Raw genomic sequence first — 55,693 nt, forward strand, 5'->3', positions numbered from 1 at the left:
ATGCGGCGATGACAGCCGAACCGGTCGCATCACGCGCTCTCTACGTCCATGGCCGCAGGGGGAACGCCTGGCTGGATGACGGGGCGATCGTTCTTCAACACGACGGACTGCGGCGGCGTATACCACTGGCGGCCGTCGCCGAGGTCCGGAACGGAGGCCGCAGAAAGCCTCCCTGGATATCGCCCTGCGCACGGACGAAAGCGCCGGGACCGGAGCTGGGGCCGGGGCCGGGCGGGGCTCATCCCGCCGCCGCGCGGCCCCGGCCCACCGCGGTCACCGAACACATCATCACGGTCGAAGACGTCTGCTTCGCCGTGCCGCCCATCACGAGGACCCGATACCAGATGACTACCGACCTCAGTAAACGTCCCCGCACCAAGGATTTCCCCCTGCTGGCCGGGATCAGCTGCCCCAGGGCGCTGCGCGCCGTCCCCGCCGACCGGGTGCCACAACTGGCCGCGCAGATAAGAGACTTCCTGGTGGAGAGGTGTGTGCCTCGGGCGGTCATCTGGGCCCGAACCTGGGGACGGTAGAACTCACCCTCGCCCTGCACCGGTTGTTCGACTCGCCGCGCGACAGGGCGGCAGCGTTGTCGTGGGCGGTGAGCGGCACGGTGCAGGTCTCCCCGGCCACCGTCACGGTCACGTGGACGGCGTGACATGTGACGACAGAACCTAGGGTGGTGAACGGACGCCGAGCATCACCGGCCCGGCCGAACGAGGAGAACCCGCTTGTGAGCGAGAACCCCGCCCGTCACCTGTCCGAGGCCGACGCCATCGCGGCGCACCCCATCCTGGACAACGTCGGAGACCTCGCACGGCTGCTCTCCCAGCTCCCGCCGGACATGGCCCTGACGCTCGATCAGCATGTGCGCGCGGACCCCGCCGAGCCCGCCGAGATGTACACCGTCACGCCGCGTCTGGTCGGCATGGTCAACGACGAGACCGCGCGGACGGTGCCGGGACTCCAACTCGGCACGGTCTACGTGCCTGCCGAAGGAGACGAGAACGCCCAGGCCGCCGCAGCCGTCCGCCGCGATCTCCTCCCGGAGAACCTCCTGGCCCGCGCCGGAGCCCGAATCCTCGATGGCCGGGATCTCCAAGCAGGCCTCAAGGACCTCACCGGTCTGCTGCAGGAGGTCGGGCTCCTTCTCGGGGAAGGCGCGAAATGGCTGTCCAGGGACGACCCGGCCATGACATCGCTCCAGGTGGAGGCCGACCGTATCCACCACGCAGCCGCCCGCATCACCCAGCTTGCCGACACGGTGGAGTCGCCTGACTGGTAGATCGCCTGTACCTGCGGCACTCCACCTTGTCGGCGGTCCCAGCGGCTGCGGGAGAGCAGGTACCGCAGCCCGTCCGGGGTGGCGCGGCCGGCCCACTCGGCGAGCTGGGCGAACGCGACCACTTGCAGCGGGGTCGGGTCGGCCGGCGGCTCGGGCACGGCCATGGTCACGAACGCGGTGAACATCGCTTCGGACACCGGGGCGACCATGGTGCGTCTCCAGAAGCCGATCAGCGCGTCGCGGGCGGCACCACCGTCCTGCACATCGGCCAGCAACTGCAACCTGGTGGCCCGGTCGGCCGGCCCGGCCTCCTCCACCGCGCGCAGCGAGGACCGTCGCCATGCCAGGTCCGCGAGCCGCACGAGCGTCACATCGCGCCCGGCGGCAGCTTCGAGTTCTCGCACAACGGCGGTCAGCCGATCCAGGCGCTGCGATTCCGGAGCACCAACGAGTCCATGAAGGCCGCCGCCCATGTGCAGGGCGTGGGCTGGAAGGGCACCGACCAGTTGTCGTACGACCAGTGGATCGGAAGCATCGGCGAGAACCGCTGGATGGAAGCGTTCTGGATAGCCATCTGACCCAGAGCCACGCTGGGTGCTCCCGAGCTGTTCGGCTGGGGGACCCACGCGTTGTTCGGCATGTAAACAGCCGTCCGGTGGGTCAAGCCGATCTCACGGGCCGACATCCGGGAGCGTCCGGTCGGGATTCCCGTATGTCCCGGGCCGGACCGTAGGGGCCGGTGCTCGCGGTGCGGTCTGTCGGCGCCGACGGGACGGTGTGGTCATGACGAGTCCCCTGTTGGTGGTCTACCCACCGGACAAGCGTGGGTGGAGGCGGCTGCGCGGAACGGGCAGATCCTCCTGGGAGGATGGTCACCCTTCCGTCGGCACCGGCCCGCCTCCCCGCCGACCGGGCCGCTGTGGCGCCCCGGGCAGGGCGGGGGCCCGTGCCGAACGGGGTTGTGCCGAGGCCGGAGGCGGCCGGGGGCGCGCTATCGGTCGGCGTGCGACGCCTGGTTGCGTGAGGTGCGGAGCCGACCGGGCCCGTGATGCTGGCGGGCCCGGCCGATCTCTCGGGGCGGGTGGGTTCAGTGGCCGCACCGACGCGGCATCGACGATCTCGGGCGTCCAGTCAGCTCACCTCTGGCACCGAGCTCGTTCAGGACCGTCCGGTGCCGCCTGCGTCACAGGCCGCCCCGGTCCACACGGTGAACCGACGGTGCGCGGTGGCAGGCCAGACGCCGAACGACTCCGGCAACACCGCCAAGCGCACCCGCTCGTCAGCACGTGCACGACAGCCGTGCACGCCGCCGTCTCGTCCGCCGGGACAGCACCCCACCCTGCGGGCGGGACGTCGGCCTCGGCACCAGCGGAGCCGCCACTTCCCACAGTTCGTCCGGAGCCGGTCGACGCGACAGATCAACCCCCACATTGCGGCAGCGTGCCGCACCCACCCCGAAGTGCCGCGTGAGAAATCCTCCTAGATGAAGTTCTTGTTGATCAGGAGGTCCAGGATGTCGGTGCGGTAGTTGGGGAAGTCCATCGGCACTATGCCGAAGCGGGCTCGCTGATTCCTTCTGGGGTCCAGATACGCGTAGACGCTCGGAAGGATCTTCTCGGCACCGATGGCGGGATTGGGGATGGGGCCCTTGGCTGTACTGGTGAAGTTGATGAACATCTTGGACGTGCTGTGGTCATAGAAGGCTTTGTCGAAATGCGCGACGATCGCCCTCCTCTTCGCATCGTCCGAAACGTTGTACTGGTCCTGGATGTCGCAGTGGCCGCTCCATCTGAGGGTCGACCAGTCGTGGGTGAAGTCGGTGAGGAGCACGACCTTTCCGCGGGCTTGTCCCAGGGTGGGCCACGACGGGTTGGTCCAGAAGAGCGAGCGGAAGCCCATGGACGGGTCGTCCAGGTGCCAGTTGAAGCGGCGCTTGAATTCCTCCGCGTTGAGTTTGTTGCCGCCGCTGTGCTCGTTCTTGATCCGCATGACGATTACTTCGCCCGGGTTGCCGCGGAGGAACGTTCTACAGTCGCTGAGAACGTCTTGGTAGCGCTTGTACATGTAGACAGGGCCGTGGTAAAGGCCCATCTCGTTCGCAGTTCCCGCCAGGCCGTTCAGACGGATGTCGAGGAATCGGATACCGTTGCCGAGCTGCGTCGGCAGGTTCCAGTCCTGGCATTTGGGGACGGCGCCCCCGGTGATGGAACACGTGTTGTGGGTGCCGGGGATCGTCAGGCTGGTGATGGGCAGGCTGCTGGAGAGAGAACTCATCCAGGAGCGGTAGGCCCAGCTCGCGGCAGTGGCCGCACTTGGCATGCCGAGCACCGCGGCGGTGGCCAGGCCACCGGCACCGGCTCCCCACTTCAGAACGTCACGACGGGTAGGGGACATCTGCACACTCCGGTTCGACAAGGGGAATTACCGCATTTACTGGGGCGTGCTTTCGTCCGCCCCGCCCGCGCGGGGGCTTCGAGCTGCTCCGCGAAACGGGTTTCTGCTCCACTCTGAAATTGCTCGGTGGCCGTCTCCGAACGGATAGGGAGGCTGTATGCCCGGGGTGAGTACCTGCTTGTACCTGCGCCGGACCGGCGTCCGGGCAACCCGCAGCGCGACACCGCGAACCCGCCCCCGCCGGATCCCGTCGGGGCGGGGGCCACTGGCGGGGGCCCCCGGACGCGGAACGGACCCGCCTGGGTCGAGGCAGGAACGCGTGCTCCGACTTGGCGGTGCCCGGCTGTGCGCGCTACCGCCCCCCCTGCCCCGCGGATACGGAGCTTGCCTGCGGAAGAGGTGATTCAGCCATCTGGCCACATCAGCAGGACCGTTCACCCGACGACGCTTCCAGCGAGAGAGAGGGACCACCGGCCCCGGAGGTTGCCTCACCCCGCCATCCGGCTCACCTGCCTCACCCACCTCATCTGCCTCACCTGTTCAAGGGGACCGGCGGAACCTGCGGCAGACACACCACGTCGGCCCCACTACGCGGGGACGCTCCTCGCTCCTCGCTGTGCTCGACCGCCCGGCCCAGAGCGTCGTCGTCGTCCGGGGCCCGCCCCGCCCTTGCCTCCTGGGCTGTTCGACGGCCAAGAGGCACCGCGAGGGCCGTATGGGTCAGGTCTTGCTGCACCGGCCGTCAGGTATGGAGGAATCGGCGGATCGCGACCGCTGACTCCTTCGGCCTCCGTAGATGAGGCCAGTGGTCGGCGTTCAGTTCGACCAGGGTGGTGCCGGGGCGTCGGGATGCCATCTCGCGGGCCTGCGTGGTGGGCAGCACGGTGCTGGCCGTGCCGTGCAGGAGCAGCGCGGGGCAGTGTGAGCCCAGCCATTGGTGCCAGTGGTCGCCGAGCAGACGGGTGTCGGAGTCGATCATGTCCGTGGGGTGGGAGCCGAGCCGCCACCCGTCGTGGTGCGGTCGCAGTCCGTTTTCCAGCAGGGGTGTCAGGGAGCCGCAGGCGGCCAGGAGTTCCTCGCGTGTGGGGGCGGAGTACGGAATGCCGAGCAGGACGGACAGCGGGACGGGGTTCACGATGGGCAGGTACGCGGGCCCGTCGATGTTGATCAGTGCGCTCACCGCGTCGGGGCGGGCCGCGGCCAGGTAGTAGGCGTTGACGGCACCGAGGGAGTGCCCGAGGACGGGCAGGGGCTGATGGCCCAGGCCCAGGTGGGTGAGCAGGAGGTTCAGATCGTCGAGGTATCCGGTCCGGTCGTACCGCTTCGCCCGGTCGGAGTCCCCGTGCCCTCGCTGGTCCGGTGCGACCACCCGCCACCCGTCGGGGCTCAGGTCGCGGGCGAGGTCCGCGAAGTCGGCTCCTTCGCCGAGGTGCCCGTGCAGCGCGAGCAGGGGCCGTCCCTCCGCCGGCCCGAAGTCGAGACAGGAGAGACGCCGCCCGTCGGGAGTGGTGAGGTGCTCGCGTACGGGTTGACCCGGGGCTGGTTCGGTGGGCATGGCTTCACCGTAGAGAACGTTCACACGGGACGTGCCACCATTTTTCCCCGCCAGGAACGCCCCACTGCGCGAGTACGCCGACGAAGTCGAGCGCGTATGCCTCTTGTACTGGGTGGCAGCTTTTCGAACCGCGGTCGTCGTCGTGGGAGCACGTACTTGACCGCGTCACCGTCCGCAGCCGTGCCGGAACGCCCGTCGGGCCGCCTGTGAGGGTCGGCCCGGCGGGCGTTCCAGGGTGGCCCTTCGCCGGGTATCGGTCGGTCGATACCCGGCGTCGCTGTGCGGTCGGCCTGGGGTCGGATCCAGGCCGGGGTCACTGCGGGCTCTGTGCCTCCGGTGTCTCCGGCAGTCGCTGCTCGGCCTTGGGGCCCGGCTTGGTCTTGACGAACTTCAGCCCGATGACGCACAGGATGATCCCGCCGAGGAACACGATCTTGAGCGGGGAGGTGGGCTCCTCGCCGGTGATCATGGCGTAGAGGACCGTCAGGGCCGCTCCGATGCCGATCCAGACCGAGTAGGCCACGCTGATCGGAATCCGGATCATGGCGTAGCCCAGGCCCGCCATGCTGAGGGCAAGCCCGACGAAGAAGACGACGGTGGGGACCGTTTTGCTCAGCCCGTCGGAGAGACCGAGGGCCGTGGCCCAGACGGCTTCGAACACGGCACTGATGAGAAGGATGACCCAGGACATCAGCTGACCGCCTTCAGTCCGACGACGCAGCCGACGAGACCCAGCAGCAGGAGTACTCGCGCGGTGGTGGCACGCTCCTGCCCGGTCGCCATGGCCCAGACGGCGGTGAGCACCGCCCCGATGCCGACCCAGACCGCGTACGCGGTCCCCGTCGGCAGACTCTTCATGGCGAACGCGAGACCTGTCATGCTCGCTGCGAGAGCAACCCCGAAGATGATGGTCGGGACGGGGCGCTTGAAGTTCTTGGACGCTGACAGTGCTGTGGCCCAGACGGCCTCCAGCACTCCTGATACGACGAGAATGAACCACGCCATGACGGAACTGACCTCCCAAGTGGCCAGTCTTGTCGCTGAGCGGGTACTGATCCGTCGTCCGCAGGCCCCGCGGGGGCCTCATCACCTGTATAGCACAACGGAGTGGCGCCCTGGTGAGCCCGTTCGAGGCCAGGAGCGCGTGCTCCTGGCCACCCAAGGTGATCGCCCGGGGCGACCGCCTTGGCCGGCGGAAGCGCCGGCGCCGCTGCTGAGGCCGTGGTGGCCTGGTGGCCCATGAGCCGCCCCGGCACGCTCCGGCGCGGCAGCCCCGCGTCACGCCGAGCCGGACCGGTGAACGCCTGGTCGCGTGAGGTACGCCGTCCGGTCATCCGGTCGGGCGGCCCGCTGCTCCGGCGACGACAAGGGCGCGGGCGGTCTCCTTCAGTGCGACGCGGGCGGCAGGGGTTCCGGCGGGGGTGTCCCAGTAGGGGTGGGCCGCGATCCGGGCGGACAGGGCCAGAAGCCGACGGCGGGACGCGGCCGCACCGGTGCCGGTGACGGCCGTGTCCGCGAGGCGCCCGTACGTGACGTACCAGGCGATCTGGCTCTCCAGGAGGTCGGCAGGGAAGCTGTGCTGTTGCGCCATGAACCAAATTAGATCGCATGTTCGATTTGCATGGCAAAAGCGCACCCCCTGCCACCTGCCGTGGTGAAGGTTGAGTGGCTCCTCGAACGTTGAGTGCGATCGGCGCGGCGCGGCGCGGTCGGCGGTCATGGCCTACGCACACTCCGCGCGAGGCGGTCGCCGCAGGTGTCCTCGTGCTGGGTGAGCCTGTTCAACGCGGCTGTGGCCGGGACCGGCACCGATCCGGCCGTGCAGCATGCCTGCGGTCTCGGCGGTGAGAGGACACCTGTTTCGCGCCGCCGCCGAAAGCCAGGTCCTGGCCATCCTGCGCAACCGGGAGCCGGAGAAGGCGTTCACCGAGATCGCCGCGCAGCGCGAGATTCTGCGGAATCAGCACGAAAGGGCCTTCTCCTCGGACAGGCTGGAAGCCGACGAGCGGGCCGCGCTCGCCTACAACTGTGTGGAGCGGGTCGCAGCCTCCACGAACCGGCTGTCGGCGGCCTCCTGACCAGCGCGGGGGACGGTTCGAACAGGCAGGGGGAGAGTCCAGCTGGGAGGGGTGCCATGCAGGGGGCAGGCGGCGGATCCGGACGGCGATGCTCACCGGCCGGGTCCCCGCGCCGGTCCGGTTCCCGCAGCCGGGTTCCCTCCCACGCCTCTCAGCGGAGCAGCAACCAGGTAGCGCCCCCCACCGTGCCGCCCCCGTCCCCGTTCTCCCTGCCCACCCCTGACGAGGAGTCCACGTTCAGGGTGTTCATCGCCATCCGCACCACCGACATCCCGAGAAAGCCGCCTGGCGAAAGGAAGCACGATGCCCCCTGACCTGACCGAACTGGCCCGTACAGGACGTGTGCTGGAGGAGGCGCGGTCCCTGCTGGAGGCCGACCGCGCACGCCTTGAGGAGCGGTACGGCCCGTCACCGTACGGAGATATCGCCGCCGGGAGCCCGGACCAGACCCTGCGCGGCATCAGGGACATGTCCAGCAGCGTGTCCGACGCCCTTGAGAGGATCGCCCTGGCCGCCGGCTACTCCGTACTCGGCTTCGACCAGCGGGCCGACCGCGCGCTTCGGCTGGCCCGGATGACGCCCGTGTCCATCCCCTCCGGCGCGGACCGCATGGCCCGCCCGCTCGGCGAAGCCACCGTACGGGCACTGGAGATGATCCGGGACCTCGGCCTCTTCCCCGGCGAGACCGCGATCGCGATCGACGTGGCCCTCGCGGCGCCGCAGGCGACGTATCCCCCCGCGGACTGGGACGCCTACGCGCGCGAGAAGAGGTGGCGCTCCGAGCACCCCCGACCCTGACCGACCACCCCGGCAGCAGCGCCGCGCCCAGGCGCACCCGCTGCCCGTCGGCGCCCACGCCACGGCCGGGGTCCACGACGCCGATACAACCGGCCCCGCCCTGTTCCACACACGAGACACCGGCCCGGCCACCGCCGGGCCGGTGCCCGCCTCTCCCGGCGGGCCCCGATCGCCGTCTCCGCCCGGACAGGTCACCGCACCGCACCTGTCCTGCGGATGACGCGGGTTCCTCAGGCGGTTTCCCGGTGGCCGAGCGACTGGGTGGGTTCGCTGACCGCGTCGCACAGTGCGCTGAGCCCGGTGGCGAGGGCGTGCCGGGCGTCGGGGGCCATACGGCTCATGGCCTGTTGCAGGGCCAGTTCCCGGCGGTGCCTGATGCCGTGCAGGTGGGCGGTGCCACTGTCGGTGAGTTCCAGCTGCATTTCGCGGCGGTCCTGGGGGCGCGGGGTCCGGCGGAGGAATCCGGCGGCCTGGAGGCGGTCGCAGAGGCGGGTGACGGAGGGCGCGGCCGCGGAGAGGCGGCGGCCCAGGGTGCTCGCGTTGATGCCGGGTTCGCGTTCGATGATGTACATCACACGCGTCTGGGCGGCCGAGAGTGGCGCGGTGCTGAGGGTGCCGCGGCCCCGCTCCCAGGCGATTTCGAGGAGCTCCAGGACCTGGCCGATGTCGGGCGCGGCCGGGGAGCCGTGCGGGTGCGGGGGGGCGGGGGTCTCGCGCATGTGACACTCCCGAGTGGGCCTTGTGTGCCCGTTCCGGCTGGTCGATGTGGACAGTCGCACAGATGAAGATATGTGAAGGAAGGAAGGACCGGTACCGGTGGACAGACCCAGCGCGGTCGAGCGCTCCCTGCGCGAGGCCGCGCCCCACGAGATCTTCGACGTGGTCCGCTCCCTGATCGAGCGCCGACACCATGCCCGTGCGGTGGAACTGCTGATGGCCGACTACGCCATGACCAGGCTGCAACCTGTCGGAGTCCTCCCGCACACCCGGCCCCCGGTGTCGGTGCACGACAGTGCACCGGGCCGTGCGTTCGGCGCCCAGGAGGCGCACTGTGTGTCCGACGGTCCGGGGTCCACGGTGACGGCGCACCTGCCGGTCAGTGTACGGGGGGACCGGCTGGGGGTGCTGAGCGTCACGCTGGAGGCCGGGGCGGGCGGGCCGTCGGCGGATGTGCTGGAGGAGCTCCAGGAGTGCGCGAACGCGCTGGCGCACGAGGTGGTGGTCGCGGAGCGGGACACCGACCTGTTCCTCCAGGCGCGCCGCGCGGAACGGCTGACGCTGGCCGCCGAGATGCAGTGGCAGTTGCTGCCCGGGCGTTCCTGTGCCCGGCCGGAGTACAGCCTCGGCGCCCAGCTGGAGCCCGCGTACGCCATTTTCGGTGACAGCTTCGACTGGTCGGCGTCGGCCGACGACCTGTACCTGACCGTCAGCAACGGTATGGGCGAAGGGATCGACGCCGCGCTGCTGACCAATCTCGCGATCAATGCCCTGCGCAACGCCCGACGCGCCGGCCTGGGCCTGGTCGATCAGGCGTATCTCGCCGACCAGGCGATCCACGGACAGCACCAGGGCAGCCATTACCTGTCGACGCTGCTGCTCCGGTTCCACCTCCCCACCGGAGCCGTGGAGATCATCGACGCAGGCTCCCCGCGTATCTGGCGGCTGCGCGCGGGCGTGGTCGAGGCGATCGGGCTGGAGGCGCAGATGCCCCTGGGCATGTTCGAGGACACCGCCTACGTTCCCCAGCACTTCCAGGTCGAGCCGGGGGACCGCCTGCTGTTCATCAGTGACGGGGTCTATGACGCGCTGTCACCCGGCGGTGAGAAGTACAGCTCCCGCGCGCTGGCCGCCTCGATCAGCGCCACACGACTGCTGCCCGCCGCCCAGGTGCCCAGAGCGGTGCTGCGGGAGCTGCTAGGACATCGCGGCTCCGGCCCTGCGGTGGACGACTCCCTGGTGATGTGTCTGGACTGGCACGGCCGTCCCGGCCCGGTCCAGGACGCCAGTTCTCCCACCCGGGTCATATGACCTTTCCGTGAAGGTTGTGAACCTTCATCGCGAGGAGTGCGCGAGACGCGCCTTTCCCCGAACGGCGGCGCGTGGGGGCGGGTTGCCATCGACGACACGCCTGAGTGATGCTTGCCGTCGGTTAAGTATTTTTCCTCCAGTGGGAAGGGTGGTGTGGTTCGCCTCGGGCGGGCCCTCTATATGGCCTCTACCGAGATGGTCTCCGTCACGGGACCCGAGCAGCACTCGTACGGTCTGTGGGCTCAGGCCCCCTGCCCCGCGATCATGGCCGACGGGACCGGCACCCTCGTACAGGTGAACCCCGCGGCCGCCCTTCTCCTCAAGGACGCGGTGCCCGGCGCGAGCATGCGGGACGCGGTCCCGGACTGGCTGGCCAGCGCCCACCGGGAAGCGGTCGCGCACGGGCAACTCCTCGCGCAGGACCGCCGGCACGCCGAGGCACTCCCTCCGGTATCGGGACGGATCGCGGCGCACAGCTTCGAGGCGCACCCCACTGCGCAGCGGGACGGGAGCGTGGCGTGGTGGCTGATCGACGACACCGACCGGCGCAACGCCGAAGAGGCGCTCGCCACCGAGCGCGAACGCACCAGATTCCTCGCGGAGGCGTCCAACGTCCTGCTGGCCTCACTGAACACCGACAGGTGCATGGCCGCCACCGCGCAGCTGGCCGCCGAGTACCTCGCGGATGTGGCGGTCGTCGTCGCCCCGTCGTCCGGCGGAAAGCTGCCCGTCGCCCTCGCCATCACGGGCCAGGACGTCATCCGCACCAGGGTGTCCGCCGATCCGTCCCAGCTCCCGGGCCTCAGCGAGGCGTTGCAGGGGTTCCCGCCCGTGCCCTCACGCTGGATCGACCCCGCGGCCCTGCCCGACTGGACCGTCCCGCAGGACTTCGGCGAAACGATCCGGTCCGTCGTCGTGACCCCCCTGCCCGGCCACGGCGTGCCCGCCGGAGCCCTGATCCTGCTGCGCACCACCGATCACGCGCGGTTCAGCGAGAACGAAGAGATCTTCGCCCGGCTGTTCGCCGCCCGGGCCGGCGCCGCCCTGTCCGCCTCCCGCCTCTACAGCGAACAGAGCGCCATCACCCAGACCCTCATGCGCGACCTGCTCCCGCCCCGGCTCCAGCGGCTCAACGGCGTGGAGATCAGCGGCGGCTACCGGGCCGCCGGGGCCGGCGAACGGGTGGGCGGCGACTTCTACGACGCCCACCCCGGCAGCACCCCGGACGACGCGTCACTGGTGGTTCTGGGCGACGTGTGCGGCAAGGGCCTGGACGCGGCGGTCCTGACCGGCAAGATCCGCAACACCCTCCAGGCACTGATGCCGATGGCGGACGACCACGAGCGCATGCTGCAACTCCTCAACGGAGCGCTCCTGACCTCGCACCACACCCGCTTCGCGACCCTGGTGATGGCGTCGGCGCAGCGCACGGAGAACCAGGTACGGCTGCGCCTCACCTCGGCCGGTCATCCCGCCCCGCTGGTGATCCGCATGGACGGCAGCGTCGAGGAGGTCCCCACCCACGGCACTCTGATCGGCGCCCTCCCGACCATCGAGGTCCGCTCGGTCGAGACGGTTCTGCAACCGGGCGAGACATGCGTGCTCTACACCGACGGATTCACCGAGGCCCGCGGCGGACCGCTCGGCGACGAACTGTTCGGCGACGAACGCCTGAAGCATGCCTTGGCGGAGTGCGCCGGCATGCCCGGGGAAGCCGTCGTCGAGCGCATCCAGATGCTCGCCTCGCAGTGGCTGCGTGACGGCCGCCGCGACGACATGGCCGTCATCGCGATCAGCGCCCCCCTCACGACCCACCTGAGTGCGGTGAACGGCCACACCCGGGGCAGGTACACCGCATGAACCCGACCGACAACACCGAAACCGGCGACGTCCGGACTCTCCAGGACCGGCTGTGGAAGGCGGTGACCGGCCGCGACGAACACCGTGCCGCCGATATCGTCCTCACCGCCCTGGAGGATGGCGTGGACGCGGAGACGATCCTGCTGGATCTCATCGCCCCGGTGCAGGTGAAGGTCGGTGCGCAGTGGGCGGCCAACCGCCTGAGCGTCGCACAGGAACATGCCGCCACCGCGATAACCGAGCGCGTCATCGCCGCCCTCGCCCACCACCCCGCCGTCCGCACCCCACCTGCCCTGGGCCGGGTCACCGTGGCGTGCGTGGACCAGGAATGGCACGTCCTGCCGGCCCGCCTCCTTGCCGAAGTCCTCACCCTGCGCGGCTGGCAGGTCGACTTCCTGGGCGCCCAGGTGCCCACCCACCACCTCATCACCCACCTCCACCACCACGGCGCGGACGCCGTCGCGCTCTCCTCCTCCCTCCCCACCCGACTGCCCACCGCCCACGCCGCGATCACCGCCTGCCAGGCCATCGGAATCCCCGTCCTCACCGGCGGAGCGGCCTTCGGACCCGACGGCCGCTACGCCCGCCTGCTCGGAGCCAACGCCTGGGCCCCCGACGCACGCGCCGCCGCCCGGCAGCTCGCCGACGGCATCCCCCCGCCCAGTCTCGCCGCCGGGCGGCAGCAGATCGACGACCTTCCCCACCTCGCCGACCAGGAGTACACGTTCGTCGCCCGCTCCCAGGGACAGCTCGTCAGAGGAGTCCTCGCCCGGCTCGAAGAGCAGTTCCCCGCGATGGCCGCCTACACCGCCCCCCAGCGCGAGCGCACCGCCGAGGACATCGGACACATCGTCGACTTCCTGGCCGCGGCCCTCTACACCGATGACGACGACCTGTTCACCACGTTCATCATCTGGACGGCCGGCATCCTCACCGCACGCCACGTCCCCGCCCGGTCCCTGCACCCCGCCCTGAACATCCTGGCCGCCGAACTCAAGGACTTCCCCCGATCCACCCGGCTGCTCGACCAGGCACGCTTCGCCCTGGACGGCGCGCCCCTGCCGGCCGGAACACACCCCGGAGTCACCGCATGACCCCCATGCCCCATTCCCCCTTCATCCTCACCGTTGAAGCCGGCCCGGGCACCGCATCCCTCCATCTCGCGGGCGACCTCGACTACGCCACCAGCGACGAACTGGTCCAGCACGCCGACCACTGCCTCACCACGCGACCCGACCTCCACGATCTGCGTCTCGACTGCACCGCACTCCGGTTCTGCGACACGATGGGCATCTCCGCCCTCCTGATGATCCACCGCAAGACCACCGCACGGGACGTACGGCTCCATCTGGACGGTCCGCCCCCGTTCCTGGAACGCATCCTGAACACCACCGGAGTCCGGCAGCTCTTCCACTCCCCGGCGCACCCGTCCCAGCAGGCCGACCAGGCGCCCCCCGGAAACCGCACCTCACCCGAACCCCCCGGCTGATCCCCAGGGCGCGAAGCCTGGGACAGCGCGCTCCCGCTCAGGCGGAAGCGGAGGCCACGAAGAACGGAATGGCGATGAGGAGGCGGCCGGCCTCGGCGCGGCGGCGCTGCTCGGCGAGCCATTCATCCGCCTGGTCACGGCCGACGGCGCCGCCGGCGCAGGCCGGCTCGGCGAGCCTCGCGAGCAGCGGCAGCATCGCGGGGTCGGTGAACACGCTGGTGTGCGCCTCGACCGTGACATCGTCGAAGCCGCCGGCCAGGAGCAGGCTGCGGTACTGGCGGCCGGCGCGGGGCGTGCCCAGGAGGTCGGCGCGGGCGTGCACGATCGTGCGGGTGAACGCCGCGTCATCCGAGTCGATCATGATGGCGTCCCAGTCCTGACCGACCAGGGCGATCCTGCCGCCCGGGCAGAGGACCCGTCGTGCTTCCGCCACCGCGCGTCCTGGCTCCTGAAGTACGTGGAAGACCTTGTCGGCACGGTAACCGCGCACACTTCCCTCGGCGAACGGCAGATCCTCCGCCCCCGCCTCCCGGAACTCGGCCTCCGGCCACCGCCCCCGGGCCGCCGCCAGCATCCTCGGACTGGGGTCCACGCCCACCGCGTGGACGCCTCGTTCGGCCAGTTCGGCGACGGCTCGTCCGGCTCCGCAGCCGACGTCCACGACGGTCGAGCCCGGGATGAGGGACAGCAGTTCGTAGGAGCTCATCGAGGGCGGCCTGAACTGCGAGTACGAGAATGTCACCCGGTGCCCGAACTACCGGCGGCTCATCGCCGAGCGCGGTCGGTCCCCGAAGTCCGGCCGGAGAGCCGACGATCGACGCCGTGGCACCGGTCTCATGAGAGTGCGAAACGAGGTCGCACCAGAGGAGTGAGGACGCAGTCACAGGACCCCCGTGTCGGACAGCGCGAAGCGACTCCGCCCCTTTGCTCCGGGGGCTGTTGGGGTGGGTGGTGTCGCGGTTCGGCTGCGGGCCGGGGCGTAGGGGGTGTGCGTCGGGTCGTTGCGGGCGGGTCCGGCTTGTCGGCCTCCGGTAGGGGCGGACCGGATCTGGCGGGTTGCCGCCTGCGCGTACCAATGTGGACGGTCCGGGAACCGTGACCGGCTGCGCGCCGACTACTGGCCTGGCGAGGGAAACCTCCTCCCCTGGGGAGGGCCGGCAGTTGGCACACAACTCCCTTGCTATTGGTACGGACCAATGTGATCCTCTGGTGCAGACCACCGCCCCAACCCCACACACCCGGGCCGGTGTCGTCCCATCCCTCGCGACGTCCCTACACGTACGGGAGTGAGCCCCCATGTCCGCTGTCCGACGCAGCCTCGCCACAGCCTCCGTGGTCGTATCCGCCGCGACATTCATATCCCTGACACCCTCACCCGCGAGCGCCCACGGCTCCGTCTTCGGGCCGGTCAGCCGGGTGAGCGCCTGCTTCGCCGAAGGCCCGGAGACGCCGAAGTCCCAGGTCTGCAAGGACCTCGTCGCCGACTCCGGGACCCAGCCGCTGTACGACTGGAACGAGGTGAACATCGCCAACGCCGACAGCAAGCACCAGCAGATCATTCCCGACGGCAAGCTCTGTTCCGCCAACCGCACGAAGTACCGCGCCCTGGACTGGGCCCGCACCGACTGGCCCGCCACGACGGTCGCCCCGGGTCCCTACAACTTCAACGTGCGGATCACCGCGGCCCACCTGGGCACGATGACCATGTACATCACCAAGCAGGGCTTCGACCCGACGAAACCGCTGAAGTGGTCGGACCTGGACGCGACCCCGGTGGGCACCTACGCCACACCGCGCGCCAGCGACAACGGCTACTACCGGTTCACCGGCGCCCTCCCCGCCCGCACAGGCCGCCACATCGTCTACAAGGTCTGGCAGCGCCACGACAGTCCCGAGGCGTTCTACGGCTGCTCGGACGTCGCCTTCGGTACGGCGGCCACGTCCACGGCCAAGGCTCCGACCGAGGGGAAGATCGATGCGGGCGCGTCCCGCTCGACCGTCAGCCACGCGGGGCACGGCGGGGACGAGCACCCGCCCGCACCGGTCTCCGCCCGGTCGCAGCCTTCCGGTTCCCCGCTGGCCGGTGCTGTGACCTGGGCCGGGGGCGCCGCCGCGTTCGCCGTGGGTGCCCTGCTCTTCAGCCGCGGTCGCCGCACGACGAACTGAAGCGTTGACCGGGGGGTATGACGGCGCCGCGAACCCCTCGCACGGGACCTCGCGGTAGCGCGGACTCATTCCCCGCACGGCCTTCGTCTGGTCGCTGCGCCCCACCGGCGGGAGCAAAGGACCAGACGGAGGCGGGTGCGCGTCCTCCCTCCCGGAATCCCCGGGCCCCTGCCCGTGGCCGGTGGCCGCGAGGATCACGTGGACGGCTGCGCACGCCGCGGCGAGCGGCTCGTGGACTCAGGCCGGCTGAGTGACGGCTCACCCTTGCCGGCAATGGGCCGGCTCCCCGGCCGGACCCGGATCGCGCGACGCCGCTTGCCGAGCCCGAACACCGTCGGTCCACGGCGCGGGCACGTCGGTCCCGCTACGCGGGGATGCTCCGATGACCACCGTGATCGGCTCGTTGGTCAAGGAAACACTCGGCTATAGGTAGGTGCCGACTCATAGTCAATGACATGCCTAACTATGGCGGATCGCTGGACCGGGTTTTCCAGGCGCTGGCGGACGGAACGCGCCGGGCGATGGTGGAGCGCTTGGTCCGCGGGCCGGTGTCGGTCAGCGAACTGGCGAGGCCACTGGAGATGTCACTACCGGCCGTCATGCAGCACATCCAGGTGCTGGAAGCCTGCGGGCTGGTCAGATCCGAGAAGACCGGCCGCGTCCGCATCTGCCGCATCGAGCCGGACGTGCTGCGGACGGCCGAGGACTGGCTCGCCGGGCAGCGCACCTCCTGGGAACGGCTGCTGGACCGGCTCGGCGACCACCTGCTCGACGATCCCGGCACACCGGAGCAAGGGAGCCCGTGATGACCGACCGTTGCGTCACCCACGCCACGTTCACCCTCGAACGCCTCTACCCGGCCCCGGCGGCCCGGGTGTTCGCGGAATGGGCCGACCCGAAGGCCAAGGCCCGCTGGTTCTCCACGCCCGACGCCGACCATGAGCTGGACTTCCGGGTCGGGGGCCGGGAGGTCAACCGCAGCCGTCCGGACAGCGGCCCGTCGCTGACGTTCGAGGCGCTGTACCGCGACATCGTCCCGGACGAGCGCATCGTCTACACCTCTGTGCTGTACGCGGGGGACGCTCTCGCGACGGCGTCGCTGACGACCGTGGAGTTCTGCCCGGCCGACGGGGGCACCCGGCTGGTCCTCACCGAGCAGGGCACCTTCCTCGACGGTCGGGAGGAGTCTTCCTGGCGGGAGATCGGCACCGGCGACTGGCTCGACGCGCTGGGAGCCGAGCTGGGTGCGGGAGGGTACGGGTGAGCCCGCGGCCGTCCCCTTCGAAGTGGCGGGTGCTGGTGCTGCTGGGCACGGCGTTCTTCATGACCATCCTGGACGGCACCAGTCTGCTGACCGCCCTGCCGGCCATCGAGCGGGAGTTCCGGGCGCACGGCGCCACCATCCACTGGGCGGTCAGGCCTATGCGCTGGCCTTCGCCGGCCTGCTGCTGTTGTGCGGCCGCGCCGCGGACCTGCTCGGTCGCCGCAGGGTCTTCCTGGCCGGAATGTCGCTGCGCGTGCTGGCCTCGCTGGGATGCGGGTTCGCCCCGTCGGCGCCGCAGGTCGGGGCCAACGTGGTGCCCATGGGTCAGAAGTAGCCGTTCCCGGGGGCCACCGGTGTACCGGAACCGCGCCAGGGAGGGTCGTTACCTGGCCGTGGCGATCGTGTAGCGCCGAGCGCGACGACTGCTACGGCGCAGAACCTCTGACTATGGCGCACTCAGCTGCGAACAGATAGATGCCGGGCGAAGCGGCGGACGGCTTCGGTGAAGGCATCTGGATCGTCGAAGTTCGCGAGATGTCCTGCCCGCGGGATCAACTCGACGCGGGCGTGCGGATGCGCGCGGACGAAGTCGATCTCGCCGGACCGGAAGACGGTGTCCTTCTCGCCGTTCAGGATGAGCACGGGCGCCGCCACATGACGCATCGCACCCGCGTCGAATCGGCCCAGCACCTCGCCCCAGGCGGCCGACACAGTGTGGAAGGCGTAGCCGGAGCGGATGGTCGCCTCCACCACCTCGGGAGGATAGAGCCGACGCAGCAACCGGTCGTTCCACCGGGCCAACCGGTCCGCCGGTATGCGAGGGATGAGCCCGGCGACCCACCGATACGGCGTCGCCCACGGGCCACAAGTTGAGGCGCTGGCCCCCGTAAGGACCAGCCCGCGCAGCTGCTCCGGGCAGCGCCGCGCGAACTCCAGTGAGGCGTATCCGCCGAGCGAGTGCCCGACGACCAGAGCCGGCCCGCGGTCGAGCGAGTCCACCGCGGAAGCGATGATCTCCGTCGCCGCGTTCAGGCTCCAGGGTTGAGCGGAGCGGGTGCCGTGGCCAGGCAGGTCGACGGCGGCTACCGGGAAGTCCTCTTGAAGTGCGGCGAGCTGCGGGCTCCACTGTCCCGCACTGAACCGCGTCCCGTGTACCAAGACGATGGGCGGTGCATTCGTTGCCGTCATGAGTCCCCCAGATCAGCGCTCTCCCCGGAGCGACTCTACCGGCGGGGCCCTGGCGCTGAGCCGCGAAGGTGTTGTCCAGCGGGGACACTCGGACTGGCCAACGGGGGCGGCTGACCGAGCACGCCACGGCATGGCTGCGCGACGTCGGCATGCGGGTCGCCATGATCGACACGGGCGGTGACGCCGGGCATGCGCCAGCGCGCTGCGTCTACCTCGCAGTGGAGGTTGAGCGATTCTCAGCGAAGGTTGAGTGAGAGGCCTGGCTGATGTGACGAGCCATGATTGTCGGCACCTCTGTCGCTCACCTGTGCCAAGCTTCAAGGGTGGAGATCACCGATGTCACGCGTGCGATCGCGGCTGCGACTTCGGTCGCCACGTTGCTCGACCTGCCGGCCGACGACGCGATCGTTCTCCACAACTCGAACAAGCTGGCGCTGCGGCTGACTCCATGCGACGTCTTTGCCCGAGTCGCTCCTGTGGGGCGAGAGGTTGCACAGTTCGAAGTCGAGCTCGCTCAGCAGCTCACCGAGATCGGATGCCCGGTGTGCCCCTTGGAGCCTCGGGCGGACCCGCGTGTGTACACGCGTGATGGATTCGCAGTCACGCTGTGGACCTACTACGAGACTGTGGCACCTCGCTTCTCACCGGTCGAATACGCCAAGGCACTGGAGCAGCTGCACGCCGGCATGCGCGACGTCGATATGCCGAGCCTGAGGTTCACGGACCGGATCGCTGAGGCGGAAGGAGTTGTCGCCGACCCGGACCGCTCGCCGGAGCTCGCCGACGCAGACCGAGTGTTCCTCGGCGGGAGGCTGGCCGGCCTGCGAAGCGCGATCGAGAAGCGCGGCGCCGTGGAGCAGCTGCTCCACGGAGAGCCGCATCCGGGCAATGTGCTCAGCACGGGGAACGGCCCTTTGTTCATCGACCTGGAGACGTGCTGTCGTGGACCCGTCGAGTTCGACCTCGCCCATGTTCCCGAGGCGGTCTGCAACAACTACCCGAACATCGACCAAGGGCTTCTGGACGAGTGTCGACAACTCGTTCTCGCGATGGTCGCCGCGTGGCGTTGGGAGCTTGGCGACCAGTTTCCGAACGGGAGGCGCTTCGGAGAGGAGTTTCTGCGCGTACTGCGCGGCGGTCCTCCTTGGCCGACCCTCGACATGATGAACAAGCGACCGGGCGGCCTGCAGAAGTCGCCGAAGGTGCCGCGCTGAAAGTGGAGCCGGAACGGCTGTGAGGCGATCTCCACCGCATCCGGGGCGAAGTCCAGCAAGATCAGTCGGCCCGCTCCGGCCACGACTCGTAGCCGGAGCGGCCTTGCCTGTGGTCACCCCGCGTGGTGCCGGCTCGCGAAGCTGCGTACAGCCGGTATGTCCTCGAACCAGACGCCCCGCCCGGGGCCCAACACGGTGCGGTGGTTCAGCGTCAACGCCTTCCTCACTGCGGGCGGGCAGCTGTCGTGGAGCCGGTGCCGGACCAGAGCGCCGCGCTCATCCCAGCCGCCCCGTGTTGAGGCGTTGCCGGGCCCTGGTGCGTGGGTGGGGGCCGGGCAGGTTAGTTTGCTCGGATGAGTCTTCTTGATGATGTGGCCGAGCGCGACGGCTGGCGGTGCTGGGTGTGTGACGAACCGGTCGACCCCGACGAGTCGGTGAACGACCCGCGGGGGCCCAGTGTCGACAGCCGCACCGCAGACCGGAAGGCCAAGGTCGCCGAGCGGCTCGCGCATCGCGGGTGCAATACCCGCAAGGGCGCGGTCAAGGCGGTCATCGCCTGGCCGGAGCGCCTGTACGTAGTCGAACCCGCGCCGCTGCTCGCCGTTGCCGAAAGGCTGTCGCGCAAGGGAGGCCGCGAGATGGTGGGCCGGTGCCCGACCAGGAAGGACGCCCAAGAGGCGGCCGATTGGCTGGAGGACCGGTTCTCCCGACTGGTACCGGGGCTGCCCGTGACCGCCGGTATCGAGGCGGGCGGCGGCCAGTTCCTCGTCATCCTGGCCACCGGCCGCCGCTGACCGGGATCACCCGCGCACATGTGCGTCGAGACGGCCGTCACCGGAAGGGCGGGGGAGTGGTGCTCTGCTGACCGCGTTTCCGGGCCGGCTGGATGTGGAGAGCGCGGGCCACACCCATGTGGTGGCGATGAGGGTGGAGGCGTGGGACGGTGAACCCGCTCCGCAGCATCCGCCGAGGGCGAGGGCGAGGGCGAGGGCGAGGGCGAGGGCGAGGGCGAGGGCGAGGGCGAGGGCGACCGGGCAGCCGGACCGTCCCTGTACCTCCTCCTCGACGGACACCTCCGCCTCATCCCCGAGGACCACAACCAACGCCGCGCCTACGACGGCCACGGAGACCGCAACGCCCTCACCGCCTGCCTCGGCGCGGGCTCGGACGGCAAGCAGACCGAAGAACGCTACGCCACCCCGCCGCGGAGACCGTCCGTGGACAGGCCCGCCCCGGACGGCTCCTCCTCACCAGCGACGACGCCTACGAGCCCTACGGCGACGACGATCACGTCCTGACCGACTACCTCACCGGCGTGCCGCGCGCGTCCGCCCGGCGCCTGGTGGAGAACGCTGTCTGCCGGGCGCGGGCGGGGCCCGGTCCGTACGCGGACAATGCCACCGCTCCTTGCCGCCCCTCTCACCTGACGACGACCGGAGGGGTCCTCCCTCCTCGGCTTCGGCCGGCCCGACGGCAGGGACGCTGAAGCCAGCCTGGCTGCTCGTTCCCGGCTGAGCTGCGGGAGCTCTCGCAGCTCACTCACAAAGCCAGGTTTCGGTGGTCCTGGGCGGTGAGACATTCGCAGGGTGGTGATGTGGCCGGCGCTGGGAGCCGCGCGAGAACGAGTCCGTCACCGGCCGGGCGGCGGGACGGCTGACGTGAGTCCGGCGCTGGTAAGGTCGGGGGTCACGCTCGCAGACAACCGGGGCCCGTGCCGGACAAGGCACGGGCCCCGGCCCGTTCAGGGCATCGAAATGAGGAAGGACCCCATGAAGGCGAAGCAGCCCTCCTTCGGCCGCTCCGGACCAGGCAGGTCTGACCAGGGGAGGGCCCCGCAGGGCGAGCTCTCAGTGCCGGGGACGTCGGCCCCCGGCCTTCCGCCGGCCGTGTCCTTCGCGGACCTGGAACTGCCGGTCGAGCTGATGAGGGTGCTGGCGGAGCTCGGCGTACGGGATCCGTTCCCGATCCAGGCGGCCATCCTGCCCAGCGCGCTGGCCAGCCGGGACGTCCTGGGCCGCGCGCGGACCGGATCGGGGAAAACCCTCGCCTTCGGGCTGGCGCTCCTCGCCCGTACGGCGGGCCATCGCGCCGAACCGAAGCGCCCCCTCGCGCTGGTCCTGGTGCCGACGAGGGAACTCGCGCAGCAGGTGAGCGAGGTGCTGGCTCCCTATGCGGAGGCGCTCGGACTACGGTCGGTGACCGTGGTGGGCGGGCTGGCGATCAACCGGCAGGCGGCGGCTCTCCGGGCAGGTGCCGAGGTCGTGGTGGCGACGCCGGGACGGCTGGCCGATCTCGTCACCCGGCGGGACTGCCACCTGGACCGGGTACGGATCGCGGTGCTGGACGAGGCGGACCAGATGTGCGACATGGGCTTCCTGCCGCAGGTCTCGCAGATCCTGGAGCAGGTTCCCCGCGGCGGGCAGCGGATGCTGTTCTCCGCGACGCTCGACCGGAACGTCGATCAACTTGTCAGGGACCATCTGAGTGAGCCGGTGCTCGCCACGGTCGACCGGGCGGAGGGTTCGGTCGCGACGATGGAGCACCACGTGCTGAACGTCCATCCCGCCGACAAATACGCGACAGCCACCGAGATCGCGGCCCGGGACGGGCGGGTGCTGATGTTCCTGGACACCAAGCACGCTGTGGATCAGTTCACCCGCCATCTGCGGAGCAGCGGCATCAAGGCAGGTGCTCTGCACAGCGGGAAGTCGCAGCCGCAGCGAACGCACACGCTGGCCCGGTTCAAGGACGGCGCGATCACGGTGCTGGTCGCCACCAACGTTGCCGCCCGTGGCATCCACGTCGAGCAGCTGGACCTCGTCGTCAACGTCGATCCTCCCTCCGAACCCAAGGACTACCTCCACCGCGGCGGGCGCACCGCGCGTGCCGGCGAGTCCGGCAGTGTGGTCACCCTGGTCACGCCAAGCCAGCGCCGGGACGTGAACCGGATGATGTCGGATGCCGGCATCCGGCCCACGGTCACCCAGGTCCGCTCCGGCGAGGAGAGGCTGACCACGATCACCGGCGCGAAGCGCCCGCCGGTGCAGGACAAGGCAAACACCGGCAACGCGGCCTTCCGGGGTCTGGGCGCCCGCCCGCCGAAGGAATCCCGGAAAGCCGCGGAGGCGCGCATGATGGCAGAGGCCCGCAAGGCCGGCCGTGTGCGCAAGGCCCACTGACGGGCGGTGCGCGCCACCTCGGGCAGCAGACACAAGGAGGCACCCACTGCCTCACGTCGAGTGCAGCGTCAAGGAGTGCCGATGGCAGACAGGGTCCATCAACCCCAGGAGGACGCCGAGTTCGAGTTCATCCTGGCGAGGGCGGACGTCCCGGTACTCGCGTACTTCCACGGGGTGTGGCCCAAGGCCGTGGCAGCATGCAAGGAAATGGAGCCCCTGGTGCGGGAGGCGGCCGACGCCTACCAGGGGCGGCTGATCGTCGTGCGGGCCGACATCGCCAGGTGCCCCGGCCCGGTACGGCGGTACGGCGTCACCGGCGCGCCCTCCTTCGTGCTGATCGATCGGGGCGAGGCGACTGCGGCCGGGAGCGGTCCGATGGCCGGGGCCGCGCTCAGGGAGTTCTTGGACGCCCACCTGTGAGCAGGCCGCATACCGGCTGGCGAGATGGTGTCCCGCCGCACCGAGGTGTGCGAAGAGCTGGGCCTGGCCACTACTTCCCCGTGAGGTGACGGCGCGTTCACAGCCGGTGAGGGAGTCCGCAGATGTGGACCGGCGGCGCGATGTGTCCGCCGCCACGGCTCGAACCCGCCCGTCCGGCCCAGTGGGAGGTGAAGGCACGGGAACCGGCCGCACTCCAGCGTCTGCCCGCGCCGCCCGCCCCCTGGTCCTGATCGGACCCCCGAGCCCACTGGTCCGGTGGCGTCTGGGGATGACGGGCACCTTCGGGGTGTTCGCCCACCGCCCGGCTCTGACGGCAGCCGTCGCGTAACCTCCCGCCACCTGACGCGAGGCACAGGCAAGGCGCGCGACCGCACCTGGTGGGCCCGCCTTCGTGGAGATGAGTGCCGCAACGCCCTGCCGGGGAGACGTACGCGGGTACCCGTGGTGGCTCAGGTGGGCGGGGTCCGGTCGATGGGGAACAAGGCGATCGCGCCGGTCATCTCCAGAAGGTTCAGCACCTGCCGGGGCGGTCCGGCGAGGCGCAGGACGTGGCCTGCTTCCTGCGCGTGGAGGCGGGCGCCGAGGAGCACGTTGAGTCCTGAGGAGTCGCAGAAGGTCAGGTCGCTGAGGTCGACGGTCACTGCGGCGGATCCGGGCGCCGCTTCGATGGCCTTCTCGAGGTCGACGCGGAGTGCTTGCGCCCGGTCCATGTCCAGCTCGCCGGTCACACGGATCACGATGGGCTGCGATGCCCCCTTCTGCTCGTGCTGCACGCTCTTCTTTCCTCCGGGTATCGGGTATCGGGTGTGGGGGTGGGACAGACCGTACCTGCAAGGCGCGCAGCGTCGTCCGGCACTCGCTGCCTGGTCCGCTTCGGTGCCGGGGCGGTGGGCAGCATGGCGAGGAGTGGGACGGGTGACCCTCAGCTGTCCGCGGGGCCGGCCAGGGCGACGGCCGCGGTGATGCGTTTGCCGCCGGGTTCCCGCTCGATGCGCAAGGTCTGCGCGGAGGCCGCGACAATTTCGAGCCCGTGTCGGCCGATGCGATAAGGGTCGGGTGCCAGAATCGTCGGCAGGGCGGGGTTGCTGTCCCGGACGCTCACCTCGACGCAGACGTCGCGGAGTTCGAGGGTCAGCAGGTAGGGGCCGGGGGCGTACTTGCGGGCGTTCGTGACGAGTTCGCTGACCACGAGTTCGACGAGTTCCGCGGCGAGGCCGGAGACGGGCACACCGTGCTCGTTCCGCAGGCCGGCGAGGAACGTGTGGGCCCTGGCGCGGGCCTGCGCGACGGCTTCCGTGCCGTGGAACTGCGTGGAGGATTTGAGCGCACCGGCTTGCAGCTGCTCGTCGTTGCCGTCCGCAGCCTGGTCCATGGAGCCTGCCTTACCTGCCGAGCGCCTGTTCACCTGGTCGCTTCCCTCGCACACCCTACGGACCCGGCCCGACGGTCCCGCCGCAGCACCCGAGCACCCGACACCGACCGACGGGACGCCGCGGGTGCGGAAGGTACCTGCCCTCAAGGGGGAAACGGCCGGGACCCGGTCAGGGTTCCGGCCGGTGCGCTCACGCGGAGGCGGGGGCGCGGGCTTCATACGGGGGGCCGGATTCTGGCGGTGAAGATGATGATGTCGTCGTCGGGATCCCCGGCGAATGCCTCCGTGAGTTTCATGCAGAGGGCTTCGGGTTCCTCGGGGCCGGTCGCGGCGGTGGCGGCGAGGAGATCGAGACGGGCGTAGAGGTCGCTGTCGCGGTTCTCGATGAGTCCGTCGGTGATCATGAGGAGTCGGCTGCCGGGCTCGACGGTGTGGCTGACAGCGGGCGGCTGGGGCAGCCCGATGCCGAGCAGGGGGCCGTGTTCGCGCAGAAACCGCGGCGGGCCGTCCGGCGGCAGGAGCAGTGGCGGCAGGTGACCGGCGTTGGCGATGTGGATACGCGTGTTGCCGGGTTCGATCAGGGCGATGCACAGGCTGGTGGTCCAGCCGGGCTGGTGCAGGCCCATCAGGTGGTCGAGGTGTTCCAGCAGGGTGTGAGGGGGGTGCCCCTGGGCGGCGTAGGCGCGGAGGGCGTGGCGGAGCTGGCCCATGACCATGGCGGCCTGCATGGAGTGCCCGGCGACGTCGCCCACGGCCAGGAGGAGTCCGTGGGGGGTGTGAAGGGCTTCGTAGAAGTCGCCGCCGATCTCGGCCGTGGTGGTGGAGGGCAGGTAGCGGAAGGCGAGTTCGACGCCGGGGCTGTCCGGGAGGCTGGTCGGCAGGAAGGAGCGCTGGAGGGTCAGGGCGAGTTCGTGTTCTTCCCCGTAGCGCTGGACGACGTCCTTGTGCTCGACGGTGAGTTCCGCGTAGAGGGCCATCACCCCGGCGTTGGTCTCGGTGAGTTCCTCGTTGAGGCGTTCGAGCTCGTCGCGCTGGGCGTGTGCCTCCTCCAGCGCGGCCATCAGGTCGCGGGTCTGTGCCCGCAGGTCGTCGATCGCGCTCGCGGGCGCATCCGCCTCCAGAAGCGCCGCGACCTGGTCCATGTCCGGGACCGGGGCGGATGCCGGGAGCGGGCAGACGATGTCGATCCGGCCGCCGACGCCGTCGGAAGCCGCGGCCCCACGTACCCGGGCGTGCAGGGCAGACTCGTAACTCGTCTGCGGCAGCAGCCGGGTGACCGAGGCCAGCGACTCGTTGCTCGGCGTGCGGTCGTCGCGCCACCGCAGTGAAGCCCTCAGCGCGGGCGGCTCCCGGAGCACGTCGAAGGTGACGGTCATCGGCGCGGGACGCAGCAGGTCACGCCCCAGCTCACTGAGGGCGGTGGCGAGGCGGACCTGGTCGCGGTTGTCGAGGCCGACGGCCTGAGCGACGAACTTGGCCCGCCGCCGCAGGGCGAACACGTCCTGCTCGGTGGCGACCGCTGTGGCCAGGCCGGCGGCTCGGCTGCGGGGGGCGGGCACGTTCACCAGGCTCCCTTGGCGATCACGACGCTGGCGTCGTCGCGACGGGTCCCGGCATGACGCAGGAGTCCGGCGGCTATCACGGCGGGCGGGTGGTGGAGCAGCGTGGCCAGGTCCCCGGGTCTCCAGCGTTCACTCAGTCCGTCGGAGTGCATCACCAGCGTTCCGCCGGCAGGCATCCGCTGTTCGTAGGTGCGCAGCTGGCGCATCTGGCTGCCGACGATCCCGGGATGGGAGAGCAGGTTCGCTCGGGTCCCCGTGGTGACGACGGAGGCGGCGATGTTCCCGATGCCGCAGAACAGCAGCCGCCCACCCGCCTCCAGGCGGGCCACGGCCACCGCGGCCCCACGGGTCCCGCGCAAGGCCCGGTGCACCTCCTCCACCACTTGCTCGGGGGTACGGCCGGCCCCTGTCCGAAAGGCATGGACGGCGGCCTGCGAGGCGCGCGCGGCCATCGGGCCGTGGCCGAGCCCGTCGCACGACATCACCAGCACCCCCTGCCCCGGCCCCTCAGCGGCACCGCGAACGAGCTCCGAGCGCTCGCCCGCCTGCCGCGACGAGCGCACCGGTTCCGCCGCGGCGTGCCGCGCGGCCCTGTGACCCGTTCCGGCCGCGGTCATGGCCGACCAGTCCGGCACGGCGCCGGAGCCGGTCAGACGGGATCCGCTCTGCTCGGCCGGTACCCGTGCGGCCTCCTCACCCGCACCCGCGTCGGTGCGTGCGGCCCATGCGTCACCACAGACAACCTCACCGCCGATGGGCCTCGTGATGCCGCCCACGACTGCCTCACCGGCCACCGAAGCCGGCAGGGGGCGGGGCCAGAACCGGGCCAGCTGCACGGTACCGACGCCCGGCACGGAGTGAACATCGAACCGGTCCGCCAGACGCTTCACCGAGCCCAGGCCGATGCCCAGAGTCCCGATCGTCGATACCCCGTCACGCAAGGCCGCCGGTACATCGGCCATGCCCGGCCCGGTGTCGAGCACGAGCACCTCGACACCGGCCACCGCGGGATCGCGCAGCACACGCAGCAGTACGGAGCCGTCGTTGCTGTGCTTGGTGACGTTCGTCGCCAATTCGGCGACGGCGAGCACCAGCTGGGCAGTGCGGTGCTCTCCCAGTCCGACACGCCGGCCCAGAGCGGCGGCCGCACCGCGAGCGGCGTCGGGCTGATCACGGAACCAGGCGACGTCCTCGCAGTCCAGCAGCAGCGGCTTGCCCACGGCGATCACCGGGCCCACTTGGTGATGGTGACGGTGGTGCCGCGACCCGGCCCGGTGTCCAGGACGAAGTCGTCGACCAGTCGCTTGGACCCGGACAGGCCAAGGCCCATACCGCTGCCCGAGGTCCAGCCGTCGGTCATCGCCAGGTCGGTGTCGGGGATGCCGGGCCCCTCATCGGCGAAGACCAGGCGTACACCGCGGCGACCTCTTTCCTCGACCAGTGCGGCCGTCATCGCGCCACCACCGCCGTAGATGAGGGTGTTACGGGCCAGCTCGCTGGCCGCGGTGATCAGCTTGGTCTGCTCCACCAGGGACAGCCTGCACTCCTGGGCCAGGGCGCGGACCATCTGCCGGGCCTGAACGACGCCGGCGTTGGCGGAGATCTCCAGCACCTGAGGGTCACGACCAAGGCCGCTCACTGCCCGGCCGCGGAATCCGGCGCCACGCCCTCATCCCCGAAATCACCCCAGGCATCCGCCGTCGTATCGGCCACCGCGTTCCTGCGGGCCCGTGCCAGGACCTTCAGGCCCTTGTCCAAGGTGAGCGCGGTGCGCACCCCGCCCAGCGAGAGCCCGAGCTCGACGAGGGTGATGGCGACAGCCGGACGCATGCCGACCACGACGGTCTGGGCGTCCAGCAGGCGGGAGATGGAGGCGATGGTGGACAGCATCCGGCCCACGAAGGAGTCCACGATCTCCACGGCGGTGATGTCGATGACCACCCCGTGCGCGCCGGAGTCCACGACCGCGGCGGCGAGGTCGTCCTGCAATTGCAGCACCGCCTGGTCGTCCAGATCCGTCTGGATGGACACCAGCAGTACTTGTCCGATCCGAAGGACCGGTACCTGCTCGCTCACCGGCTACCGGCCTGCGGGGCGGTACGCGAGAAGGTCACACCGGAGCGGCGCAGCGCGTGCCGCAGGGCGTCGGCGAGGGTGGCCTTGGTGACGATGTCACCGAAGTCGATCCCCAGCGCCACGATCGTCTGCGCGATCTGCGGCCGGATCCCCGAGATCGTGCACTCCGCACCCATCAGGCGCGCGGCGACGACCGTCTTGAGCAGGTGCTGGGCGACCTCGGTGTCGACCGCGGGGACACCGGTGATGTCGATGATGGCCTGCTCGGAGCCCGTGTCGATCAGAGCCTGGAGCATCTTCTCCATCACGACCATGGTGCGCGCCGAGTCCAGGGTGCCGACCAGCGGAACACCGATGACCCCGTCCCACAGCTTCACCACCGGCGTGGAAAGCTCCATCAGCTGCTCGGCCTGCGCCGAGATCAGCTCCTCTCGGGTACGCGTGTACACCTCGATGGTGAACAGGCCCAGGTAGTCCAGCAGGGCGGCGAACTTCAGGTACACAGGGACATCGCTGTCCTTGCCGTCCAGCGCCGGCTCCAGAACCTCCTTGAGCGCGAACACGCTCACCGCGGTCTCGGTCGGGGTGAACCCCTGCTGGGCCCGGGTCCGCGACAGCTCGGTCAGCAGGGCGCGGACCTCGCCGAAGGCCTCCGCACGCCCGTCCAGGTGTCCCTCACCCAGGGCGGCCACCAGGGCGCCGTACAGCTCCTGCAGTTCGCGCTGGACCTCTCCGCGGCTGACGCGCCCACCCAGCGAACCGGTGACCTTGTCCGCCCACTCCGAGGCCAGGTCCTCACCGCGAACCGACAACAAGCCGATCAGGCGATCCGATATTTTTTCATCCGCCACAGCACACATCCCGTTCTCAAAGGGACCGGCGGGCCCCTCCCGGACTCTAAGGCACCGTGCCGGACGAGTGATACCGCATCTGACATCGCGTGATCTTGCGCACTGGCGGGGGCGAATCACCGGTGGGCTGGAGCCCTGCCGACGACCGAGGGCCGGTGTGTGGCGGGCGGCCGGTCGCGGGTGATGGGGCGGTGGAGCTGATGGCGGGGAAGCGGGAGACGAACCCGGCGGGAGCGCTGCCCTCGACCCCGTCCAGCGGGTCGCCGCCGGCCGCGCTCACCGGCAGGTCGCAGCGCTGCGGTGCCGCAGGAGTGTCCGCGGGACCGGACGGCCGCCCCGGAAACGCGGGTGACCACATCGGTGGCCGGGCCGCGGACGATGCACTGCCTCGGAAGGCTGAGTTCTGCTGCCTCTCGCTGTGGGCGCGGCCGTCCGTCCTGCCTCCGGGGCCCGGGTTCCGCCGGCCGCTCCGCTCGACCAGTCCGGGTGCCTGTCAGCTCGGCGCCCGTGGCCTGCTCGTTCGGATGAACGGGTGACGTGGATCTGTCGGCCGGTCAGCAGCCGCTGCTACCAATGGTCTTGCGCCCGGGCCCGGGCCGGGAAGCATCTCATGGCCGTGCATGAACCGCATGCCTACAGGAACGGATTCCACCCATGGCAATCGCATTCCGCAGGACGCTCGCCCTCGCCGCGCTGGCCCTGACGGCCTCGCTCCTCCCGGCCACCGGGGCGGGGGCCTCGGAGACCGCCGCCCCGTCCCAGCGTGTCCCCGGCCGCTACTGTCTGGCCAACGCCTGGGGCACGCCGGACATCTCGAGCAAGCCGTGCGACAACGCCGACCGCGGCCAGCAGTGGACCGTCTCGGGGCAGCAGATCTCCCTCACCAACGCGCGGGGTTACTGTCTCGCCAACGCCTGGGGCACCCCGGGCATCTCCACGAAGCCGTGCGACCCCGCCGACCAGGGCCAGTACTGGTCCGTCTCGGGGCAGCAGATCTCCCTCACCTTCGACTCGGCCTACTGTCTCGCCAACGCCTGGGGAACCCCGAACATCTCGACCAAGCCGTGCGACAGCGCCGACCGCGGCCAGCACTGGGTGATCTTCAACAACCAGATCAGCCTCGCCCTCGCCTGAGGCCCACCCCACCGCCGTGCCCGGACCGCACTCAACAGCCCCGGACACGGCGGCCCCCACACCCTCACCGGTGACGCTCGCACCACGACCTAGATCGCCCTGGTCACCAGGCCCGTGACGCTGCGAGCCATCGCCCGCTGGATGCGCCACCACAGCGCCCGCGGGCGCATCCTCGGCAGAAAGCGGATCTCCCACCCGCGGACGCACGGTCTGCCCGGGGGAGCAGACACCGACGCCACTGTGCCGTCCACCGGACTCCGGGCTGATGCCCGTCCGGTGGAGCGCGCCGCATCGCCTGTGGGCACGCGCCGTGGTGCGTACGGAGGCGGAGGCCACGTGGTGCGTGGGAAACGCTCCGGCGGTGCGGCCTGCGGCGCGCCGATTCCGTCCACGGCGGCCCGCAGGAACGCCTTCCCCGGCGCTGACCGGGAGCCGCGCAGCACCCGCGTGCGGGCCCCGGCCTGTTCTGGCCGCGGGCCCGCACGCATGGTGGGGCAGGATCAGCCGGGCTGGTCGCCGGTGCAGCGGTAGATGCCGCCGCCGGCCGGCCAGCGGCGGCATCCTGGGCCTGACGTTCTCGGACCGGCCTGGGTGGAGCGACGCGACACCGCTGCGCACCACGGAACCGCAGCCTGACACCACCTGCGGCCCGAAACGGACCGGACATGCCACCGGGTCACGGGGGCATCATGTCCCGGGCCCGGCGCCAGGCGCCGCGCGTGCGCCCGGTTCCCCGCCCGGCCGGGCGGCTCCCGCTGGGCGGGCCTTTCTAGTCGCCTTGCTCGATGAGGCGGTCGGCGAGCTGTTCCACGACCAGTGCGGCGTCGCCCGGCTGCTGTGTCTCGTTGTAGCGGCCGATGAGGATGCTCTGGTTGGTCTTGACCAGGACGACGCCGGTGGCGCCCTTCTTGCCGTAGACCGAGCGGGAGTCCCCCTTGATCCCCATGTACTTGACACCGCTGACGGTGACGCCCTTGGCGAAGACGTCGGCCGGCTTCCTGAACAGTGCCACGATGGCGGCGCCCTCGCCGGGCTTGAGCAGCCCGGCGGTTGTCGCCCGGGTGTTCCCGTTCGCGGCGTCGATGATGGCCGCGGCCTGGACCCGGCCCGAACCCACAAGATCGTTGTCCACGTACGACTGCCAGGACATGGCATACCTTCTCTCGGCAGAACAGCGGTGAACCGAGCCCGGTCGCGGGTCACGGCCCGGGAAGGCTGCCGCTCTCCCGGCGTGCGGAAACGCACGGTGGGATCATGTGACTGGGAACTGACGCTCTGTCACTCGTCGGAGTGAACGGGCCCCGCATGTCCCGGCCACCCAGGCCTCCCGGTCGCCTCCGGTCGCAGCTGGGTGGGACGAAGGGGCACGGCCTGTCCGGCCGTGCCCCTTGCTTCACGGAAGATGTGCCCGTGCCCGTGCCCGGTGGTTCGGTCCGGCCGTGAGCGGCCCGACAGGCCCGATGGCGAGCGGGCTTTCCGATCCTCTTCCCGGCCCTTCGTCCCGCACCGGTCACGCTCGCGGTTGGTCGGTGCTGGTGTCCCCGCATACGGCATCCCTGGCCGGAAGCGGGGCGGGAGTGCAGCGTGGGTGTGATCGTGCGCACCGGTCATCCCCGGGAGCGGGTGGCCGACTTGTCCGGGGTGTGGGTCTAGCGGGGTGTGTGCCAGCTGAACTCGATGATGGCGTCGTTGTAGTCGGAGTCGTCGCCGTTCTCGGCGACGATGATCAGCATGTTGTAGGTGCCGATGCTGTAGGGCCCGCCGTTGTTGAGCTTGCTCGGCTTGCCCGACTCCCCGCCGTCGCTGTACGTGAAGGTGCCCTGGAGGGGGCTGCTGTTGGGGCGGGTGAGGGTGGTCGTCCCCTGCGGGGTGGCACCGGCCCAGGACGACATCCTGGACCTGCGCGCGCTGGGCCAGCGGTCCCGCACACTGGCGGGCATCAGAACCCCCAAGTCCGTCGACCTGCGCACGATCCGGCAACGCTGGCTGCGCGATCTGCTGCGGACCTGGACGATCCAGCAGCGCCCCGGAGCGGACGAGTTCGGCCGCACACTGCGCGGGGTGGAGCTTGCTTCCCGGGCCCGCGCGCCCCGCCCGGAGCCGAAGCACGGGCGGAGCTGGCGGTGGTGAGCGCCTGCCATCTCGCTGACGCCGCCACCCCGACGGCGTGGAGCACGGGCGCGGCCGAGGATGCTCTGGACGCGATCGGCGTCCTGGGCGCCGCCCTCTCGCGGATCAGCCCGGAGACCGCCGGGGCCCTCGCCGCCGTGGCGGCGGCCACCACCGCCGCGCGCCGCCACCTCGCTCTCCCCGCCGACCCCGACATCGCGCCCGCCTCCGGTGCCGCCGGAGGGCTGGACGCGGCCCGGCTCCTTGGAGACGGCGCATCCGATGGACTCGTGCGGTCCGCTTCAGGTCACACGTGCGTCCGTCCGGTTTGTGGTCGGTGGAGGTAGAACAGCTCGGGGTCGCCCTCGTCGAGGCCGTGGAGAAGGCCGGCCGGGATCCATCCGGCCTTCTGGAGCAGTCGCTGCATCGGCTGGTTGGAGACATTGGCCGAGGTGAAGAGCTTCGGTGTCGTGCACGAGGCGGCCGCAGCGTCCAGCAAGCGACGGCCAACACCCCTGCCGCGGGCCGACGGGGCCACCATGAGCATCGTGACGAAGCCCTGCTCGAAGAACGTGTACTCGACCACGCAGTAGCCGAGCAGGCCAGACGTGTCCTCTGCCACGACAACGAGGCCCTGCTGGCACCATCTTCGGATGCTCGCCCGTCTCCCGGCGTCACCTCCGACCGCGACCGAGTCGATACCAACCAGCGCGTCCGACTCCGACTCATGCGCGCTGCGCACAAGGAACCTGCCGAGGTCTGCCGCATCGTCCATGAGCCCATGCTCTCAGTTCGCCCCGGAGGCACGTCCCGCTCGCGAGCGCTGCACTGGAACGGCCCGCTGATGACGGGTGTGTGGATGGAGCTCTGCCCGGCCTGCGCCGCCCGCCGTCCCGCCGCCTCCGCGTTCATCCGCTGGCACCGGGACCCCGACCGCGACCCCAACGCCTTGCCCCGGCTGTTCGGGGACTGGGAGACCGAGACCCTGCACGACCACGGCTGGGCCCGTGCCCCGGAGCCCGCAACGCCGCCCGGCCCACCGGTTCACCCGCGTCTCATGCCGCGCGGGGAGGGCTGAGGCAAGGGGACCCGGACAGGCGCGGCCAGCACGTCCCGGTGGCGATAGCGGCTGGAGGGCTGACTGGTACGGACCTCGCTCGGTGTCCCGGGCTAGGGCACGGACAGGATCGCGTGTCCGCCGATGCGTCGCCAGATGATGTGCTGCTCGCCGGGGGCTATCGGCGGGCCGTAGGCCCACGTCGCGCGTCCCGGACACCTGGCGCCCTCGACCAGGAGAGTTCGTACACGCCCGGCATGGTCTGTACGCATTTCACGCGGAGCCCGGGACGGAAGCCCTGGCCGGTGCGGAGGTCGTCGACGAAGGCGTTGACGGTGTGGCGGAAGCCTGTCGTTGTTCGGGGGGGGGCCCCTATGGGTTTGGTCAAGCTGATGGGGCGGGTTGGGGTTCGTAGAAGGTGCCGTCGCGGAGCATGGCGAAGAGCACGTCGGCTCGTCGTCGGGCGAGGCAGAGGAGAGCTTGGGTGTGGTGTTTGCCCTGGCTGATCTTCTTGTCGTAGTAGGCCCTGGAGACCGGGTCGGCCAGGGCGGCGAACGCGGAGAGGAAGAAGGCCCGTTTGAGCTGCTTGTTTCCCCTCCTGGACGGTTGCTCACCACGGATTGACGAGCCCGAGCTGCGGGTCGCTGGGGCGAGGCCGGCGTAGGCGGCGAGGTGGGCGGCGGACGGGAACGAGCTGCCGTCGCCGACGTCGATGAGGATGCGTGCTCCGGTCCTGACGCCGATCCCCGGCATGGACGTCAGGACCTTGGAAAGAGGGTGGTCCTCCAGCAGTTCCTCGATCCGGGCGGCGAGGAGTCTGCGCTGGTCAAGAACCGCCTGGAGCGAGTTGGCGAGGCTGGGAACGATCAGTGCAGCCGCGCCGGTGCCCGGAACGACGACGGTCTGTTCATCCAGTGCCGTGAAAATGTCATCGACAAGACGCTCGGCCATCCGCGGGGCCTTCGGACGGATCAGCGTCACGAGCCGACGCCGTCCGGCCTTGCGTATCTGGGCGGGCGAGCCGAAATGGTCGAGCAGCCTGAGCACGGCCGGGTGCTGCACTCGCGGCCCCAGAACCCGTTCCAGCGACGGATGGATCTGCGTCAGCAGGCCCCGAAGCCGGTTGCTGATCCGCGTCGCTTCACCGGCCAGGTCGTCGTCGAAGCCGACGATCATCTCCAGCTCGGCGATGGTCTCGTCCTCGAGATCGACCGAGCGGAGCGTGTGAGGCATGACGCGGGCCGCGTCCGCGATGACGAACGCGTCGCGGGCATCGGTCTTGGCCTCGCCCGGGTAGAGATCGGCGATCCGCCGCATCGTCAGCCCCGGCAGATAGGCGACCGGGCAGCCCATGTCTCTCGCGACGGCCAGCGGCAGTGCGCCGATGGAGGCCGGCTGGTCGACCACGACGAGCACGGTTCCGTGCTTGGCCTGCAGTTTCCCGAACACCTCGCGGAGCTTGGGCTCACTGTTGGGCAGCCGCTTGTCGAAGGCTTTCTTCCCGGCCGGGGTGACGGCGGTGGCGTGGTGTCCGCCCTTACCGACGTCCAGGCCGAGGAAGGCGCCGATGCCGCTGATGTCGATCACGTGCGTCCTCCGGTCGTCCCTGCCGCCCGGCCGTCCCACGGCACCGATCGCCACATCCACATTACGAAGAGCCTCCCGACCTGCGGAAAGGCCGGTGGTCATGCCCCTAATTAGCGGTCTGTCGATGCCTCCGGGGCCGGTGACACCACCCCCCAAGACATGCGATCGACAGGGGGAGAAAGTCATGCCAACTCCGGAGGCCGGGCGCCCCATTGCGGGGCAACCAAAACGGTAATGGGGGGGGGAGGAGGAGGAGGAGGCGGTGGTGGTGGTCGGCGGTGAAGCGGTGCAGGGCCTCGTACGTGGGCACGTCGGTCTCCTCCGGGAAGCACGAAGCCCCCGGCGGGTGCCGGGGGCTGTGGGTGTTTCGCTCGGGTTGGGCCGGCTGGTGACGTGACCGGGGCCGGGACGTCTTCAGCCGTCGGGTGGGGGAGTGGCGTGTAGGTATACGCGTATGTCGTTGCCTGGCAGTGGTGGCATCGCCTCTCTCCACTCGACGGGGTAGAGCCGGTGGCAGTCTCGGGGGCACCAGCGGTCCAGGACGTCTTCTCGTTATGGGAATGGCGACTGGGCGCTGTAGAGCCGGTACACCAACTCCGTGTGGCCTGGTGGCAGAGAACGCAAGGAATCCCGGTTCTTGTCGTGTGCATGGGCGGGAGGGCGCACACCCCCGTGGCGCGGAGAGGTAGGGGCATTCGCTGGGGGAGCGGGCCGCACATGCGCTGGGCTGCCAGGCGGTCGTCGCCCGGATGCGCCCGCCCAAGCGACCCGTGCCGCGATCGCTGACCGAACTGCGCGCAGGCTACCGCGCCTCGGCGATACGGGCATTCGGCGCGTGCACCGTCTACCGTCTCGCCGAGCGGGCGGGGAAGGCGACCGTCACTCCGTGCTCGGGGCAGGGCACCCTCGGCGCGTCCGCCAGCTGCTGCAGCAATCGACCCTCGACGGTCAGTTGAAGTCCTTCGCACGAGCGTGGTCCACGAGCATCGCGACCAACTGCTCGGCCGCCGTCGCACCAGACACTTCATCGGCCGCTCCTGGACGGTTAGCGGCTCCACGGCGGTCTTGCTCATTGATCATGGGATACGCCGTTGATTAGAGACTCCCGAACCTCGTCGCCGTGATCGCCGGGCTCACGCTTCCGTACAACAACGAGTCCTACCGGGAGCGTTCAACACCAAGACCAAGCGGATCGCGCGCCAGATGGCGGACGGGCAGGCTTCACCCTGCTTCGCCACCGCATCCTCCTCGGATAGCAGCGCTCTCCGTCACTACCGAAAGCGAGACAGGCCCGTTGAATAGACACTCCCGCGTCGCTCAACGGGCGTCGATCCAGGTGCGGAGCAGCAGGCGGCGCCGCTCCGGGGCCTCGCTGTCAGTGAAGTCGGTCCGCCCGTGCACGAGCCTGCGATTATTGATGACCATCAACTGACCGCTGTTGAGACGCGCGAACCGGTACAGCGACGTGTCGGTGAGTACCTCGTCCATCGCGTCCAGGGCGGCGATCTGTTCAGCGCTGAGGCCGGGCACACCGGGGGTGGTGTGCCCGCTGTCGATGTACTGCCGCAGGTAGTTGATACGCATGCCGGCTGGCGTGTCTTCGAGGACCGGCCGCAGGACCGTACAGGGTCCGATGCCGCTGGTGTCGCGTGAGTCGAAGTGGAAGTTCTGCGCCAGGACCGCCAGTACTGCGGGTCGTGGCCGGAGCCGTTCGATGATGTCCTCGACATGTAGGAACACCGACTCGCCGCCGCTGATCGCCGGCCGATGGCAGTAGAGCGTGAAGTAGTCCGGTATATGCCCTGGCCGGTGCATTCCGTCGGTGTGCAGATGACCGCCGAACCGTGTGTCGGAGTAGCGCGCGGAGCGGCTCATGGTGATGTCGGAGCCGCGATCGCGGACTTCACGGATTCGCTCGCCCTCGAAGTCCTGGGGCATCACAGTGCCCAGTACGTGGGAGACCGCGATCAGCAGCGATCTCGCGTCGGTCAGTACCAGGTCCTTCGGAGCCTGGAGAACCAAGTAGCCACGGCCGTGGCGCAATTCGCGACGGGCGACTTCCCGAAGCGCCGAGGCGGCGGTGGCCGGGATGCCGCGATCGCGGATCTCCTCGACCGTCCTCGCGTCGAATGCGATGTCACTGCTGCTGGTCATGTTGCTCCCTACTCATGCGGGGAAGGCGAACTCAAGTCCTCGTGCGGGGCCTTCGCATCCGCGCTGCGGCGTGACTCGGTGATGCCGAATGCGGCGACCACGGCGATCGCGGCGGGAACGGCGGCCCACTGGAAGACAGTGCGCAGCGAGTCGCTGATCGCCGCCGCGGTAGCGTGCGCGGTCCCGGCAGGCATCGCGGCGAGGGCTTCGGGGGTGATCGCAGAGGCATCCGGCAGGCCCTGGACTGTGGCGGCGCTCTGCGTGTACAGGGCAGCGAACAGGGTCCCCCAGATCGCGACGCCGAGTACCGCACCGAAGGAACGGGCCAGCATCACGAGCCCCGTGCCGACGCCTAGGTCGGCCTTGGGCACGGCGTCCTGTGCGGCGAGGACGATGAGCTGCATGGTCATCCCGAAGCCCGCGCCCAGGACCACGACGGAAACGATCACTTGGGCGAGAGGGGCATCGTCCGGAATGAACGCGAGGGAGAGAACGCCAGCAGCGGCTAGCAGGGTGCCGAGCCGCGGGAACATCCGGTACGAGTCCCGGCGGCTCGCCAGTGCCCCTGCGGCGGTGGAGACCACGACGACCGTCATCATGAACGGCACCAACAGCAGCCCCGCTTCGGTCGCCTCGACGCGCAGCGCGTACTGCAGGAAGGTCGACAGATAGGTCACCACGATGAACAGCGTCATCGCCATTAGCCCACCCACCACCAGGGGGGCAACGAACCGGCGCTGCCGAAACAGGCGCAGCGGAACGAGCGGTTCCGCCGTGCGCAGCTCGACAAGAATGAACGCAGCCGTGGACAGCACCGCGACAGCCGCAAGGCCCAGAATGACTGGCGACGACCACGCGTACCGACTGCCGCCCCAGTCGAGCGTCACCAGAGTGCTCACCAGCATCAGGGTCATCACCGCGATGCCAGCGATGTCGAGGTGGGCACCGCGGCGCCGGGCGCCCACGGGGATGGTCGCCAGTGAGGCTGCAGCAATCAGGGCGCACAGCGGAATGTTGACGAAGAAGATCCATCGCCAGCTGGCGTACTCGGTGATGTACCCGCCGACCAGTGGGCCGACGATCGAGGCAAGACCGAAGACCGAGCCGAGGAATCCCTGGTATCGGGCCCGGTAGCGGGTGGGAACGGCCTCGGCGACGATGGCCAGCGCCAGGGTCATCAGCGCCCCTCCGCCAGCGCCCTGGAGAGCCCTCGCGCCCACCAACTGCCAGAGTTCCTGCGACAAGCCGCCGAACAGGGACCCGAGCGCGAACAGGGTCATCGCGGCGAGGAACACCGGACGGCGCCCGTACAGGTCGCCGCACTTGCTTGCGATCGGAGTGGCGACCGCCGCCGCCACCAGATAGGACGTGACGATCATTGACATACTGGTCAGGCCGCCCAGCTCGCCTGCGATCGTCGGCAATGCCGTCGCGACGACGGTCTGTTCGAGTGCGGCGAGCAGTACTGCGAGGGCCAGCGTCGCCATAACGACGCCGACATCACGCCTGCCCGGCACCGTGACGTCTTCCGTTGTCTCTGCCGAAGTCATTGCTGCATCATCCCCCTCCCACCAATGTGATCCGCCGATGTTAGACAGCCGAGCAGCGGCAGTCGGCTCAACCCGAAGCGCTCCTTCCACCCGTCGTTGCGCCGGCCGCCCTCCAGAACGGCACACCCGCTGAGCACGGCAGCCTCGATGGTGGACCGCAACATGACCTGGTAAGGGCTGAAAGACAGCTCGGCGGTCTCCACGGTGCCGCCCGCCCAATTATGGAAACGCCGTCCGTCGAGTAGCGACACCGAGGCAGCGACGATCTCGGTGCCCCGGCGGATCATGATCAGCCGTATGTGCGCCCGTAGCTCCATGCCGAACCGGGTGAGGTGCTCGATGTCGTACCAGCCGGGATTGCCATGCTTGGCGGAGGTGAGGCCGCACAGCCGGGCCGCCTCAGCCATGTCCGCCTCCTCAGGCGGTCCGACGGTGACGTGGTAGCCCGCGGCATGCATCGCCCGGGTGTGCCGGCGCATTTCCTGTCGGACCCGCGGACGCAACCGGGCCAGGTAGTCCTCGACGGAGTTCATGCTGCGGAGGTCGAGGACGTATCGCGCGTCGATGGGCTGCACGTCCGCCCCCACATCGATGAGCAGGTCGGCGAGGACATCGCCGGCGGGAACGTTCACGAACCCGAATGCCTGGGCGCCGACGTCGCGGGCGAGTGAGCCGAGCGCCGAGCGTACCGCCGCGAGCGTCCCGGGGTTCGGATCGACTGCAGGGAGACGCGAGTCGTAGCAGTGCCAGTTGTGGCTAAGCAGGAGCGGGCGCCCTGCGGGTGAGAACCCGGCGAGCAGGGACGGGCACACACCCAGCGGATCGTCCGCAGGCAGCAGGAACACCGGCAGAGCCACTGTCAGCCGTGATGTGCGAGTCGAGCGCACTCCGAGGAAGTACATGCCCAGGGTCGTCCGCAGCGGGTACGCCCGGTAGGCGTGCAGCAACTCGGAACGGTGGAAGATGGACGCCTCGCTACGTTCGACGACGTCGTTCCAACTGGGGTCCTCCAACAGGTGATCGCCGATCTCGACGACGGCCTCCGAAGCGGTCCTCATGCACGCGGAGACAGCTGGTCGGCGAGGGCGAGGCTCGTCGGGTGGACATCGCCCCAGACCGTGGGAACGAAGATCTCGTCGCTGGCCCGCACCACCTGGCCGGAACCGGACGTGACCAGGCGAAGACCTGGTGCCCACGACTGCTCGGAGTGCTCGACTACGTGGGGGACCGGGGTGTCCTTCTTAAGTCGGGACCACGTGCTGAGTGGCAACAGGCGTACACACGTGTGGCGGTTGCGGCCCAGTGGCGACACCGTGTCGGTGGAACCGATGACGCGTGGACGGAGGTCGGCCGAGTAGTAGCGCCGTGCCTCCTGTGCCATACGCTCGGCGGCTTCGGCGCTGCCGCGACGGGCCAGCTCGTCGCGCAATGCCAGGCGGGCGGCGCGATCGACGCGTTCCTCTGCGGCCTGCCGCAGCACCAGCGCTTCCGGTCGGGTGGCGGAACGAACCTCGTGCTCCGGGTACACATTGCCGGTGACCGAAAGTAGTTGAGCGAGCACGTCCTGGGCCTGTGCGGCGCGGCACAGTTCTTCCACCGTTGCCCAGTCGGTGCTTGCTGGCTGCTGAAGGATGGTGTGGAGATCGTTCACGTCCTTCATGGACAGCACGCTGTCGTTGAGCGCATGGGCTGCTATCAGTGCCAGCTCTGTCTCGCAGTCGGGCACCGTCGACCTGACACCCATGACGTCGGCAATACGCCATCCGGTCAGCGGCATGTTTCCGGCGTGCCCCACGGAGAACGGTCCGATGTGTAGATCTACTCGGCTTACCGGCGTTTCGTTGTCGGGCAGGACGAGGGTCAGCTGACCATAAAGATGACCGCCGTCGGTCCACTTCAGCCAGGAGAACTCGGTGGTGTCCCAGTCCCAGCCGCGTGCGCGCAGCATTTCGACGACAGACCAGGCCGAGGACCAGTCGCGTACGTGCAGGTCTATGTCGCCTTCGTGTCGGAGCTCGGGTCGCGCGTAGTGCTCCCGGAGGGACAGCCCCTTGATCACCTGTGCGTTGCGGGCGGCTGCGCCGGTCAGGACAGTGAGGGTCTCGTCGTGTGCTGCTGCACGCCGTTGCTGCTCCTGCGTGACGAGCGCCTCGAGGTGACCCAGCACGGCCGCGGTCCGAGAGGTGGGCTCAAGCAGGCGTACGTTCGCCAGGGCGGGCAGATAGACCCTGGAGCCTAGGATCTGGCCGTACAACTCGTCCGGATCCAGCGCGGGCAGCAGGTCTGCGGCCTCGCTGCGATGCTCGTCCGTGGCGTCCAGGCGGCCAAGCAGCGTGACGCATCGCCAGTAGAGACCGCTATTGTCAGGCATGGTTTACCCCTTCCCAGTTCGGTGAGTGCAGCAGGTAGCCGTCGATACGTCCGGCGCCGATCAGGGTGTCCGCATCGTCCTCGCTCAGGTCGGTGGCCCAGAGCAGCACGGTCATCGCGTGCACGTTGCGTATCCGCTCGGCGAGCGCGGTCCGTTCCACCCGCTGACCGTGATGCCCCATCGGGACGACCACGAAGTCCGCGGTTGCGCGGACCAGCACCGCGTCTTCGGAGCGCCAGCCGACGCAGTCGATCATCACTCCGACCGCCTGACCTGCCTGAGGGCTGCGGTTCGCTAGCCGCTGCCGCAGTACCGGCCAGGAGCCGGTAAGCAGCACACAGGGAGTCGATGACGGCTCAGCTTCGGTGGGGGGCACGATGTGCCCGATCGGGAGCGGTCCGGCCCCGGACGTGGTGGCCCGCGAGGAGTACAGGACCAGACCTGCAGGTGTCGTGCCCGGCGGATGCGGGCCGTCGGGCCGGATGACCGCGAGCCGGGTAGGCATGGTCAAGTGCCCGATGCGCAAGGGCTGTAGTCGGGGGGCGTCGTGGTCCGGCCGAGGCGCGGGCGCCGCCCGGGGGTCGGTGCGGACGCTGGCGAGCACCTTGGCGGTGAATGCTGGATCACGACGTCGCAGCCATCTCCAGGTGTTGACGTCCCGACGGGTGCGGAGCGCGAAGGCGAGCTGGTGGGCGGGGAGCCGAATGTGCCGGTCAATGTCCTCGAACCACTGCCTGCTGCTGTCCGCGTCGGTCTGCATCGCCTCGATTGCTGGACGACGCACGGACTCGTAACGCTTCAGAGCGGCCACGCTCGGAGTGTCATCAAGGGACTCGGCGAGGGCGTCGGCGTCCTCGATGGCTAGACGCGTACCGGAACCCACCGAGAAGTGTGTGGTGTGCGCGGCGTCGCCGATGAGGACCTGACGGCCAGTGTGCCATCTCCGGTTGGCGACAGTCCGGAAGGAGCGCCATGGGAACGTGCTGCACTGCAGCCGTACCCCGTGCAACTGGTCAGCGAACAATGCGGTTAGCTGCGTCTCTGCGACGCGGCGGTCCAGGCGGTTGAGACCGGCCGCTCTGAGGGTGCGGGATGTAGCCTCGACGACGACCGCGCTGTGCTTCGGCCCGTACGGGTAGACGTGGGCGACGAACGCTCCGTGCGGCGTCCTGCGGAACCAGAATCCGGGCGTGAGAGCGGCGTCCGTTCGCATCCAGAGGTATTGCGTGAGTCCATCGCTGAGCGTGGTCGCGTGCTCTGCCTCGCGTGCCTGGCGGACCCGGCTGCCAGCTCCATCTGCGCCGACGAGGAGGTCCTCGCGGCCCAGTCGCATGCTGGGATCCCAGGGCCTGGTGTGGACTTTGGCGCCCAGGTTGCAGGCCCGACCGCGCAGGACGTCGAGCAGGCGCTGCCGTTCGATGCCCAGGATCACGTGTCCCCCGGTGATCAACTCGTGGTCGCCGACCTGGAGTCGCACGGTGTCCCAGATCTGCGCGACCGAGCGGATCTGCTCGGCACTGATGGGGTCTCGCACTGCAAGGGCTTCGACGAATTCGGAGTCCAGGACGATGCCGACTCCGCCAGCGGCCGGAGCATCGTAGACCTCAACGTCCAGACCGGACCCGCCGCGCAGCAGGTTCACGGCCAGGGCGAAGCCGGCAGGGCCGCCGCCGACGATGACGCAGCGTCGGAAGGTCACCGGACACGCACCAGATCGGGAGCGAAGAGAGACGAATTTTTGAGCAGGTCTGCGAGGCGGGTGCCAGCGCCTGGACTGGCACCAGTGAAACTCGCCCGTAGGGAAGGACCATCGGCAAGGAAGTCCGCACCAGGGCTTAGCTTGATCGAATGCTCGGCAAGGTGGCGCAGTGCAGTCTCCTCGTCGACGTTGGGACGGGGACGGATCAGCACGTGCGGACCGGGAGCCGTGCCGAGCCCAAGGCGCTCGTGGAATCGAGTGGCGGCGGTGAGCGTTGGCGCCACTGTCGCGTCGATGAGGCCGTCCAGGCCGCCGCGACGCAGGAAGAGCCCCCAGGCTCGCTGCCACACTGGGGAGGGCGTGGTGCCGAGCATCTCCGCAGTGGCCCGGCCGAAAAAGTCGGCGCTGTCCACCCAGCCGAGGCGTACACCGTGGCCGGTTAACTTGTGCAGGGTGCCGAGGCGGTCCGCTCCTGGGACGGGTGGCTCTGCGCCGAACCAACGGTAGGCCTCGTTGACGATCACCCGGTGGCCGGAAGTGGTCAGCCGCGTCAGCGTATCCCGCTCGCCGACCGTCAGGGTCCGGCCGTCGGGGTTGCGAAACGGCGAGGTCAGCCAGAGGGTCGAGGCCGGCGGACGCCGGAGCAACTCGTCCCAGGAGTGCAGGGACACGTCCGCCCCGGCCGCGCGCAGGGTGTGCAGCACGCCTGGAAAGGTCGGCCGCTCAAGGGCGATGCGGCGCTTGGTGCGGGCATAGGTGAGGGCGGTTGCCCGAACGCCCGCCGTGATGGTCAGCCGTTCTGGATCCGTCCCGAGTAGGCAGCCGAGTTCCTCTCGAAGCACCTCGTCGCCCTGGGGAGCGGGCTGTTGCCACAGCGTCACCGTGCGGGCTGCGGCATCCATCGCCTCCGCGAACACATCCCGGGCGCTGCGAGGCCAGCGCGGCGGGGGCCCGCTCAGGTCGGCGGTCACAGCGGCCGAGCGGCGACGGGGGCGAACACCGCGCCCGTGGTCAGCACGGCGTCCTCCCAGGGGTCGAGTCGTAGGCCGTGCCAGGCCAGGACCCGTCGGACGGTGTGCAGGTCGGCGGCCGGAGCACAGCCGTCGAAGGCCATGCCCAGGACGGTGGCCGCCTCCGGGGGATGTACCTGTTCCGCGCTCAGCGCATCCTCCAGGAGCTTGCCTGAGAGCGGATCGCCGATCGTTGCGTCACGCACCAGCCGGTCGGCGAGTGTCCTAGCGGCGGGGGACAGCTGAGCCCAGACGGCGGCCGTCAGCCGCGTACGGACACCGCCGAGCACCGCGGCGTGGTCCCTGTACTCGCGAGGGCCGAACTCTAGAAGCTGCAGGACCGGTTCGACGTCACTGCTGCAGTAGAGCGTCGGGTCGGTACCACCGGACAGGACGGGGCATTCGGCGGCAGCGGCCTGCGGGCTGTCGGAGGTGTGCACGAGGTTGAGGACTTTGTTAGTCGCGCCGAGGTCGTGCCGTATGGTCCCAGGCCGGGCGTGTGACGGTTCGGCGTCGCCCTTGAGATCCTTGGCCTGCGCGTAGAAGTCGTCCGCGGACCTGCCGAGCTGGTCGGCTAACACGATCATCAGCGCCGGTCCCAGGCGGAAAAGCGCATCCAATGCCCGGTACCGGTACACCTTGTCTGCGGTCAGCTGCTGGAGCTCGCTCATCCGGTCGATCCGGTCCGGAGTTACGGTGGCGAGGCGCCAGCCCACCGGCTCCAAGCCGATCTCGGCGAAGCGGCGCAGCACGTCGCGGACCAGCCGTCGGACGATGCAGTCTGGGCTGACCATCACGAAGACCCGGTCTTTCCAGCTTGTGGGGTCATCCAGCATGGGTCACCCCGCTTGCCACCGCGGTGCTCTGCTCTCCGGCGTTGAGCCGGAGGCCGGCGGCCCACACAGGATCCTTGCGACAGCCCCGCCGGACCTTTGCGTCCCAGGAACCGAAGCCGTAGTGGATGCGGCGTATCCCGGCCATGGGGGCGCGCGCCGCCGGATGGTAGAAGCCCGTGCTGAAGTAACTGAAGCGCGACAGCCCGCCGACGTAGTCGGTGCCGGTCAGCACTGCGCTCCAGTCGGCGCTCTCGCGGACGAACAGCATGAAGTTGACCAGACGTCCCTGCGAGCGGGCTGATACGAGCAGCGTCTCCTCGGGGGCGAAGCGTTCCCGGATCTCCGCGATCATACGTCTCTCCTTCTCCGGTCGAGGTGTCCCGCCGTACTTGGCCACCAAGGCGCAGCGTAGATCGGCCAGTTCGCTGGCAGCCTGAGCGAGGTCTTCCTCGGCGACCATGACCTGTTGCTCCGCCAGATGCCGCTGTTCGCGGCGGATCGCGGTCCGCCTCTTGTAGCTGTGTGCGGCCAGGTACCCGTCGAAGTCGGCCCATGTGATGTCCAGTACGCAGGAGGAGGCAAGAGGGACGACCGCCGCGCCCGCCGACGCCAGCGCCCGCAGCAGCGGCTGTGCCGCACTAGTCAGGTACAGGAAGGACAGAGCGGCTAGTCCTTTGTCGGCGGCCCAGTCAAGGAGAGCGGCGACGAACCGATCGAGTGTCTTCGGATCGCGCGCCAGCGGACCGACGGGCCGGGTGTGCCAGTTCGGGTGCATCATCATCAGACCGGGCAACACGTCCGAGGTCTGCAGGCCAGCCCACGGGTGAGGGCCCTCGGCGATCAGTCCGACGTCGGTGCACCCGCCGGACAGGATCGCGAAGGGGTCGGAACGACGGTTGGCCGGCGGGTCGTCGAGGACCGTGCCGCCGAGCGCCACCAGCGTATCGTCGCCATCACAGAGAGCGAACGTGCGGAATGCGCTGCCGAAGCGGGCGATGCCCAGCCGCATCGACCTCTCGGACGTGCCGACCCGGTCATCGCCCACCCAGCGGTCCCAGTCGGACGGGATTCCCGGCCACACCTGCAATCGGGTTGTCATGGCTTCCTCCGTCCTGCACGCTGGCGGCGAAGCGGCGCGCAAGCACGTCGGTGGCGAGCGTGGTGCTGGCGCGCGCGCCCGTTGAGGGACTGTTCTCGGCGATACGGACGTGCAGCAGCACCGGGCCGCGAGAGCGCAGGATCGGTTCCGCCGCTTGCAGCTCCTTGGCCGTGCCGACCGACACCGCGTGCAGGTATCCGCACGCCTTGGCGACTTCGGAAAACTGTGTGGAGGCGGCGCTGGTGATCTGGCCGCCGGTCGACTCGTACCGTCCGTTGTCTAGAACCACGTGCACCAGATTGGGCAGCTTGAGGTGGCCGACCGTCGACATCGCCCCCAAGTGCATGAGAGCGCTGCCATCTCCGTCGAGGGCCACCACACGGAGCTCCGGTCGGCGCAGTGCCACCCCCGCCGCAACCGAGATGGCATGCCCCATCGCGCCTTGGAGATAGAGGTTCCCAGGCTGGTCGCATTGAGCAAACAGATCGCGGGAGATATAGCCGGTACTGCTGACGAAGCGGGCGTCTGGGAACAGCCGGCCGAGCCCGGTTATGGCATCCCCGCGCTGCAGTGACCGTGTCTCAGAAGCGTTTCGGGGGTGCGGCTTGTCTCCCGGGATGCGGCTTGGGACGAGGATAAAACTCGGGAGCCCAATGCGCCGCTCCTCCTGGATTCTCATCAGCATCTGCTCGAGATCTGTCGCCGTGCCCGGCAAGAGGTAGTGGGGCAGACCCAGTTGTTCCAGCAGAGGGATGGTCGTGCGGCCCATTACCTCATGTTGGGGCTCACCGGCGTCGGCGGTCGGCCAGCCCCGCATAGTCATGAAGGTAAGAACAGGGATGCGATAGGGCAGCGCCAGTGAGGTGAGCGGATTGACGAGGTTGCCGAAGCCGGAGTTCTGCACAAACAGTGCCGCCTCGTCACCCGCCAGCATCATGCCCACGACCGTCGAGAACCCGGCTCCTTCATGGACCGCAGGCACGTAGGAGAAGCGGGTGTCGTCGGCTACGCGGTCGTATACCCGGGAGAGATAGGAGCAGGGCACACCACAGAGCTGATGGCATCCGATCCCGTCCAGTGCGTCGAGCAACTCCTCCGCCGTGATCACGCGGGGCCACCCGTCTCTGGTGCAATGCGGCGGAGGCCGACCGACGCTGCAGGCTTCGCCTGCCGCAGATCGTCCGGCCGGTGTGCCCCGAGTACCGTCATGATTTCAGCGGTGCCGTGGATGAAGTCCTGCAATACACCTGTGATGGATGCGGCGCCACCCGCCGCAAGGGCGTCGAGCACGGGCCGTCCCAGGAGTACCGCACGGGCGCCGAGCGAGAGTGCGACGGCAACGTCTGCCGGACGGCGGACGCCGGAGTCCAAGTAGACCGGCCCAGCGCCTGCGACGGCCGCGACCACGGCGGGTAGCGCCTCGATGCTGGTTATTGACCGTTCGAACTGCCGGCCACCGTGGTTGGAGACCACGACACCGGCGGCGCCGACGTCCATGGCGTGTAGCGCGTCGGCAGGATGCAGGATTCCCTTGACCAGGACGGGCAGCCGGGTGCCAGCAATCAGCGCAGCCACGTCAGCCCAGGTGGTATCGGGATTCGGGAACACCTCGTCGAGTATCTCGCGGGGGGAGCAGCCGGTCTCGGCGGCCATATTCCGTACAGGCGCGCTGTTGACCAACGCGGGCGGGGCTGCGGCGAATCGCTCGAAGCGGTGCGCGAGGTCGCGCGGCCGGTGGCCGACCGCAGGGACGTCGACGGTGACCACGATCGCCTGGAAGCCGAGGTCTTCGGCCTCGTCGATCAGATGCTGGTTCAGCGCCGCGTTGCGTGTCAGATAGACCTGGCGCCACCGCAGCCCGTCTCCTGCAGCCGCGACGACTTCGGCCGCCGAGGCGGAGGAAAACGTGGACAGGCAGAAGCCGAGGCCTGCGGCGGCGGCCGCGGCTGCAGCTGCGGCCTCGGCGCGTGGGTGGAGCAGCCCTTGAAGACCCATCGGTGCGACGAGCACCGGCGCCACGATCGTCCCGCCGGTCACAGCGGTGGTCGGGTCGCCTGATGCACCCGTCAGGACGCGCGGTACCAGCATCGCCGTAGTGAAGCCCTCTTGGTTGCGAATCATGGTCGACTCGTCGCCAGCGGCGCCGAAGCAGTAGTCGAGCGCGGCCGGGTGCGGCACCGGGGCGGTGGGCCGGGCGGCAGGGGGCGGCTGCGTCGCATTGGTGGCCGCGTCGTTCACCGCGGATTCCATTCGTGAGCGCCGGTCAGGTCAAAGATTTCGTCGAGTTCGGAGAGCTCGTCGGTGATGTGGTCCAGGCGCCGAGAACGGCCGAGTGTAGTGAGCATTCGCGTCACGCCCCGGACCGTGGCACGCGACACCACATTGGCGTAGACGACTGCGTTGGCACCGAGGTCGAAGAATTCGTCCGCCGACGTCTCGGGCAGCGAGGTTGGAGCGAGCACCAGGGGTGCTTTGCCCGCCACTCTCGTGACCACCTCGGGGAGCTGGTCGGCGCAGCGACCGTTGCACTGGACGAAGACGGCGTCGGCACCGGCCCCGATGTAGGCCTCGAGTCGGCGGACCGCTTCGTCCGGGCCTAGTCCCGCTGTCAACGCCTCGGTGCGGGCGATGATCTTCAGTCCGGTCTTCCGGCCCATTAGACGTGACAATCGTTCGGCGAAGGCCTCGGAATGTTCCAGTTTGCGATCCTGCGTGGCGTACAGGGAGTTGCGCTTGGGGAAGGCGTTGTCCTCGATGCAGACAGCGTCGGCGCCGGCTGCGGCGAACATGTCGAGGGCACGTACGGCGGTCTCGTCGCTGCCGTAACCGTTGTCGGCATCGACGAACACGGGCAGATCGCAGCCCGAGCGCACGGCACGGACAGTTTCGGCCATTTCGGTGCTGGTGATCAGGTTGATGTCCGGCAGTTGGCGGTAGGTGGACGCCTCGAAACTGCCGACCCAGGCCAGATTGAAACCTGCGCGCTGTACCAACGACGCTGTGAGTGCGTCGTGCGCGCCCACTCCAATGAGCCGGGCGGAAGTGGACAGAAAAGGTTCTGACGGCTGCTCGCGCAACGCTTCCCCCAATGATTTGGCGCACCCTGGACATGCCGGGCAGCAGGTGGCTCCGGAGATTAACAAACGTCGCCAAGCGATCGCCAATGAGTCACCAATTGGCACCCTTAGGAACCGGCACTCTGGACGCCTCGAGAAGATCCAGCTACCCTCCACAGACGCTGTCGATGAACGGGGGAACTGTCTCGACTGCCCGATTCGTCGACCTTTCCGTGAAGGGAAAGGGATCCGTTTTGTCGCCTATGAGCGCACGGAACGCAGAATTCCAGAGGGGCGGGCGAGCGATGGTTATCGCCACCTGCCGGACGGAGATCGACTGGCCGATGCTCAGTGCGGGCTCCCGGCACACTCTTTCCGAGTCATGGTTGAGCGTCGCCGACGGTCGGCTGCCCGAATCTGTGGGAATCGCCTTGGTAGATGATGGAACGCAGGTGGCCATGATGGGCCGGGTGGTGCCGACGGCTACGGATAATCAGTTTCTCGACCCATACCTGCCCGCCGCGCAGCAACTCGGGAATCCGGAGCGCATCTTCCCTGCGATGGCTTTCATGTACCCGAATTACGATGCCTATCCGATAGGGCCGGGTTCCGCCGCACCCCGGCGGCTAGCCGAGTTTGTTTTCGGCGTCGAGCGCCTTGCCACTGAACGCGGGATGCGGAGCGTGGTCTTTCAGTATCTGGGTCCGGAATCGGATCTACTGGTTGATGCGTTGACCAATGCGAAATTCCAGGTCTATACAGTCGCGCAGCGCGCTGAATTGTCGATCGAATTCGCCGGAATTGGCGACTATTTATCCGGGTTCCCCAAGCGTCGACGAGATAAAATCAAGCACGAGATAAGAGTCATGTCTGAGGCGGGCGTCGCATTTTCTGTCCGGCATTTACAGGAAGATGAGAAACCCCTGATAGATCTACGCTGCGCGCTCGTAGAAAAGTATCGCGGAAAGAGCGATTCCGAGCGGGAACGGGGATGGTTCGACAAAGTCCAACGGTCGTTTCCCGGTGAAGACATTTTCGTTGTGACCGCTGAGGCCGACGGACACACACTTGGTTTCACCCTCTTCGTTCGTACGGCGGATCGGCTGACTGCTCTGCTCACAGGCACCGACTACCACCACCCACGGGCCGACTACGTCTACTTCGGCACGTCGTTCTACGCCGCCATCCCGCTGGCCGTCGAGGTCGGGACCCGGGTTATCGAGTACGGCATGGGTTCCGAACAGGCTAAACAGTCCAGAGGCTGCCTCTTAAGTCCCCTGCGCTGGGCGGTCCGCGACCTTTCCGGCGAAGTACCCGCAGCCGTACGCCGAGTCTAAGGAGACCCCATGCCGGACCCTCAACAGCCGAATGCGGACCTGTTCGGTGACGCCTTTGTCGACAATCCACATGCCACCTACGAGATCCTGCGCGAGCAGGGGCCAGTCTGTTCCGTAGTGCTGCCCGATGGACTACCGGTGTACTTCGTCACCCGTTACGCCGAAGCGCGCGCGGCATTGAATGACGACAGACTGGCCCACCACCTCGCGCACGCCGCACCGGCGATGGCCGCCGCAGGGATGCCGCTCGACGAGGACCGGGTGCGCTTCGGCGGCTCGCACATGCTGCACAGCGACCCGCCAGAGCACGGTCGGCTCCGGAAGCTGGTCAACCGCGCGTTCACACCGGCACGGGTCGAAGCCATGCGGCCAGTCGTCGCGAGCCTGGTCGGGGAGCTGATCGACCGGCTGCCCGAATGTGGCGACGCCGATCTGGTGGAAACACTGGCCTACCCGCTGCCGGTCCTCGTGATCTGCGAACTTCTTGGCGTACCGCCAGCCGACCGGACGGACTTCCGGCAGTGGTCGGACGCGACCCTGGCTTCCGACTTCATCACCGACCTGCCGATGTCGCGGGCGGAAGGGAAGCGCCTGCTGCAGAACTACATGACCGAACTGGTCGAGGGGAAGCGCAAGGACCTGAAGGCTGCGGATCCGGAGCAAGCGCCGGATCTCATCACCGCGCTGATCCAGCTACGCATGCGGGATGGCGATGACGCGCTGACCCAGGACGAACTGGTCGCCACCGCCTTTCTGCTTCTCGTGGCCGGACACGAGAGCACGGTCAACTTCCTCAGTACGGCGATGTTGAGCATCAGCACGGACCCGGAACTGGCCGACACCCTGCGTCGCCGACCCGAGCAGATGCCGCTCGTGGTCGACGAGTTTCTCCGATACGACGGCCCCGTACAGCGCGGAACCATCCGCACCGCGCTCGCGGACATCGAACTCGGAGGCGTGACCATTCCGGCCGGGAGCGTCGTCAGCGTGGGCATTGCCTCCGCGAACCGCGACGCATGCCAGTTTGCCGGCGCCGATCGTATCGACTCGGAGCGCGTCGACAACCCCCACCTGTCCTTCGGCCACGGACGGCATTTCTGCCTGGGGGCTCCCCTGGCCCGATTGGAGGGCGACGTGGCACTGAGCGCTCTACTTGCCCGCTACAGCGTCATCGAACTCGCCACGGGGAGGGCCGAGTTGCGCTGGCGACGCAGCTTCCAACGCGGCTTGGAGTCGCTGCCAGTCCGGCTCGAACCGGCGAAACCGAACTGATGGACACCTGGCCGACTGGAGAGCTGCCCGGCACGCCCTGGGGTCATGTGAACTTCAAGAATCGGAGGGCGAATGCAGGATAAGCCCACAGCAGGGCTACAAGGGCAAGCGTTACTGGAATTCCGGATTCTGGGGCCTGTGCAGATGCTGGTCGGCGGCCGACCGATCCCCCTGGCTGGCACCATGCAACGCGGCCTGCTGGCCGCCCTGCTGCTGTACGGCAACCGCACCGTACCGATAAGTCACCTCAACGAGGCACTGTGGGCGACCAAGCCTCCGCGGACGGCGAAAGCCGGACTGCAGTGGCAGATCTCACGGCTGCGGAAGCTGCTTGACAACGCCGACCCGGACGGTGAGCGGCTCCGCTTTCAGCCACCAGGCTACATCCTACGCGTGGAGCCCGCCGAGCTGGACAGCGACCGCTTCGCCACGCTGGCAGCAAGCGGCAGCACCGCGCTAGCCCAAGGGGACCTCGAGCGGGCGGACCGCGATCTACGGGCGGCGACAGGGATGTGGAATGGTAAGGCACTCGAGGATGCCGAGGCGCCCAGGCTAGCCCGAGAGAGAGACCGCTGGCACACCATCTACATGGCAGCCCTGGAAGACCGCCTTGAGGTCGACCTCCGCTTCGGCCGCCACTACCAGCTGCTCGGTGAACTCGACGAGCTCGTCTCGGCGGACCCGCTGCGAGAGCGGCTCAGGGCCTTCCAGATGCTCGCGCTCTACCGCTCCGGCGACCCGGCTGGCGCCGTCAGGGTCTTCCACGAGTGCCGGAACACCCTCGTTGAGGAACTGGGGCTCGAACCTGGTGAGGAGCTGCAGCGGCTGCTGCGTTCCGTACTGAACCGCGAGACCCAACTCGACTTACCGAGTGGTAACCGTGCGATCGCACCAGTGCAGGTGCCTGCCGAACTGCCAGCGGATATTCCCAGCTTCACCGGCCGCGAGTTCGAACTGGCAGCTCTGGACACACTGCGCTCGGGTGGCGAGGACTTGCAAGCGCCGATCGCGCTGAGCGGACCCGCTGGAGCTGGCAAGACCGCGACGGTCATCCGCTGGGCACACCGGAACATCCGGCAGTTCCCTGACGGCCAACTGTTTGCGGACATGCGGGGGCACTGCCCCAACTCACCGGTGAGTCCGCTGCGTATCCTTACCCGGTTCCTGCACACACTCGGCCTCCCCAGACGTGAGATTCCAGACTGTCCGGGCGAGGCGGCGAGCTTGTACCGCACCATGCTGAGCAACCGCAAAATGCTGATCATCCTCGACGACGTGTACAGCGCCGAGCAGGTACGCCCTCTAGTACCCGGCCACCGGTCAAGTCTGCTCGTGCTGACCAGCCGACACCGGCTCAGCGGTTTGCAGGCCCGGGACGGGTTCCAACACCTAGGGCTCCGCGGTCTGAGCACTCAGGACTCACAAGCGTTGATGGAACGGCTGCTCGGCTCGGAGCGAGTGGCTGCTGAACCGGAGAACGTCGCCCGGTTGAACCACCTGTGCAGCGGGCTGCCGCTGGCCTTGCGGATCGCAGCCACCCGCCTGCGCCGTGAGTCCCCGGGCGAAGTGGGCGATCTGCTGAACGGCCTGTGTGGAGTGGACGGCCTTCGCCTGTTGGAGGTGGGCCAGGACGCCGGGGCGTCGGTACGAGTGTCGCTCGACCGGTCGTACACCCGGCTGCGGCACGGCGAGCAGCAGTTCTTCAAACGGCTCGGCCGGGGCTTCCCGCAGCAGATCAACTCGTGCTCGATCGCTGCGGAGTCAGCGATGGGCGAAGTGGATAGTGGGCGACTGCTCGCTTCACTCGCCGAGGCCAGCATGATCCTGCCGATGGCGCCCGACCAGTACGAGATGCCGGATCTGATACGGCTCTACGCGCAGGACAAGGCACGCCGAGAGAGTCAGCCATCCGAGACCACGATGCTGGAAGGGGCCGACCGATGACGACCGCGAACGGGGCTTCACCGGATATTGAGTTCTTCTCCCTGTACGAAGAGGTCCGCGAGCCCGAGCTGGGGTCACCGGATCTGAAGGGGTCCTTGTCGGCTCGTGCGGCCCGGGTCTGCTCTCCCATTACGGCCGCCTCCGGGTTCGGCTGGCACATCTACCCGCCGGTCGATTTCGCGGTGCGCTGGGACGGCTTGGGCAGCGAGTGGTCCCTGCTCGACGGAAACGACCCGGTCGCCTGGCAGTCCCTCAGCGGTGCCCAGGACGGGATGCTGCCGCAGGCAGCCGCCGTCCGGGCCTCAGCGGAGAAGGCCGGGCTTGAGGGTGTGGACGTGTTCGACAAGTACGGCGGTGCGCCGCCATTCATCCAGGCCGACCCGCGCAACCCGCACATGTTGGAGGTGATCACCGGACTGCTAGCCCGAACCCCGGCGAACCTCTGGCTGCTCGTGCGCGACGTCCCTAACTGGCCGCGGGCGGGCGATCACCAGATCCTCGAAGGCATCATCGAAACTGACTGGTACCGCGCCTACTTGCCGACGATGGTGCGCCTGACCCAGCAAAACCGCATAGTGCGATTCCACCGGCACATACCGATCATGGCTGTCCAGCCGATCGCCCGCAGCACCGTGCAGATGGCACGACGCCCGGCGGCGACGTACCGCGGCGTTGCCAATTTCCCAGACGGCGTCTGGAAGGAGTTCGTGAGCTGGCGCAAGCGCAAGCAGGACCCACAGAACCGTGCGGCGTACGTCCGCGAGCAGCGAGAACGCAACAAGAAGGGTTCTAGGTCGCGCCCCGAACCGGAGCAGCCCCCCACCGCCGACTGACTCGAGGAGGATTCGATGGTCCGCAAACACGTGGTGACCAGCGGCGGCCGGGTGCTGCTGCTGGAGGAGATGACGAAGGACCAAGCACGCGACATAGCGCGCGAATTCTATCGGGAAGTGGGCGGCGCGAACTTCTTCCAAAGGCTGTGCTCGGCCTTCTACCAGCTGGCGACGGCGGATCCGGTGCTCGCGCCGATGTTCCCCGGCAAGGCGGAGGACCATGCGCGCCGGCTGGCCGACCACTTCAACCGGATGTACGGCACACCAGATCTGTCCGAAGGCTGGGACCAGCGCTTCCTCGCCTCCCATCTGCATGTGGTCATCGGTAACCAGCACCGGCGCCGGTGGCTGACGCTGATGCGCGCAGCAGGTGAGGAAATTAATGCTCCTGACCCCTGGTTCTCCGACTTTATGACAACCATGACCAACGGAAGCGGTGCGATCACTGCGGCGAGCCGGGGAGCCGCGATAGCCCGCGGCCTCGATCTCGACCGTGAGGGCACCGTGATTGGCCAGCGCCGAACCAGCGCAGCCCCAGCGACGAGCGACGAGGAGAACCTGCAGTGAGCCAGACCGGAACGGGTACCACGGGCGCCTACGAGCACTGGGACCAGCAATGGCGGCAGGATCCGGCGATCGCAGAGTGGTCGCGGGCCGACCCCGACGTCGTCGCCGTCGGCACTCGCATTCGTGACCGAGGCGGCCAGCGCAGCCTGGACGTCGGCTGCGGGGTCGGACGGCACACGCTGGCGCTGGCGAGTCTCGGCTTTGAGTCTTACGGCGTCGACCGCAGTGAGGCTGGCCTCGAGCGCGTCCTCCAGGAGGCCAACCGCCGCGGAGCGACAGTTGAGTTGCGGTCCGCCGACATGACTTCCTTGCCCTTCCCTGGAGGCAGTTTCGACTTCGTCGTCGCCTGGAACGTCGTCTATCACGGCACCGCCGAGGATGCCGCCCGGGCGATCGCCGAGGTGACACGGGTGCTGCGCCCGGGCGGCCGCTACCTGAGCACCATGTTGTCCAAGCGCAACGTTGAGTTCGGCAAAGGACAGGAGATCGCAGCCGACACCTTCGTCCAGCCGGGCGGTCCTCAGGACAAAGCCCACCCCCACCTGTACTGCGATGCCGACGACCTGCTTGCACTGCACCCTGGGTTGGCCCTGCTGTCCGCCGTGGATCGCGAGCACAGTGCCTCCGGCTCGTACCACTGGCATCTCCAGTTTGACAAACCCGTCAGTATCTGAGGCACACCGACCGCAGCTCCGTGAAAAAGTCCATCACCTCGGGAGAGCACTCAGGAGGCCCGAACTGCGACATCTTGGTGCCCATGTGAGGCATGTGTGCGTACGCCCCCACCGTCGGGCGGTTGACGTGCACCATGCCTGCCTTCAGCCGCTGCACCGTATCGTGTGCGCTTGCCAAGTCGCGGGTGAACACGGCGGCGGACAGCCCATAGGGAACGGAGTTCGCGATGCTGACAGCCTCGGCCGCGCCCTTGGCGACGATGACCGATACCACTGGTCCGAATACCTCACCGCGGACGAGATCCGAATCGGCCGGCACATCAGACATCACCACGGGGCGCATGAAGTGCCCGGCGGGCAGTTCTGCGGGCAGCGGCTCGTCACCCGAGCGGATCCGCGCCCCGTGGGCACGTGCCTGCTCGACGGCGGAGCGGCACCGGCGCAGCGCACTGTCGCTGACCACTGGTCCCATGTCAGTGCCCGCGTTGTCCGCCGGGCCCACCCGTAGTCGGCGCGCACGCTCCACTAGGGCCGTCAGCAGCTTGTCAAAGACCGCAGTGTCCACGATGACCCGGCTCGTGGCGCTGCACCGCTGCCCGGCCTG

The 55,693-nt window shown here is 69.1% G+C and carries 56 protein-coding genes, 2 pseudogenes and 1 riboswitch (2 of these 59 cut by a window edge); of the genes and pseudogenes, 26 read left to right on the forward strand and 32 right to left on the reverse strand.

The genetic code is table 11. The features are described 5' to 3' along the window. The 4 genes and pseudogenes from OG711_RS37830 to OG711_RS37845 all read left to right on the forward strand — a co-directional run. Window positions 1-79, forward strand: partial view of a P-loop NTPase family protein gene (locus tag OG711_RS37830; RefSeq protein ID WP_329563454.1) — the 3' portion only. The gene continues 581 nt to the left of window position 1, outside the view; 79 of the gene's 660 nt are visible here — the last part of the coding sequence; the start codon falls outside the window, past its left edge; the stop codon is at window positions 77-79. A gap of 265 nt (window positions 80-344) precedes the next feature. Next, a pseudogene (locus OG711_RS37835) lies at window positions 345-580 on the forward strand (1-deoxy-D-xylulose-5-phosphate synthase N-terminal domain-containing protein); the annotation flags it as partial. Window positions 581-733: 153 nt separating this feature from the next. After that, complete coding sequence (locus OG711_RS37840) at window positions 734-1,285, forward strand: hypothetical protein (protein WP_329563456.1); 552 nt, start codon at window positions 734-736, stop codon at window positions 1,283-1,285. A 122-nt stretch (window positions 1,286-1,407) separates the two neighbouring features. After that, window positions 1,408-1,863 (forward strand): hypothetical protein, encoded by a 456-nt coding sequence (locus tag OG711_RS37845; protein WP_329563458.1) that lies wholly within the window; start codon window positions 1,408-1,410, stop codon window positions 1,861-1,863. A gap of 901 nt (window positions 1,864-2,764) precedes the next feature. Here OG711_RS37845 and OG711_RS37850 read toward each other — a convergent pair. The 5 genes from OG711_RS37850 to OG711_RS37870 form a co-directional block, all read right to left on the reverse strand. Beyond that, window positions 2,765-3,679 (reverse strand): phosphatidylinositol-specific phospholipase C, encoded by a 915-nt coding sequence (locus tag OG711_RS37850; RefSeq protein WP_073787991.1) that lies wholly within the window; start codon window positions 3,677-3,679, stop codon window positions 2,765-2,767. A 742-nt stretch (window positions 3,680-4,421) separates the two neighbouring features. After that, window positions 4,422-5,234 carry an alpha/beta fold hydrolase gene (locus OG711_RS37855; protein WP_329563460.1) on the reverse strand — a complete coding sequence of 271 codons (813 nt, stop codon included), beginning with the start codon at window positions 5,232-5,234 and terminating at the stop codon, window positions 4,422-4,424. A 313-nt stretch (window positions 5,235-5,547) separates the two neighbouring features. Further along, on the reverse strand, window positions 5,548-5,925 hold the full coding sequence (locus tag OG711_RS37860; protein ID WP_073787987.1) for a DMT family transporter: 378 nt from the start codon (window positions 5,923-5,925) through the stop codon (window positions 5,548-5,550). Next, window positions 5,925-6,239: a DMT family transporter gene (locus OG711_RS37865; protein WP_073787985.1), complete on the reverse strand. Its 315-nt coding sequence runs from the start codon at window positions 6,237-6,239 to the stop codon at window positions 5,925-5,927. Before OG711_RS37865 ends, OG711_RS37860 begins: the two co-directional genes overlap by 1 nt. 18 nt (window positions 6,240-6,257) lie before the next feature. Beyond that, window positions 6,258-6,321: riboswitch (guanidine-III (ykkC-III) riboswitch) on the reverse strand. A 243-nt stretch (window positions 6,322-6,564) separates the two neighbouring features. Beyond that, a complete protein-coding gene (locus tag OG711_RS37870) occupies window positions 6,565-6,825 on the reverse strand; it encodes a hypothetical protein (protein ID WP_329563461.1) in 261 nt (86 codons plus the stop codon). A 253-nt stretch (window positions 6,826-7,078) separates the two neighbouring features. On the opposite strand from OG711_RS37870, the gene OG711_RS37875 reads away from it, so the two are divergent. Continuing rightward, a complete protein-coding gene (locus tag OG711_RS37875; RefSeq protein ID WP_329563462.1) occupies window positions 7,079-7,312 on the forward strand; it encodes a hypothetical protein in 234 nt (77 codons plus the stop codon). Between the two features lie 303 nt (window positions 7,313-7,615). Further along, window positions 7,616-8,110: a hypothetical protein gene (locus OG711_RS37880; protein ID WP_099280694.1), complete on the forward strand. Its 495-nt coding sequence runs from the start codon at window positions 7,616-7,618 to the stop codon at window positions 8,108-8,110. Between the two features lie 230 nt (window positions 8,111-8,340). Here the strand turns inward: OG711_RS37880 and OG711_RS37885 are convergent, their stop codons facing one another. Next, window positions 8,341-8,829, reverse strand: a complete 489-nt coding sequence (locus OG711_RS37885; protein ID WP_073787979.1) for a MarR family transcriptional regulator — start codon at window positions 8,827-8,829, stop codon at window positions 8,341-8,343. A gap of 97 nt (window positions 8,830-8,926) precedes the next feature. Between OG711_RS37885 and OG711_RS37890 the strand changes: the two genes are divergently transcribed. From OG711_RS37890 to OG711_RS37905, 4 genes are all read left to right on the forward strand, one after another. Continuing rightward, window positions 8,927-10,138, forward strand: coding sequence for a PP2C family protein-serine/threonine phosphatase (locus tag OG711_RS37890; RefSeq protein WP_329563465.1), 1,212 nt, complete (start codon window positions 8,927-8,929; stop codon window positions 10,136-10,138). A gap of 195 nt (window positions 10,139-10,333) precedes the next feature. Continuing rightward, complete coding sequence (locus OG711_RS37895) at window positions 10,334-11,998, forward strand: SpoIIE family protein phosphatase (protein ID WP_405675108.1); 1,665 nt, start codon at window positions 10,334-10,336, stop codon at window positions 11,996-11,998. Next, window positions 11,995-13,092, forward strand: a complete 1,098-nt coding sequence (locus tag OG711_RS37900; RefSeq protein WP_329563467.1) for a cobalamin B12-binding domain-containing protein — start codon at window positions 11,995-11,997, stop codon at window positions 13,090-13,092. Before OG711_RS37895 ends, OG711_RS37900 begins: the two co-directional genes overlap by 4 nt. A gap of 5 nt (window positions 13,093-13,097) precedes the next feature. Next, window positions 13,098-13,487 carry an STAS domain-containing protein gene (locus OG711_RS37905; RefSeq protein ID WP_329563469.1) on the forward strand — a complete coding sequence of 130 codons (390 nt, stop codon included), beginning with the start codon at window positions 13,098-13,100 and terminating at the stop codon, window positions 13,485-13,487. 37 nt (window positions 13,488-13,524) lie between these two features. On the opposite strand, the gene OG711_RS37910 is transcribed toward OG711_RS37905, so the two are convergent. After that, window positions 13,525-14,193 carry a methyltransferase domain-containing protein gene (locus tag OG711_RS37910; protein WP_329563471.1) on the reverse strand — a complete coding sequence of 223 codons (669 nt, stop codon included), beginning with the start codon at window positions 14,191-14,193 and terminating at the stop codon, window positions 13,525-13,527. 590 nt (window positions 14,194-14,783) lie between these two features. Here OG711_RS37910 and OG711_RS37915 point away from each other — a divergent pair. From OG711_RS37915 to OG711_RS37925, 3 genes are all read left to right on the forward strand, one after another. Next, window positions 14,784-15,653: a lytic polysaccharide monooxygenase auxiliary activity family 9 protein gene (locus tag OG711_RS37915; protein ID WP_073787971.1), complete on the forward strand. Its 870-nt coding sequence runs from the start codon at window positions 14,784-14,786 to the stop codon at window positions 15,651-15,653. 455 nt (window positions 15,654-16,108) lie between these two features. After that, window positions 16,109-16,459: an ArsR/SmtB family transcription factor gene (locus OG711_RS37920; RefSeq protein ID WP_329563474.1), complete on the forward strand. Its 351-nt coding sequence runs from the start codon at window positions 16,109-16,111 to the stop codon at window positions 16,457-16,459. Then, the gene (locus OG711_RS37925; RefSeq protein ID WP_073787969.1) at window positions 16,459-16,917 is read left to right on the forward strand and encodes an SRPBCC family protein; all 459 of its coding nucleotides are present in this window, start codon (window positions 16,459-16,461) and stop codon (window positions 16,915-16,917) included. The genes OG711_RS37920 and OG711_RS37925 overlap by 1 nt, the downstream gene beginning before the upstream one ends. A gap of 456 nt (window positions 16,918-17,373) precedes the next feature. Here OG711_RS37925 and OG711_RS37930 read toward each other — a convergent pair whose 3' ends face one another. Further along, complete coding sequence (locus OG711_RS37930; RefSeq protein ID WP_329563477.1) at window positions 17,374-18,105, reverse strand: alpha/beta fold hydrolase; 732 nt, start codon at window positions 18,103-18,105, stop codon at window positions 17,374-17,376. 323 nt (window positions 18,106-18,428) lie between these two features. On the opposite strand from OG711_RS37930, the gene OG711_RS37935 reads away from it, so the two are divergent. Then, a complete protein-coding gene (locus OG711_RS37935) occupies window positions 18,429-19,319 on the forward strand; it encodes an aminoglycoside phosphotransferase family protein (RefSeq protein WP_329563479.1) in 891 nt (296 codons plus the stop codon). Window positions 19,320-19,672: 353 nt separating this feature from the next. Further along, a complete protein-coding gene (locus OG711_RS37940; protein WP_329563481.1) occupies window positions 19,673-20,113 on the forward strand; it encodes a hypothetical protein in 441 nt (146 codons plus the stop codon). A 6-nt stretch (window positions 20,114-20,119) separates the two neighbouring features. Here the strand turns inward: OG711_RS37940 and OG711_RS37945 are convergent, their stop codons facing one another. After that, window positions 20,120-20,392, reverse strand: a complete 273-nt coding sequence (locus OG711_RS37945; RefSeq protein WP_329563483.1) for a hypothetical protein — start codon at window positions 20,390-20,392, stop codon at window positions 20,120-20,122. A 696-nt stretch (window positions 20,393-21,088) separates the two neighbouring features. Here OG711_RS37945 and OG711_RS37950 point away from each other — a divergent pair. Both OG711_RS37950 and OG711_RS37955 read left to right on the forward strand, forming a co-directional pair. Then, window positions 21,089-22,498: a DEAD/DEAH box helicase gene (locus OG711_RS37950; protein ID WP_329563484.1), complete on the forward strand. Its 1,410-nt coding sequence runs from the start codon at window positions 21,089-21,091 to the stop codon at window positions 22,496-22,498. A gap of 81 nt (window positions 22,499-22,579) precedes the next feature. Next, the gene (locus OG711_RS37955) at window positions 22,580-22,918 is read left to right on the forward strand and encodes a thioredoxin family protein (protein WP_073787957.1); all 339 of its coding nucleotides are present in this window, start codon (window positions 22,580-22,582) and stop codon (window positions 22,916-22,918) included. A 470-nt stretch (window positions 22,919-23,388) separates the two neighbouring features. Here the strand turns inward: OG711_RS37955 and OG711_RS37960 are convergent, their stop codons facing one another. From OG711_RS37960 to OG711_RS37990, 7 genes and pseudogenes are all read right to left on the reverse strand, one after another. Next, entirely contained in the window at window positions 23,389-23,712 is a 324-nt protein-coding gene (locus OG711_RS37960) for an STAS domain-containing protein (protein WP_329563487.1), read from the reverse strand. 149 nt (window positions 23,713-23,861) lie between these two features. Continuing rightward, on the reverse strand, window positions 23,862-24,311 hold the full coding sequence (locus tag OG711_RS37965) for an ATP-binding protein (protein WP_073787953.1): 450 nt from the start codon (window positions 24,309-24,311) through the stop codon (window positions 23,862-23,864). Window positions 24,312-24,526: 215 nt separating this feature from the next. Continuing rightward, window positions 24,527-25,876 (reverse strand): PP2C family protein-serine/threonine phosphatase, encoded by a 1,350-nt coding sequence (locus OG711_RS37970; protein WP_329563490.1) that lies wholly within the window; start codon window positions 25,874-25,876, stop codon window positions 24,527-24,529. Beyond that, window positions 25,873-27,111, reverse strand: coding sequence for an ATP-binding SpoIIE family protein phosphatase (locus OG711_RS37975; RefSeq protein ID WP_329563492.1), 1,239 nt, complete (start codon window positions 27,109-27,111; stop codon window positions 25,873-25,875). Before OG711_RS37975 ends, OG711_RS37970 begins: the two co-directional genes overlap by 4 nt. Further along, on the reverse strand, window positions 27,099-27,440 hold the full coding sequence (locus OG711_RS37980) for an ATP-binding protein (protein ID WP_245876808.1): 342 nt from the start codon (window positions 27,438-27,440) through the stop codon (window positions 27,099-27,101). The genes OG711_RS37975 and OG711_RS37980 overlap by 13 nt, the downstream gene beginning before the upstream one ends. Window positions 27,441-27,595: 155 nt before the next feature. Next, window positions 27,596-27,949, reverse strand: a pseudogene (locus OG711_RS37985) (STAS domain-containing protein); the annotation flags it as partial. Continuing rightward, window positions 27,946-28,800, reverse strand: a complete 855-nt coding sequence (locus tag OG711_RS37990; protein ID WP_385926156.1) for an STAS domain-containing protein — start codon at window positions 28,798-28,800, stop codon at window positions 27,946-27,948. The gene OG711_RS37990 and the pseudogene OG711_RS37985, both read right to left, overlap by 4 nt. Window positions 28,801-29,454: 654 nt before the next feature. Between OG711_RS37990 and OG711_RS37995 the strand changes: the two genes are divergently transcribed. Further along, window positions 29,455-29,934, forward strand: a complete 480-nt coding sequence (locus OG711_RS37995; RefSeq protein ID WP_329563495.1) for a ricin-type beta-trefoil lectin domain protein — start codon at window positions 29,455-29,457, stop codon at window positions 29,932-29,934. 769 nt (window positions 29,935-30,703) lie between these two features. On the opposite strand, the gene OG711_RS38000 is transcribed toward OG711_RS37995, so the two are convergent. Both OG711_RS38000 and OG711_RS38005 read right to left on the reverse strand, forming a co-directional pair. Beyond that, window positions 30,704-31,084, reverse strand: a complete 381-nt coding sequence (locus OG711_RS38000; protein ID WP_073787938.1) for a profilin — start codon at window positions 31,082-31,084, stop codon at window positions 30,704-30,706. Window positions 31,085-31,583: 499 nt separating this feature from the next. Further along, window positions 31,584-31,826: a fucose-binding lectin II gene (locus tag OG711_RS38005; protein WP_266510683.1), complete on the reverse strand. Its 243-nt coding sequence runs from the start codon at window positions 31,824-31,826 to the stop codon at window positions 31,584-31,586. On the opposite strand from OG711_RS38005, the gene OG711_RS38010 reads away from it, so the two are divergent. Then, complete coding sequence (locus OG711_RS38010) at window positions 31,804-32,064, forward strand: hypothetical protein (RefSeq protein ID WP_329563497.1); 261 nt, start codon at window positions 31,804-31,806, stop codon at window positions 32,062-32,064. The two genes, OG711_RS38005 and OG711_RS38010, sit on opposite strands and share 23 nt — an antisense overlap. A 286-nt stretch (window positions 32,065-32,350) precedes the next feature. On the opposite strand, the gene OG711_RS38015 is transcribed toward OG711_RS38010, so the two are convergent. Next, the gene (locus OG711_RS38015) at window positions 32,351-32,818 is read right to left on the reverse strand and encodes a GNAT family N-acetyltransferase (RefSeq protein WP_073787932.1); all 468 of its coding nucleotides are present in this window, start codon (window positions 32,816-32,818) and stop codon (window positions 32,351-32,353) included. On the opposite strand from OG711_RS38015, the gene OG711_RS38020 reads away from it, so the two are divergent. Next, window positions 32,771-33,121, forward strand: coding sequence for a DUF6300 family protein (locus OG711_RS38020; RefSeq protein ID WP_329563499.1), 351 nt, complete (start codon window positions 32,771-32,773; stop codon window positions 33,119-33,121). The two genes, OG711_RS38015 and OG711_RS38020, sit on opposite strands and share 48 nt — an antisense overlap. Window positions 33,122-33,484: 363 nt before the next feature. On the opposite strand, the gene OG711_RS38025 is transcribed toward OG711_RS38020, so the two are convergent. The 12 genes from OG711_RS38025 to OG711_RS38080 all read right to left on the reverse strand — a co-directional run bounded on the left by OG711_RS38025 (window position 33,485) and on the right by OG711_RS38080 (window position 48,429). Further along, the gene (locus OG711_RS38025) at window positions 33,485-34,687 is read right to left on the reverse strand and encodes an IS110 family RNA-guided transposase (RefSeq protein ID WP_329563501.1); all 1,203 of its coding nucleotides are present in this window, start codon (window positions 34,685-34,687) and stop codon (window positions 33,485-33,487) included. A 1,317-nt stretch (window positions 34,688-36,004) separates the two neighbouring features. Continuing rightward, complete coding sequence (locus tag OG711_RS38030) at window positions 36,005-36,841, reverse strand: TauD/TfdA family dioxygenase (RefSeq protein ID WP_329563503.1); 837 nt, start codon at window positions 36,839-36,841, stop codon at window positions 36,005-36,007. 8 nt (window positions 36,842-36,849) lie between these two features. Continuing rightward, on the reverse strand, window positions 36,850-38,391 hold the full coding sequence (locus tag OG711_RS38035) for an MDR family MFS transporter (RefSeq protein ID WP_329563505.1): 1,542 nt from the start codon (window positions 38,389-38,391) through the stop codon (window positions 36,850-36,852). Further along, a complete protein-coding gene (locus OG711_RS38040) occupies window positions 38,388-39,449 on the reverse strand; it encodes a GNAT family N-acetyltransferase (RefSeq protein WP_329563507.1) in 1,062 nt (353 codons plus the stop codon). Before OG711_RS38040 ends, OG711_RS38035 begins: the two co-directional genes overlap by 4 nt. Continuing rightward, window positions 39,446-40,762 (reverse strand): nucleotidyltransferase family protein, encoded by a 1,317-nt coding sequence (locus OG711_RS38045; RefSeq protein WP_329563509.1) that lies wholly within the window; start codon window positions 40,760-40,762, stop codon window positions 39,446-39,448. The genes OG711_RS38040 and OG711_RS38045 overlap by 4 nt, the downstream gene beginning before the upstream one ends. Continuing rightward, a complete protein-coding gene (locus OG711_RS38050; RefSeq protein ID WP_329563511.1) occupies window positions 40,755-42,461 on the reverse strand; it encodes an FAD-dependent monooxygenase in 1,707 nt (568 codons plus the stop codon). The genes OG711_RS38045 and OG711_RS38050 overlap by 8 nt, the downstream gene beginning before the upstream one ends. Continuing rightward, on the reverse strand, window positions 42,458-43,432 hold the full coding sequence (locus OG711_RS38055; protein WP_329563513.1) for an aminotransferase class I/II-fold pyridoxal phosphate-dependent enzyme: 975 nt from the start codon (window positions 43,430-43,432) through the stop codon (window positions 42,458-42,460). Before OG711_RS38055 ends, OG711_RS38050 begins: the two co-directional genes overlap by 4 nt. Then, entirely contained in the window at window positions 43,429-44,307 is an 879-nt protein-coding gene (locus tag OG711_RS38060; protein WP_329563515.1) for a nucleoside-diphosphate kinase, read from the reverse strand. The genes OG711_RS38055 and OG711_RS38060 overlap by 4 nt, the downstream gene beginning before the upstream one ends. Then, the gene (locus OG711_RS38065; protein WP_329563517.1) at window positions 44,297-45,406 is read right to left on the reverse strand and encodes a peptidogalycan biosysnthesis protein; all 1,110 of its coding nucleotides are present in this window, start codon (window positions 45,404-45,406) and stop codon (window positions 44,297-44,299) included. Before OG711_RS38065 ends, OG711_RS38060 begins: the two co-directional genes overlap by 11 nt. Continuing rightward, on the reverse strand, window positions 45,342-46,514 hold the full coding sequence (locus tag OG711_RS38070; RefSeq protein ID WP_329563519.1) for a thiamine pyrophosphate-dependent enzyme: 1,173 nt from the start codon (window positions 46,512-46,514) through the stop codon (window positions 45,342-45,344). The genes OG711_RS38065 and OG711_RS38070 overlap by 65 nt, the downstream gene beginning before the upstream one ends. Next, on the reverse strand, window positions 46,511-47,644 hold the full coding sequence (locus OG711_RS38075; protein ID WP_329563521.1) for an alpha-hydroxy acid oxidase: 1,134 nt from the start codon (window positions 47,642-47,644) through the stop codon (window positions 46,511-46,513). The genes OG711_RS38070 and OG711_RS38075 overlap by 4 nt, the downstream gene beginning before the upstream one ends. Next, window positions 47,641-48,429 (reverse strand): isocitrate lyase/phosphoenolpyruvate mutase family protein, encoded by a 789-nt coding sequence (locus OG711_RS38080; protein WP_329563523.1) that lies wholly within the window; start codon window positions 48,427-48,429, stop codon window positions 47,641-47,643. The genes OG711_RS38075 and OG711_RS38080 overlap by 4 nt, the downstream gene beginning before the upstream one ends. Before the next feature lie 338 nt (window positions 48,430-48,767). Here OG711_RS38080 and OG711_RS38085 point away from each other — a divergent pair, with 338 nt between their 5' ends. The 6 genes from OG711_RS38085 to OG711_RS38110 all read left to right on the forward strand — a co-directional run bounded on the left by OG711_RS38085 (window position 48,768) and on the right by OG711_RS38110 (window position 55,089). Continuing rightward, window positions 48,768-49,799 carry a GNAT family N-acetyltransferase gene (locus OG711_RS38085; RefSeq protein ID WP_329563524.1) on the forward strand — a complete coding sequence of 344 codons (1,032 nt, stop codon included), beginning with the start codon at window positions 48,768-48,770 and terminating at the stop codon, window positions 49,797-49,799. Between the two features lie 9 nt (window positions 49,800-49,808). Next, window positions 49,809-51,071: a cytochrome P450 family protein gene (locus OG711_RS38090; RefSeq protein WP_329563526.1), complete on the forward strand. Its 1,263-nt coding sequence runs from the start codon at window positions 49,809-49,811 to the stop codon at window positions 51,069-51,071. Between the two features lie 144 nt (window positions 51,072-51,215). Beyond that, entirely contained in the window at window positions 51,216-53,015 is a 1,800-nt protein-coding gene (locus OG711_RS38095) for an AfsR/SARP family transcriptional regulator (protein WP_329564254.1), read from the forward strand. Continuing rightward, window positions 53,012-53,848, forward strand: coding sequence for a DUF6065 family protein (locus OG711_RS38100; RefSeq protein WP_329563528.1), 837 nt, complete (start codon window positions 53,012-53,014; stop codon window positions 53,846-53,848). Before OG711_RS38095 ends, OG711_RS38100 begins: the two co-directional genes overlap by 4 nt. Before the next feature lie 15 nt (window positions 53,849-53,863). Further along, window positions 53,864-54,415, forward strand: coding sequence for a globin domain-containing protein (locus tag OG711_RS38105; RefSeq protein WP_329563530.1), 552 nt, complete (start codon window positions 53,864-53,866; stop codon window positions 54,413-54,415). Continuing rightward, complete coding sequence (locus tag OG711_RS38110; protein ID WP_329563532.1) at window positions 54,412-55,089, forward strand: class I SAM-dependent methyltransferase; 678 nt, start codon at window positions 54,412-54,414, stop codon at window positions 55,087-55,089. The genes OG711_RS38105 and OG711_RS38110 overlap by 4 nt, the downstream gene beginning before the upstream one ends. Here the strand turns inward: OG711_RS38110 and OG711_RS38115 are convergent. After that, window positions 55,079-55,693: the final stretch of an aldehyde dehydrogenase family protein gene (locus tag OG711_RS38115; RefSeq protein ID WP_329563534.1), read on the reverse strand. Its footprint extends 834 nt past the window's final position; the window shows 615 of its 1,449 coding nt (coding positions 835-1,449); the start codon falls outside the window, past its right edge — the gene reads right to left on this strand; its stop codon occupies window positions 55,079-55,081. The genes OG711_RS38110 and OG711_RS38115 overlap by 11 nt on opposite strands.

This window comes from Streptomyces uncialis (genome assembly GCF_036250755.1).
In the GTDB taxonomy this organism is placed as follows: domain Bacteria; phylum Actinomycetota; class Actinomycetes; order Streptomycetales; family Streptomycetaceae; genus Streptomyces; species Streptomyces uncialis.

Bases quoted from the DNA above. Each gene is read 5' to 3' on its own strand.
- OG711_RS37850 (WP_073787991.1), bottom strand. From the start codon at position 3,679: ATGTCCCCTACCCGTCGTGACGTTCTGAAGTGGGGAGCCGGTGCCGGT.
- OG711_RS37855 (WP_329563460.1), bottom strand. From the start codon at position 5,234: ATGCCCACCGAACCAGCCCCGGGTCAACCCGTACGCGAGCACCTCACC.
- OG711_RS37860 (WP_073787987.1), bottom strand. From the start codon at position 5,925: ATGTCCTGGGTCATCCTTCTCATCAGTGCCGTGTTCGAAGCCGTCTGG.
- OG711_RS37865 (WP_073787985.1), bottom strand. From the start codon at position 6,239: ATGGCGTGGTTCATTCTCGTCGTATCAGGAGTGCTGGAGGCCGTCTGG.
- OG711_RS37870 (WP_329563461.1), bottom strand. From the start codon at position 6,825: ATGGCGCAACAGCACAGCTTCCCTGCCGACCTCCTGGAGAGCCAGATC.
- OG711_RS37880 (WP_099280694.1), top strand. From the start codon at position 7,616: ATGCCCCCTGACCTGACCGAACTGGCCCGTACAGGACGTGTGCTGGAG.
- OG711_RS37885 (WP_073787979.1), bottom strand. From the start codon at position 8,829: ATGCGCGAGACCCCCGCCCCCCCGCACCCGCACGGCTCCCCGGCCGCG.
- OG711_RS37895 (WP_405675108.1), top strand. From the start codon at position 10,334: ATGGTCTCCGTCACGGGACCCGAGCAGCACTCGTACGGTCTGTGGGCT.
- OG711_RS37900 (WP_329563467.1), top strand. From the start codon at position 11,995: ATGAACCCGACCGACAACACCGAAACCGGCGACGTCCGGACTCTCCAG.
- OG711_RS37905 (WP_329563469.1), top strand. From the start codon at position 13,098: ATGCCCCATTCCCCCTTCATCCTCACCGTTGAAGCCGGCCCGGGCACC.
- OG711_RS37910 (WP_329563471.1), bottom strand. From the start codon at position 14,193: ATGAGCTCCTACGAACTGCTGTCCCTCATCCCGGGCTCGACCGTCGTG.
- OG711_RS37915 (WP_073787971.1), top strand. From the start codon at position 14,784: ATGTCCGCTGTCCGACGCAGCCTCGCCACAGCCTCCGTGGTCGTATCC.
- OG711_RS37920 (WP_329563474.1), top strand. From the start codon at position 16,109: ATGCCTAACTATGGCGGATCGCTGGACCGGGTTTTCCAGGCGCTGGCG.
- OG711_RS37925 (WP_073787969.1), top strand. From the start codon at position 16,459: ATGACCGACCGTTGCGTCACCCACGCCACGTTCACCCTCGAACGCCTC.
- OG711_RS37930 (WP_329563477.1), bottom strand. From the start codon at position 18,105: ATGACGGCAACGAATGCACCGCCCATCGTCTTGGTACACGGGACGCGG.
- OG711_RS37940 (WP_329563481.1), top strand. From the start codon at position 19,673: ATGAGTCTTCTTGATGATGTGGCCGAGCGCGACGGCTGGCGGTGCTGG.
- OG711_RS37950 (WP_329563484.1), top strand. From the start codon at position 21,089: ATGAAGGCGAAGCAGCCCTCCTTCGGCCGCTCCGGACCAGGCAGGTCT.
- OG711_RS37955 (WP_073787957.1), top strand. From the start codon at position 22,580: ATGGCAGACAGGGTCCATCAACCCCAGGAGGACGCCGAGTTCGAGTTC.
- OG711_RS37965 (WP_073787953.1), bottom strand. From the start codon at position 24,311: ATGGACCAGGCTGCGGACGGCAACGACGAGCAGCTGCAAGCCGGTGCG.
- OG711_RS37980 (WP_245876808.1), bottom strand. From the start codon at position 27,440: ATGGTCCGCGCCCTGGCCCAGGAGTGCAGGCTGTCCCTGGTGGAGCAG.
- OG711_RS37995 (WP_329563495.1), top strand. From the start codon at position 29,455: ATGGCAATCGCATTCCGCAGGACGCTCGCCCTCGCCGCGCTGGCCCTG.
- OG711_RS38000 (WP_073787938.1), bottom strand. From the start codon at position 31,084: ATGTCCTGGCAGTCGTACGTGGACAACGATCTTGTGGGTTCGGGCCGG.
- OG711_RS38005 (WP_266510683.1), bottom strand. From the start codon at position 31,826: ATGTCGTCCTGGGCCGGTGCCACCCCGCAGGGGACGACCACCCTCACC.
- OG711_RS38020 (WP_329563499.1), top strand. From the start codon at position 32,771: ATGCGCGCTGCGCACAAGGAACCTGCCGAGGTCTGCCGCATCGTCCAT.
- OG711_RS38015 (WP_073787932.1), bottom strand. From the start codon at position 32,818: ATGGACGATGCGGCAGACCTCGGCAGGTTCCTTGTGCGCAGCGCGCAT.
- OG711_RS38030 (WP_329563503.1), bottom strand. From the start codon at position 36,841: ATGACCAGCAGCAGTGACATCGCATTCGACGCGAGGACGGTCGAGGAG.
- OG711_RS38035 (WP_329563505.1), bottom strand. From the start codon at position 38,391: ATGACTTCGGCAGAGACAACGGAAGACGTCACGGTGCCGGGCAGGCGT.
- OG711_RS38040 (WP_329563507.1), bottom strand. From the start codon at position 39,449: ATGAGGACCGCTTCGGAGGCCGTCGTCGAGATCGGCGATCACCTGTTG.
- OG711_RS38045 (WP_329563509.1), bottom strand. From the start codon at position 40,762: ATGCCTGACAATAGCGGTCTCTACTGGCGATGCGTCACGCTGCTTGGC.
- OG711_RS38060 (WP_329563515.1), bottom strand. From the start codon at position 44,307: ATGCTGGATGACCCCACAAGCTGGAAAGACCGGGTCTTCGTGATGGTC.
- OG711_RS38065 (WP_329563517.1), bottom strand. From the start codon at position 45,406: ATGACAACCCGATTGCAGGTGTGGCCGGGAATCCCGTCCGACTGGGAC.
- OG711_RS38085 (WP_329563524.1), top strand. From the start codon at position 48,768: ATGGTTATCGCCACCTGCCGGACGGAGATCGACTGGCCGATGCTCAGT.
- OG711_RS38090 (WP_329563526.1), top strand. From the start codon at position 49,809: ATGCCGGACCCTCAACAGCCGAATGCGGACCTGTTCGGTGACGCCTTT.
- OG711_RS38095 (WP_329564254.1), top strand. From the start codon at position 51,216: ATGCTGGTCGGCGGCCGACCGATCCCCCTGGCTGGCACCATGCAACGC.
- OG711_RS38100 (WP_329563528.1), top strand. From the start codon at position 53,012: ATGACGACCGCGAACGGGGCTTCACCGGATATTGAGTTCTTCTCCCTG.
- OG711_RS38105 (WP_329563530.1), top strand. From the start codon at position 53,864: ATGGTCCGCAAACACGTGGTGACCAGCGGCGGCCGGGTGCTGCTGCTG.